The following is a 57,671-nucleotide window of genomic DNA, read 5'->3' on the forward strand; positions in this document are numbered from 1 at the left end:
GTTGGACTTTGATGAGCGTGCGTCGGATCGACCTCCGCTCACCAACTTGTTTGTGTCGATGCTGCAAGAGTTCGGCGTTGAAACGGATCAATTTGCCAACAGCACCGGAACGTTGCGAGGTTGGGCATGACGAAGTGGCGATGTTTCTTCATGCACGGCATCGCCATTGGGGCGTTGCTCGTGAACGATGGATATGCCGAGGAGAAACCGATCGATGTGACGCGGTTCATGCAGACGTATTGCGTCGATTGCCATTCCGCGGACGACCCAGCGGGACAACGAGATTTGGAATCGTTGGATTGGTCGGCATCAGATTTTGACACGCAACTGTCGTTGCAAGATGCGATCGACCAACTGACCCTACGCAGCATGCCGCCGGAAGACAGTGACCAGCCAACAACCAAGGAACGCTTGACTGCGATCGACGGTCTCACGGAGCGTTTGTCGAAGATGCGCGAAGTCACCACCAGCACCAGTGGACAAACCGTTCTCCGACGACTTTCGCGGCGAGAATACAAACGAACGGTGGCCGATTTGCTGCAGATCGACATGACGATGTTCGATCCGACGTTGGAGTTTCCCGGTGACAACTTGTCGGAGCATTTTGACAACGTCGGTGATGTTTTGGTGATGTCCGGTCACCTACTGGAACGCTATTTGGCCGCGGCGGATCAATGTGTTGAAAAGGCGCGCAACACCGCCGCCGATCGAATGTGGAGCGAATCGTCCGAACCCAAACAGTGGGTTTTTCGCGATTCGTTTGTGCAGCAAGCGGAACTAAGAACCGCTCACCGACGCGCATTCCGCGATCGCTACCTATGCCTGTACGACCATCCCTTCAATGACAAGACCGAAGGTGGTTACGGGCACATCCAGGATTTCACTGATGGAGTTCCCGTCGACGGAATCTACGAAATTCGAGTGCACGCGAAAGCGATGCATCGTGACACGCCGTACACAGATCGCGCGGTTCGAATTGATTTGGAGGAACCGTTTCGGTTGGGCGTCCGACCGGGCGACACTCGGATCGGTGACATGCCCCATCGGCAACCGATTCAACCGTTGTTGGCCCAGGCAAATGTGAGTGATCAGTCTTTTGAATGGATCACATTTCAGGTGCCACTCGACCGAGGCTTTGTCCCTCGTTTCACTTTCGAGAACGGTATTCACGATGTGCGTGGATCGTTTGGTCGGTTGTACCGTTTGCATCGCGAAGATTTGCCGCGATCGATTCGGAACAAGAAAGGAATCTTTGAGCAACGAATCGCGATCATTTCCGAAGGACAGTTGCCACACATACGAATCGACGAAGTCCAAATTCGTGGTCCGATCGAATTCTCGTTGCCCACGCAAAGTCAGTTGGCTCTGTTTCATGGTCCACCGCCTACGGACGCTGAATGGTCGACGCAGCAGGCCAAACAACGAATCGACAGTTTCGCTTCCCGCGCGTTCCGGCGTCCACCAACGAAGACAGAACTGGCTTCGCTCACCAGTTTCTACGAGTCGCGTAGAACGATTGGCGAAAATTGTGAGCAAGCCTATGTGAATACCGTCAAAGCAATCTTGTGCAGCCCTGCGTTTTTGTATTTTCAGAATCCGGCGGATTCATCGGCAACACTGACGGATCATGGATTGGCCGAACGGTTATCGTATTTTCTGACATCGAGCATGCCGGATGCACGGCTACGTCAGCTTGCCGACCAAGGCGTGTTGCACGAAGAAGTCACGCTTCGAGCAGAGGTGAAGCGTTTGTTGGCGTCTTCCGAGTCCAATGCGTTCGTCGCTGATTTCTTGGACAACTGGCTGAATCTGAGATCGCTCGGGTCGATGCCGCCGGACCCGCGAGGTTTTTGGTTCTTCTACGCGGGTGATTTGTCGGTCGACATGAAGACGGAGACACAAAGGTTGTTTCGCGACTTCATCGATCGGGATATTCCGCTGGTGGATTTGCTCACGACTTCGCATTCATTCTTGAACCGTGACATGGCCAAACTGTACGGAGTGGAACATGCATTTCCCGCAGAGGACGCGATCAGTTGGCGACGGTTTGACTTTTCAAGTGATACGGCTGCAGCAGGTGAAGGTCGTGGTGGATTGCTCGGACAAGCCAGTATTCTGACCGTGTCGGCCAATGGCATTGAAACCTCGCCTGTGACGCGGGGTGTTTGGTTGCTGGACAACATTTTGGGAACGCCCACGCCGCCTCCGCCGGATGATGTTCCCGCGATTGAACCGGACACACGGGGTGCGAAGACAATTCGTGATCAACTGACCCGTCACAGCGACGATGCGACTTGCAATCAGTGTCATCGCAAAATTGACCCACTTGGTTTCGCATTGGAAGGCTTTGATGCGATCGGTCAATTTCGGCGGACTTACAACACCAAACCTCGGCGTCCGATCGACACCTCGGGCGAACTTCCCGGCGGAGCGACGTTTGATGGGGCCGCGGAGCTGAAGCAGCAGTTGGCAGCTCAGCAGGAGTTCCTGGTGCGGACGGTCACGGAGCGATTGCTGATTCAGGCACTCGGGCGTCGCATGGAACCGATCGACCGAGCGGCGATCGATGCGATTTGGAGACCGCTGAAAAGCGAAGGCTATCCCACGGCTCAACTGATCGAAGCGATCGTCCTCAGCGACCTATTCCGACGCTGAAAGCTGGCATACTGTCGATCCAGGCGAGATCGGCTGATCAGCCCTGGTTATCGCGCCAGCTAGGACGGCGGCGACGGGCCTTGGGGTGGTGATAGGTCAACTCAAACGTGGCGTCTCTCGCGGTCAATCGTTTTCCATCGGGTCGATCGGTTGGGCGAAAGACCTTCGCTCGTAGACGTTTGGTGTCCTCGTATTGGTCGTCGTCCAGCTCAAATTCCACGTACGAATCCACGTCAAAGGTTTCGCCGTTGAAGGCTTCCCAGGCACGGAAGTGAAAGAAGACGTCTTCACGAAAGTCTTCCGCGTCGATGAAGCCGTATTCGCCTTCCGGCTTGATGGCTTTGATGCGACCCAGGCGTCGTTTCTGAATTCGAAACGGCTTGGGCGAGTCGTCGTTGGAACGGTTGCTACGAGATTGGTTCATAACGCTAGTTTAGCTCGGCTGCACCGGGAACGTCAGTCGTATCCAACCAACGAGCGACTGAATTTGCCGTGGCTCGATGGATCATTCGGGGCCACATGCTGGCATCGTCCGAGTCCAACAGATCCGAGGTCGCGGGGATGCGGTGCCAAACGCCTTCGCTGATTTCGTTTTCGAGCTGTTCTGCGGTCCAACCGAGGTGGCCCACCACCAATCGGAAGGGATGTTCATCGGACTTCAACAGCGATTCGATGTTGTCACGCTGGGCGGCCAAGCAGATCCCGCTCTCCATTTCGGCTTCCGCAAATTCGGGCGATGCGTGCACGGCGACAATGGGACCCGACAGCGGGCCGCCAAAGTGCAACGGCGTGCCATTGGAGAGTTTGCCCGCGATCAACTGCTGAGCCAACTTGTCCTTTTGATCGCCGCTGACCACCACCATCGGAACACCTGCGACGGGAGTTTGTGGGGAATCCGGTTGCGGCTCACCCGGATCGGAAGACTCGTCCGTTTCAGCGGACGGATCGCGACCCCAACGCGGCAATTTGGGTGTTTCCGCGGATGAGTTGGGCTGGACCGAGAGGTTGCCCGCGACGGCTTGCATGGGCCGGTTCAGCATCAAACCAATGACATGATCGACGTCTTCGTGGACCAGCAGGCAGACCGCTTGGTTCAGTACGGTGCCATCGACCAAGGTCGAACTGACCAGCAAATCACCCGCTTGCACGTTTTGCATGTGAATTCCCGTTGGACTGAGGGACCATGAATCAGAAAAGGGGTGGTTGTCAAAAAGACAGTCACCCGTGAAGACTGCTTGTTAATAAGGCAAGCCGCGCGCCAAACACGAATTGGCGGTGGCGAATGACCTAAAAACCACCTGTTTTCCCGCCTGAAAATTGAAATGAGCGATTCAAACCCACCCTCCTTGGATCAGATGCGAAAGAACTACGCTCTGGGGGGACTGCACGAAAATGACGTGAATCCGGATCCCGTGGTTCAGTTCCAAGCGTGGTTTCAGCAGGCCACGGTGGACGTCCCCGAATGGTTCGAGCCCAACGCCATGACGCTTTCGACGTCCGGTGCCGATGGTGCGGTGACCAGCCGGATCATTCTTTTGAAGGGTGTGGAGGAAGGAAAGTTCCTTTTCTACACCAACTATGAATCCGACAAAGGCGAGCAGATGCGACAGAACCCGCGGGTATCGCTGTGTCTTTTCTGGCCGCATTTGCAGCGCCAGGTTCGGATTGAGGGAACCGTCGAGAAGACCTCGCGAGAAGTTTCCAAGACGTACTTCCATTCGCGACCACACAACAGCCAGTTGGGAGCACACGTTAGCCAGCAATCCGCCGTCATCGAATCGCGTGAGATGCTGGAAACCAAGATGCAGGAGTTGTTGGAGCAGTATCCCGAGGGAAGCATTGTGCCGTTGCCGGAAAATTGGGGCGGCTACGCCGTGACGCCGACCAAGTTTGAATTCTGGCAGGGGCGACCCAGCCGGCTTCACGATCGGGTCATCTATCGACGAGCGGATTCGGCGACTGGATCCGGCCTTTGGGTCCTGGAACGTTTGTCACCCTGAGTCCATCCGTTGGTCTTGATGGATGCAGAAAGGACGTCGCTCAGATGAACGAGGTGACGGGCATCACCAAAATTTTGCCGTCACCGATGCGTCCCGTTCGTGTGACCGCCACGATCTTGTCCAAGACTTCTTCCAGACGCAGGTCGTCGACCCAAAGCGTGATCTCGACTTTGGGTACGAAAGCCTCGGAATACTCCGTGTCTTGGTACTGGTCCAAATAGCTTTTTTGGCGGCCGTAACCTTTGACCTCTAAAACACTCAATCCTTCCAAGGGTGCCCGGCGAAGAGCAGCCAAGACTTTCTCGGCCAGATGCGGTGAAACGACGGTGACGACTTGTTTCATGATCGCGTCCAGCATTCAGAGAGCCAGCATTCAGAGAACTTGAGTGTTTGGGTCAACCATGGCTCAGCCAGCGGGTTGATGTTTCTTGGCCAACAGTTCGGCGATTTGGACCGCGTTGGTGGCTGCACCTTTGCGAAGGTTATCGCTAACGCACCAAAAAGCGATTCCGTTTTCGGCGCTGATGTCTTTGCGAATTCGACCGACGAACACGTCGTCTTTGCCGTCGCAATCACGTGGCATCGGATAGCTCTTGGAGTTCAGATCATCGACCACGGTGACGCCATCGGCTTCTTCCCACAGCTTGCGGGCTTGGGCGGCCGAGAGTGGTTCGCGAGTTTCGACCAAGATCGATTCGCTGTGTCCGATCGCCACGGGGACTCGCACGGCGGTGGGGCAAACTTGGATCGATTCGTCGCCCATGATCTTTTGAGTCTCGTACACCATCTTCATTTCTTCGCTGGTGTAGCCTTCGTGCTTTTCGGATCCAATTTGCGGGATCAGGTTGAAGCCGATGGGGTGCTGGAACGTTTCCGCCGCATGAGTTTGCCCGTCCAGGCTGGCTCGCGTGCTGGATTCCAGTTCCACGTTGCCTGCCAGCCCCGCGCCGCTGGTGGCTTGATAGGTGCTGACGATGACGCGGCGAATTCCGACGGCTTTGTGAATCGGAGCCAACGCGACCACCATTTGTGTGGTGCTGCAGTTGGGGCTGGCGACGACGCCTTGGTGCGAATCGATCGCGTCGGGATTCACTTCGGGAACGATCAAAGGAACGCTCGGATCCATCCGCCAATAAGCACTCTCGTCGACGACGATTGCACCGGCTTTGGTGGCCCAGGGAGTGAACTCAGCGGATACCTCGTCGGGCGTGCTGGCGATGACCAGGTCCACCCCTTCAAAGGCCGAAGGTTCTAGCAACTCAACGGTCAGTGTTTCGTCACCGAATTGGACTTGGGTGCCCGCACTGCGAGCCGAAGCGAGCAAACGCAGTTTCCGCATGGGAAATTGGCGTGCGTGAAGTTGATCCAAAACGATTCGTCCGACGGCACCGGTGGCACCGACGAGAGCAACACAATCAAACATGAGTTGGCGGGAGACAGAGAAAAAGTGAGTGGGGAGGTGGCTGGTGAACCAACCAGTGCCTGGCAATTTGCCAAGACAAATGTCAACCACGTTGGGTTCAATGCGACGGCGTCAGTTTCTCACGAACCTCGTCCGTTGCAATGCAAACGGGTGCAATTCAAAGGAAAATCGCGTCCCCAGTATGGGAACGCGATGATGAATTGACGATGGGAGCCGACAAATCTCAGCGGCGAGCCATGCGTCGCGCGATGGCTTCGCGAGACAGGGGCATGATCTTGGCCGCACCGCCGGTGTTGTACAGCAGGTCATCGCGGCTGGGTTTGGATTCCGCATCGTCGTACTGAACCAAGAACGCACCGACTTGAACGCCGGATTCGTGGTAGACGGGAGGCCAGAACTCTTCGCCGCGAATGGCCAACGTTTTCGCCAGCAATCGGGTGGCTCGACCGGAGAAGCCGCTGAGCACCATGTCGAGACGTCCGAGGGCTTCGTAGAACAGGTAGAACACCAACGCGGTGTCTTTGCCTTGGCCGCCGGCGTATTCCCAGGTGCCATCGTCTTTTTCGTAGTAGAAGCCTGGTTCCGGCGCGTCCAGGTTCTTGCTCAATCGCATCCCAGCCGACGCTGCGCCCGGTTTCGGGTCGTTGTCGCGGTAACGCAAAAAGAACGGGCAACTGCGAGCCGAAACGTCGTCCACGTCGTCTTCGGTCACGAATGGCGTGCAACCGAACGCGTCGGAGAACAACAGTTCCACGGCTGGGTTGCTTTTCACACTGCCGATGCAAACGATGCCACGGTCGCCTTGGGCGTCAGTGAAGCCTTCGAAGACTTCCGTCGCACGGGCACGAGCGTCTTCCAACGTGACTTGACCAGGGCTCCACACCAACGATTGCTGGATGCGATCGGGCATGGGAACCGACGCGGCGGAGCTGGACTCGTTGCCTTCGCCGATGTGTTTGGCAACACCGCCCAAAGTTGAGATGCCGTTGAGCAATTCACCAACCAGGACGGAGTCACTGGCGACGACCATCGCGTTCTCGGGCGAATCGCTGCCTTCGGCTTGGCGAACACCCACGACAATTTCGATGTCGCTGCGGCGAGCCAGTTGTTCCCAGAAGTTCTCCGCGTTGACGGCAAACAGGGCACCGGGCAATTGGTCGGCGGTCGCGTGTCCCTGATCGATCAAATAGTCACACAGGCGTGACAGGGCATCCAACGGGATGTATTTGGCTTCGTTTTTGAGCAACGAAGCAACTTGGTGCCGGTCCAAGCCAGTGTGTTCGACGATCGCTTTGATCGTACCTGGGCGTTTGCGCCGGTCGGGGGTGTGCCCAAGCAGTTCTGCGAGCCGAAAAGCGTATCTCATGGCCGATTTGGAATAGTTGAAAAGGTTGAGTTAGAAATCCGTGCCGCGCTAGATCAAAACCGAGTCAATCTCACGAATTTGCCGTCCGTATCTTGGCCTAAGGCAGCAGGATCGAAAAGTCGACTGAAACGATTCACATCGACCACACGTCATTGAATCGAAGGCCAGTGTGCTGTCCTTTCGATTCGGTTCCGAAGGTGTTCCCCCCTATGGTTTTCGACGATTTTTGGCACGTTCTGGCCAACACCTCTATAACAAATGGCTCTTCAATCGTTTTAAACCTACCAAGCCGCTGCGAATGTCGTGGCATCGCGAGCGATTCAAGCTGGCTCGCGTTGTTCCGCCAGTCGAAACTCCTTCACAGCAAATAACATACACCGTTGACAGAACAAATGTTTCCGTTAACGAGCCCAATTTTTTGGCCGATTTTACGGACTTCGGCAGACTCAGGCGAGCATTGGGCTTTCCTCGTGTCTCCATCGCCCGTCCAGCGAAACCCGTTCGATCAACCTTGTTTTCGTTCGGACTTGGACAACAGATAAAATGAAAGGGTGATCGCCCACACCGAGGGTGACGCCGAATTGATTCGTTCGGGATTGCATCGCTTGTCCATCGCTTCTTCCCCCCCAACTTCCGTTTCCCAACCACCACGATCCAGCAGCAAGGATTCGCGGCGCGGAGCGGCGACCGGGAAATCGAATTTCGACGCGTTGATTCAAGAGCGAATCGACGAGGCTCGCGGTGCGCTTTGGCGGGCCGAGTTGACTCGACAAGTCTTGCTGGGCGTCATGGTCGGCATGGCCGCTCTGCTGGCGTGGGTGATCATGGACCACTGGATTTGGTCGCCTGGCAATTGGGGGCGTGCCATCGCCGCGCTGCTGGGTTTGGTCGCGTTGGGATTGCACATTCAACGTTCGGTTTGGCCGGTGCTTCGATCGTCGGTGCGAGCGGACTACGCCGCGCGAGCCTTGGAACGCGACCATCCGGAACTGGGCCACGCTCTTTCCAGTTACATCGCACTGAAACAACAGAACACCGATCGATCCGCCTCCAAAGGACAACTTTCCACGCGAGTGGTCCAGTCGATTGGGGCTTCCACCGCAGCCAAGCTTCGTTCGATTGATGCCTTGCCCGAAGAGGCCACCGGGTTGCTGCGTTGGTGGATTGCCACCATCGCGTTGTTGGCGGTGCTAGCCATTTACGCTTTGGCATCGCCGAAAAACTCGCTGCAATCCGCCGTTCGTTTGATGGCTCCCGCGGCCGACATTCGACCACCGAACCGAGTTCAAATCTTTGACGTGCAGCCCGGTGATGCGGAAGTCTTGGCCGGCCGTTCGGTCGATGTCTCCGTGAAGGTCAAAGGCTTGAAAGACGACGAGCCGGTGCAATTCCGATGGCTCGATCAAATCGCCGGTGCGATGGAGGGACTTGGCAGTGATTCGTTGTCCAGCGATCAAGTGGTGGAACTGCAACGCGATGAAGCAGCCTCCGGTGCATCGGCGACCACGTTTGTCGTTTCCGTTCCGGTATCGCATCAATCCACCGGCGTTCAGCGATACGAAATCGTGGCCGGTGATTCGGTGGCCGGACCGTTTGAATGGAAGATTCGCGACACGCCTGTGGTGAGTGTGACGGAGGTTCAGTATCAACCACCGGCGTACACCGGAGAAACCAAACGGGTTCGTCGCAGCGGTTCCATTCGTGGTGTGGATGGAACCCGCGTCACGTTGCGTGCCAAGGTCAATCGATCGGTGGCTCGCGCCGTTGTCGAGTTCAACCCCAAGCCGATGGGCCAAGAGATTCGTGCCACCGCCGGCGTTCGCGAGATGGATCGATCCAGCGACGGTCGCTCGTTGGATTTGACGTTTGATCTTCGCAGTGGCAAAGCAGCCACACGCGCGGTTGAACTGGAAAGCTATCGTATTCGTGTCTGGGACGATGCCGAGCAAACCAACTCGGAACCGATCGTCTACCCGATCGAGGTGATTCGGGATCTGCCGCCGGAGATCACCATTGTTGTGCCTCGCAAGTCGCCCAAGCCGGTGCCGATGGATGCTCAACAGTTGTTTGAGATTCACGCCACCGATGTCGATTACGGTTTGTCAGAAATCGAAGTGGAGATTCGACGCGGCATCGACCTGATCGCCCGGGCAACGTTGTGGAAGAACGCCGAGGGTGCCAAGGGTAACCAGATCGCCGAGTATCGTTTCCGTCCTTCGCGAATGATCATCGCCGGTGCGGGGCGAAGGAGCGGGCGATCGTCGCGGTTGATGGTGGGCGATGAAGTGGAGGTCGTTGCCATCGCGACCGACAACCGACGTGATCCAGACAATCCTGGAATCGAACCCGGAGTGACACGGACCGAACCGGTTCGTCTGCAAATCGTCGCGGGTCGTGAACCCAATGAACAAACTCCTGAAGAACAGGACGACAATGATGGTCAAACGCCCGACGATGGGTCCACCGGCGAAGGCAGCGAATCCGGAGCCGACGGTCAATCCGGTGGCTCGGGCGGCAGCGGTGAAAGCAGCGAATCACAAGATGCCGGCCAGAACGGTGAAGGCCAAAGCGGCAGCGGCCAGTCGGATTCGGAGTCGACCGGAGAAAATCAAAGCGGTGACGGGTCAGGCGATTCACAGGGCAACCAGGATCCGGACGATTCGTCCAACGAAGGTGCCTCCGACGGCGAAGGAACCAGCGGTGACTCATCGGGGATGAACTCGCAGGCAGAGGACTCGCAAGGCGACGGTTCGGACAACTCCACCGAACCCGGTGAAGCTGGTGACAACGCGGGCGGGAAAGCGTCTGGCTCCGAGGCCGCCTCCAACAGCGAAGGCGGTTCAAATCCTGAAGGATCCGATCCGAGCGGCAACCAACAGCCCGCGAACGATTCCGGATCGTCCGAGTCTGAAGGTGGCAACGCGCAGTCCAGCAACAACGGGGAAGGCACGGAATCGGGTTCCAACAACTCCGATCGCGGAAACTCTCGCGATGGCGACGCTGGCCAAGGTGATTCGGCTAGTAGTAAGTCCAGCCAAGGAGACTCGGGCGGCAGCAAGTCCGCGCCGCAGGACGATGCCGAGGCGTTCGAACGCATTCGCGAATACTTGGAAGAGCAAGATAAACGGTCCGGGGCGAGCGAGGGTGGCGAGGGACAAGACAGCGATTCCTCACAACAAGGAGCTTCCGAGCAAGGTTCTTCTGGCCAGAATTCGCCGGAACAAAATTCTTCGGATCAAAATTCGAGCGGGCAGAACTCATCGCAGGAAGGATCTGATTCGCAAGGCGGTGCCGGTGGGGAGGAGTCCAACGCCGGATCATCTGACCAGCAAGACGGAACCAACTCGGGCGATGAATCCGGACAGTCTGGATCGTCGGACTCGGAAGGGGGCAATTCCGAAGCAGGTTCGTCTTCGGAGGGTTCAGATTCGGGCAAGCCTTCTGGCGACGGAGACTCCGATGGCAAACAAACATCGGGCGAGGAGGGATCTTCTGGCGATCAAACGTCGAGTGATCCATCCCGCGGGTCTGAGCCAGGCGAATCGAACTCGGGACAATCCAGTCAAGACTCGTCCGATGGTGCGGGTTCCTCGCAAACTCAATCCGATGGCTCGTCTGGCAATTCAAACGAAACGTCTGCTTCTGAAAACGAAGCCGGCCAGGAATCCGCCAGTCAAAATTCACCCGCGGGCGGATCCGAGCAACCAGGCGATCGCTCCGAAGGAATGAACGCATCCGAGTCAAACTCTCAATCAGGAGAGTCGTCGAGCTTCAATGGTGATAGCAACGCCGCCGGCGATCAAAATGGTGGCAATGAATCCGGTGGCGAGGTGCCCAAGGCGGATCCCGCGGATTTGGAATACACCAAACAAGCCACCGACATGGTGCTCGATTACCTGGATGAAACGCGGCAGGATCCAGACCCCGATTTGCTGGAACGTTTGAAGTGGAGTCAGGATGATCTCAAGCGGTTCCGTGATCGTTGGCAAAACGTCAAACCGATTGATTCGTCCGATCCCAAAGCGGCGGTGGATCCGTCCGAACTGGAGGAGGCTCTGCGGAGCTTGGGCATGCGTGCACCCAACACCATGCGTTCGCAATCCGCCCCGCGTCCTCAAGATGGCATGCGAGGATTGCGCGACAGTGGCAATCGACGTCAAGCTCCCGCCGCCGTTCGCGATGCCTTTGAAGCGTTCCGACGCAACTTGGGTTCGCAGTGAGCGTCTCGCGGACCGAGCCAACCAAGGGTGATAATCGGCTTTGCTGCGGCGGTTCGACTGGCGTTGCGATTGTCGCCTCCCTGGTTGCACACGCCTGACCCCACCGTCAGGATGACTTGGTTGCCACACGTTCACCTGCGTCACTGATCGGCAATCGGTCGCCGCACCCAACCCGGTGCTGCCCGCGTCGGTCATGGCACGTTTGCGAACCTGCTTTCTTTTAAGGCCTGCTCACTAAGGATCGCCCGCATGCTTGCACGGCTGAAGACGTTCACTTTGCTCGGGATCGAAGCGATGCCCGTCGACGTCGAGGTGGACATCTCTCCGGCGGCCATGCCCAAAACCATCCTGGTTGGATTGCCCGAAGCCGCCGTTCGTGAAAGCACGCATCGCGTCGAACGAGCCATCGTCAACAGCGGCTTCACACGCCCGCAGGATCGCGTCGTCATCAACTTGGCCCCGGGGGATCTTCCCAAGCAGGCTCCGTCGTTCGATTTGCCCGTGGCACTGGGAGTGTTGGCGGGCAGTGGTCAATTGGCCTTGGATCGGCTGGAAGATTACGCGGTCGTCGGCGAGTTGGCTTTGGAAGGCATCACGCGGCCGGTCAAAGGAGCCTTGTCGATCGCCATCGAAGCGGCCAAGGACAAATCGTTGAAAGGATTGGTTGTGCCCAGTGAGTCCGCCGCGGAAGCCGCCGTGGTGGAAGACTTGGAAGTCATCGCCGTTGATAGCCTGTCGCAATGCGTCGCGTTCTTCGCGGGCGAGATCGATGTGCCACCGGTCCCCAGCGGCGTTGCTGAGATCTTCGAAGCGTTCAGCGAATACGAAGTCGACTTCGCCGATGTCCGAGGCCAAGAATCAGCCAAACGCGCCATGACCATCGCCGCCGCGGGTCGCCACAATTTGCTGATGATCGGTCCGCCGGGAAGCGGGAAAACCATGTTGGCCAAACGCGTGCCGACGATCTTGCCTCCTTTGGTGCCCGGTGAGTCGATTGAAACGACTCGCATCTACAGCGCGGTGGGGCAGCTACCAGCCAAGCAACCGTTGCTCGCCCGACGGCCGTTTCGGAGTCCTCACCACACGATCAGTGACGCGGGTTTGGTTGGTGGCGGCAGTCCACCCGCACCCGGCGAGATCAGCAAGGCTCACAACGGAATCTTGTTTTTGGATGAGTTGCCAGAGTTCAATCGCAAGACGCTGGAGGTCATGCGACAACCGCTCGAAGACGGCGTTGTCACGATCTCGCGTGCTCTCCGAAGCACGACCTTTCCCGCGGACTTCATGCTGATCGCGGCGGCGAACCCGTGCCCTTGCGGTTACAGGTCGGACCCACGGCGAAGTTGCAATTGCACGCCGCCACAAATCGAACGTTACATGGGGAAGATCTCGGGACCGTTGCTCGATCGAGTGGACATCCACATCGAGGTTCCCGCGGTTCCATTCGAAGAGTTGTCGTCACGCAGCGCGTCGAGTGAGACCAGCGAAACGATGCGCGAAACGGTCATGCAGGCTCGCGATGTCCAAGCCGAACGATTTGCGGGCAGCCCGATACGTTACAACGCCCAGATGAGCAGTCGGCAAACGCGTCAGTACTGCGAGCTGAGTGATTCCAGCAAGGCTTTGTTGAAAGCGGGGGTGGAATCGTTGGGATTGTCCGCTCGGGCCCACGACAAGATTCTGCGGGTCGCTCGAACGATCGCGGATTTGGCCGGCGAACCATCCATTCTCGAAGAACACCTGGCCGAAGCCATCGGCTACCGAAACCTCGATGCCGATTTGTGGGTCTGAATCAGCTTCGCATCATTTACGACGGCCCCTCCGGGGCGACATGGTGATGTCCATCCACGGTCTCGGGGCTTCCGCCCCGAGCTAGCGATGTCGGCCCCTCCGGGGCGAATTTTCCTACGTGGTCGGTGGATGGCATGATCCGGCCCTTTCTATCTGAAAGAGCGAATAGCCACTTTGATTCGAAGAAGCGGTGAAGACATCAAGTGAAAGGTCGGACCACGGAGTGATCCGCCACATTGTCGCGGATCGCTCCGCGGTCCCGCGTTCAGCACTGACTCAGCGTCACCTGATCATCCAACTCAAATGTGTTCGCGCGTTCGGACCGACCAAGCTGGTCAACTCAGCGAGGCGAGCTGATTCGGTTGGAGCCGATGGTGACTTGGTTGTCGATGCGCCAAAGAACTCCTGCTTGTCGGATCGAGGGAACCAGTTCGCTTCGCAAGTCCGCCGTCGGCAAGGAGCCCTCGAGCAACACGCTGGAGTCGGCGATCGAGACATGCAGCTGATCGGCATAGTCGCTCAATGTGGCGTGCTCTCGAAACATGTTCTCAATGCGTTGCAACGTCATTTGAACATGACACTCGGGCTGGGTCGCTTCCATCAATCGGATCATAGCTGCGGTTCCCCGTAAGGAATGGCGGAACGAAGGCGGGAGTTTTTGGGCGGGTTCAAAAACACCATGACAAGTCTGCCGCTCGTTCAGCCGACAGGTCGGAAAGGTGTTCTCGATTTGTTTCGAAACCACGGAATGTCTTTGGGAGACGCAATCTTCATGCCAGTTGTGACGCTTATCAGGCGTTCCATCGCGTGAAGGCAAGTCAATCGCAATGCGTCGTTTATCGCTGGGCGGGGCGATCGCTGAACGCGGAAAGGTCGCCAGGTAGCACTTTGAACGTGGGCATGGAGAGGATTTCCATGGTCTTCAGTCGCATCGTCGCATGTCCGACTTCCAGGTTGATGCCGGGTTTGCCGAGGGCGGTGGTTTGCATCAAACGGGCGGGGCGGGTTGGTGCCCCGAACACCGTGAACAGGTCTTTCGCGGCGGCGTAGCCACAACGATCCGCGGTGACCGTGTAAGCCGATTTGTCGGTGCGAGTACGGAACAGAACCCCGCCCGCCGCTTCGATCTCCCACGCCGTGGTCGTCACACCCATCGTGCGTTGTTGAAACGGGACACTGGGGTCGACCGCGATTCGAAGCGTGTCGCAATCGATGGTGGATTCGCCCTGCGACAGCAAATCCATTTGAGTGGCATCCATTCGGGTTTCGAAGTCGGGCAGTGTTTGCTGGGCGACTCGGACACCCCGCCGAAAGGTCAGGGTCTTGGCCAGCAAGTCGCCTTGCATGGATTCCTGGAAGATCAAATGCACGCCCATGATGGTCGGTTCGGTCGACTCGTTTTGCCCGCCCGCATTCGTGTCTTCGATCATGTCGGGGTTCCAAGCCGCGGCTTTCGTGTTCGTGCCAGAACTGGCGGCGACGGTGCTCGAAACCGGTTTGGATGGGGCAAGTAAGCCGCCTCCCTTTGTGTTGCGAATCCAAGCTCGGTAGGAGCCCGGTCCGGGCGCGATGATCGCCCCCGATGCACCCTCGGACGTGGAAACGGGCGTGGCACCATTCGCATCCGCCACGGGCGAATTGGGAACCCAAGCCAAACGTGAGGTTTGCAAGTGATGACGTGATTCACGGATTCCATCGCGAGCGAACTGGTCGACGGTCAATTCGACGGGTTGCGATCCGGTTTGGACCAACGCGATCTCGGCGATGCCGGCTTTCTTAAAACTGTCGGGCGTTCGCAAATGGATGGCATCGGTGAGGGTCCATTTCAATTGGTCCCCACGCATCTGAATTTCGTTGGTGGTTTCGCCTTGGGTGATGACTGTGTCCAAGACCACACCGCCGGCCAAGGTCGCGACTTTGCCGTCAAAGGTCATCGAACCACCGAAACGACATCGTGGTTGTCGAGACCAACGAGCGGAGGATTGGGTGGGATTGCCAGAGGCCACCGAAAGAGCCGGCAGCATGTGCGACGGCAGAACAAACTGTCCCGCGTCGTTGACCCACACAAAGTTGTCTTCCGGGCGGACCTGAATCTGCGGGCCAATGAAGAAACCGTCACCCATTTGCAAACGAGCCGGAACACCAGCGGTGCCGGTCAATTCCATCACATCGCCAACGCCGCCGTCTCGGAATCGCAGCTTTTCTCCCGTCAAAGTCGCCAGCATCGTTGTGGGTGATGACGAACTCGGAGGTTTTGCCGGGTTGGCTGGACGCATCTTCATCGGATGAGTCACTTCCACACCGCCGGTGACGCTAAGGTCCGTGGCGGTCAATTCGCCGCCGCCCATCGTCAGCGTGGCCGCGACCATGTCACCGCGAATCGTTGCGGGATGCTCGGGAACCGAGGGGTCGCGATTGTTGATGGAAGACTGCGAAGATTGGGGCTGACGGACCCATTTTCGAATTGGATCGTTGGTTTGCGCCGAAACCTTGTTGGGCGAATGGGACGCTTGTTCAAAGAACAAATGCATCCGGTTGGTGCTCGCTCGCAACGACGGCGAGTTGATTTGCACGTTGCCCAAGGCCGCCAGCGTCTTTGGCATCCATTCGCGGTTCAACGAATCATCGTCGGAGTCAGTCGGTCTCGTTGCCGCGTCGGTTTTGGTCGCGGGTTGCAGAAGGCCTTCAACGCGATCGGCGAGGAACGATCCACCATCGGCCAACACGGCTCGCAGTTGGCCTTCGCACCACACGCTGAAGTCGACTTGCAGTTCGTCCGGTGTGGCGACGCCTTGTGGTTCGATCTGCAAATCGTTTTGCCAGCTAAACGATCGCATGGCGGAGTCGGCTGCGTGGTGGAACACTCGCCCGGGGCCTTCCACACTGATCGTTCCGAGCTGTTTGGGAGCCGACGGATTGAAGCGGTAGCGAATCTGCGACAAGAACGCTTCCAATTCGCCTCGTTGAAGCCGAACAAAGTCGTTCTGTGGCTGGTGGGTGGGTGCTTGTCCGGGGGCGTCCAGCACGGACAGTGGGTCCGCGATCAACCAGCCTTCGACTGGATCAAACACGATCCGGCCGGCGGTCATCCCGAACATTTGCGAGCGGATTTCCATCTGCACGGGTGACCCGGTGGCTTCCACGCGATCGATCCAGTCCATCGCCGTGTCGCGACGGAGTTTGGAATTCAGCGGGTCCCGAAGCGTCATGACCAACGAGTCGCAACGAAAACGGTCGATCCAATTGTCGCTCGGAGGCGTGATTTGATTGGTGGTCGCCGAGGCGGCGGGCGGCAAGCGAAGCAGTTCGACGTCTTGGTTGAGGCTGAGTTGATCCAACGCAAAGTCGTACTGGATCATGTTCCCACAACGAACTTCCACCACGCCTTTGGGTTCGTCTTGAGATGGATCGTTGGGATCGTCCAGCGGCAGCGAAAGTTTTTGCAGATAGACCAATTCCATTCGGTCCAACGTTCCGGTCACATCATTGGATCGACCGGCGGAAGACGCTGACGCGGCCAGGTGCAATGTCAGCACACGGCCGATCATCGTCGCGCGACCGACTTGCATATGAATCGGATCATTCGTCCAGATCGTACGGCGATCGATGCCGACGTTGGACGTGCGAATGTGCAGCACGGAATCCGTCGCGGTCATCGGATCGGGTGGCTCGGACGAGATGCCCTGGACTTGGTAGGCCGACGCGAGCTTTGCGGCTTCACCGGTCGGTTGCGTTGAACGTTGAATGATCACATCCCCACGAAGCTGGCCTCGTTCAATCGACGGGGCCACGCCGCTCATGACGTCCAACGGAGCGTCGAATTTGATCAACGCACCCTCGGATGCGCTGATCAGGATCGGTTCTTTCGACCCGGCTTCGTTCAAGCCGCGACCGATGACGATCGTGATGGGTTTCAGTTCCCAGGTTTGGCCATCCTTTTGCTTGCAGTCTTTGCAAAGCAACATCCCATCGTCCGTTTTCAAACGAATGGTTCGGCCGCGTTGCCAATCCGTGTCGGCAAACAGGTCGTCCAAGTTGCCATCGCCGCCACTCATCTTGGGCGGTGATACCGGCGCAGCGACGATTTCGGGCGGGGTCAACCACGCCGCCACGGTCACTTGATAAAGACCGGCCATTGCTACTAACGCGCACAAACCGATCAGGTAGTCGCGCAGTTGCGTCAGCATGGAGGCTCTTTCGAGACGGACGGCCACCGATCGGCGGCTCGCATCAATCGTTCAATCAATTCGCGAACCGCACCGGTTCCGCCGGGCAATCGTGTGATCCAGTGAGCGGCTTCTCGGGCGTCGATGGACGCATCATCCGGGGCCGCGGCCAATGCCACTCGATGCATGACCGCGATGTCGGGAACATCGTCGCCGATGTAGCAAACTTGTTCGGGGGTGACACCCATCGCGGACATCATCTCCGTCGCGGTTGCCCACTTGTCGCTGGAATTTTGCACCACGTGATGGATGCCCAATTCTTTGGCTCGTCGTGACAGGGCATCGCTGTGACGCGCGGTGATGATGCCGAAGTGCAGCCCCGCGTTCATCCAAGCTTTGATGCCATAGCCATCGCGAACGTGAAAGGTTTTGGTTTCGGCTCCGGTGGAGTCGTAGTACAGCTTGCCATCACTCAACACGCCATCCACGTCCGACAAAATGCATTGGATTTTGCCGGCGACTTCACGATCCGAGAACAAGGCATGACGGGCGGACAAATCAGTCTCCTGAGGTGATGGGGATGCAGCGTGGGCCGTCATCGTTTGGGTTGCTTGTGGTGCTTGGCGTTTCGGTGCGATCTGTATTGGTCGCTTGGCGAACATCGCCGGTGGCTACCAAGTCCGTGATGTCGATCATTCCAATCGGGCGTTGATCTTCGTCCACGACAGGCAACTCGCTGATCTTTCGTTGCGACAACAGTTCGACCGCACGTGGCAACCGTTCGGTCTCCGCGACACAAACCGGGCTCTCGGTCATGAAGTTTTCGATGGGCTCGTCCAAGCTGGTCTCTTGGCGTCGTTGCAACAGTCGAGCGAGATCGCTGTCGGTGAAGATGCCGGACAATCGTTGTTGATCGTCCAGCAACAAGATGGCCCCGCTACGTCGGCCGGAACCCCCAATCATCATCGCTTCACGAATCGTGATGGTCTGCGGTGCGACTCGGCATTCCGAGATCGGCCGCATGGCTTGTCGCACGTCGGTCAATTTGCGACCCAGTGCACCGCCGGGATGGAAACGAGCGAAGTCGTCTGGCGTGAATCCACACAAACGCGAAGCCAAGATGGCGATCGCGTCGCCCACCGCCAACATCACGGAGGTGGAACAGGTGGGAGCCAAACCATCGGGACAGGCTTCACGATGTCGGCCAATCGGAACGACATGGTCCGCAAGATCCGCCAACGGATTTTCGCGATCCGCCGTGACGGCGATGATGCCGCAGGCTTGTGACTTCAGGTACTCGACCACGCGAAGGACTTCTTCGCTGCGGCCGGAATTCGAAAAGGCGATGACCAGGTCTTTGGCTTGCACTCGACCGAGGTCACCGTGCACCGCTTCGATCGGATGCAGGAAGTGAGCCGGCGAACCGGTGCTAGCCAACGTCGCGACCAACTTCTGTGCGATCAGTCCGGCTTTGCCCACGCCGGTCAGCACGATCGAACCTTCGCAGCGACTGATCCACGCCGCGGCTTCGGCGGCATCGGACGAGGCGATGGTGGCGGCTTTCTGAATCGCGTCGGCTTCCCGCACCATGGTCTCGCGGACCAGACGGATTTGTTCCAAAGGCGAGAGGGGCGTTAACGTCGGGATGGACCCGCCGTGTGTGGGTTGAGGTCGTGGAGCCACAATCGCGTCCTTGCTCTTGTCGCGGATCTGGAGTCCGCGACGATGGGATCGCGGGACAGTCTGAATTTGCGACCCTAGCGAAAATTCGCGTTTCACCGCAAGACGAACCCGACCGCGATTACACTGCAAATCCGAGGCGAAAACGTCGTGATTTGTTGTCGAAAGGCAGCTGAGAGGCGTTCTTTCGACGCCAAGGGAATCGATCCAATCCCAAGTCCTCGGGCGACGATTGGACCGAATCAGGTGGCGGCGGGTGCCATGTCTCTCAGCAACGGACTGTAGCCCGCCAGCGGACCCAAATCGGGCGACTCCGCGTGTCGCTCGGCGAGGAACGTCTTGTAATACAACGCGACCATCAGCAGATCCGAATCGATGTCCGGGCGAAACTCAAAGCGGTCGATCAATGGAATCGTCAGGTGCCGAGCGATCTCGCGTCGGCGAGCCGCGGTCAAATACTGACGTCGTTCGGCGTAGATCGCCAACGTCCTCGCCATGCTTCGCGAGACCAAGTAGTCGCCGGGGATGTAGGACGCCAGAGGTGCCACTCGCGGATCGTCGATTTTCGCGAGCGGTAATTGCCAAGTTTTCTCATCGATGATGACCATGGTTCCGCTGGCGATGTCACCCAACCGTTGCATGCGGCGGGTGCTGAGCACACAAATCAGTCCGACCATTCCCGTCGGAATGATGAACACGGGCGGGATGTCGTCGCCCAAACTGCTCAGCGCGGCGACGGGTGCAAGATCAGCGATCCGGAGCAAGTTCCGCAGCACGGCACGCTTGCCGTTGATCGGGCAACCATCGACATCGATCACGCGAATGCCGCACGCCCATTTGCCGATCGTGCGTCCGTTGAAGAATGTCTCCAACGCCGCCCCGTAGAACCAGCTGATCAAAAAGTAGCTGATGATCCCAACGGCGGTCGCAAAGGATCCCAAGCTCTGCAGACCAGACAGTCCCACGAACAGGATCAACGCCAAGATCACGGCCAAGATCACAACAAAACGGACAAAGACATCAATGAAGTAAGCCGGCAGCCTTCGGAACGGACCAGCCAGTTGATATTCAAACGCAATGTTCTCCGGCGTCACCACGCCGATGGTGGTGTCGAGCGGGCGTTGGGAGTCGGTGTCGAGTCGGTGATCATCGCTTGCCATGGTGGTGCTACTATATCAGTCTTTCCGCCCCGCATCCCACCTCATCTCTCCCCACCGAGGACTTGTTTTGGAATCAACTGAAGCCGAAGTCCCCACCGCCGCAGATTCTTCGGACCGTCGCGACCCGCCCACGCATTGGTGGCGAATCCTCACCAACATCGGGCCTGGATTGATCATCGCCGGATCCATCGTCGGCAGTGGCGAACTGATCGCAACGACCAAAACAGGTGCCGAAGCGGGATTCACGTTGTTGTGGCTGATCCTGATCGGCTGCGTCGTGAAGGTGTTCACCCAAGTCGAAATGGGCCGGTACACATTGATCAGCGGGCAGACTTCGCTGCAGGCGTTCAACGAGCTTCCAGGGCCAAGGCTGGGGCGTCACGGAAACTGGTTGGTTTGGGCGTGGGCGGTGATGTGGTTGGCCAGCATCGGTCAGCAAGGCGGCATCGTCGGTAGCGTTGGACAAGCCGTCGCGATCACGATGCCGGCCACGTCGCATGGCGTGTCAGAGAATCAGGTTGCCGATGCTGAGCAAATGCTAACGTTTCAACGATATGCCGCCGAAGCCGAACGACAACGGTCAGGGGAAGCCGTTGATCTCTCCGGCGACGTGGAGACCTTGAGCAACCAGCAACTGCAAGCACGCGAATCTGAAGTGGTGGCGTTGAGGTTGGCTCACGAATTGGAACATGGAAAACAGGAACCACCGGACGTCGCTTTGTGGGCCACGATCATCACGATCGCAACCAGTGTTTTGTTGTACGTCGGACGTTATGGGGTGATCCAAACCTTCAGCACCGTGTTGGTGGGATCGTTCACGTTGCTGACCGTTGTCAACTTGGTGTTGTTGCAAGGTGAAGTCGACTACCGCGTGACCGCGGAGGAATTTTGGTCTGGTTTGAAAGGCAGTCTTCCGCCCAGCGAAGGTGGAAGCGGGGCGTTGGTCACCGCTTTGGCAACGTTTGGCATCATCGGTGTCGGTGCGGGCGAGTTGATTGCGTATCCCTATTGGTGTCTGGAAAAAGGCTACGCCAAATTCACTGGGAAGAATGACGGCACGGAACAATGGCGTCGTCGGGCGAGTGGTTGGATGCGGGTGATGCAGGTGGATGCCTGGGGATCGATGCTGGTCTACACCTTTGCCACCGTGGCGTTTTACTTGTTGGGTGCTGCGGTGTTGCACCGAGTGGGACTGAACCCCGAGAAGTCGGAACTGGTCCGCACGTTGGCGGTGATGTATGTGCCTGTGTTCTCGAACTGGGCGGCCGGGTTGTTTTTGTTTGGTGCGATTGCAGTTTTGTATTCCACGTTCTTTGTGGCCTGTGCCGGTCACGCTCGCGTGTTTTCCGATGCGTTGCGAGTGGTGGGGTGGATCGACGGCAGCGAAGCGACTCGCGACCGATGGGTTCGTGGTTTGGGAGCGTTCTTTCCGATCATGAGTTTGGTGTTTTACTTGGCGTTTCCATCACCGGCCCAGTTGGTTTTGATCAGTGGCATCACGCAAGGGATCGTGTTGCCAATGATCGCCGGTGCCGCGATTTGGTTCCGCTATTGCCGATCCGTGGATGGTTTGCGTCCCGGCAAGTTTTGGGACGCGATGCTTTGGCTTTCCGGCGTTGCCATGTTGATCACCGGCGTTTGGACCATCGTCGCCACGGTCACCAAGTAGGTCGGGCCATGCCCAACAAGGTTTGCCGATACGCGTAGGTCAGGCCATGCCTGACGATGGTTGCTGGCCGGTTGATGTGCCTTTGCCGGGGAACATTATTCAAGAACACTCCTCGCTTCTGCGAAGCATCGGTCGGTGCGGCGGGTGAGGCCCGCCCTACGCTGGCGCATTCGTGCCCACTGAGAACCGTGGGTCAGGCCATGCCTGACGAGGGTTGTTGGCCGGTTGATGTGCCTTCGCCGGTGAACGTTTTTCGAGAACACTCCTCGCTTCTGCGAAGCATCGGTCGGTGCGGCGGGTGAGACCCGCCCTACGCTGGCGCATTCGTGCCCACTGAGAACCGTGGGTCAGGCCATGCCTGACGACAATCACTGACCGACGGTTGGAGAGGTGTTCTTGCGAACGACGTCCTTGCTGTCGGGACGCAATTCGATCGACAGATTGATCGAACGATAGGTGCGATTGAATTCTTCGACGAACGATTCGCGATGGGTGGGTGGCATGAGAAGCGGTCCTTCCGCGTGATCACCCTGGTACAGGATCGCATCGCCGGGAAGCGTTTCTCGCCAACTGCTCATGCTTGCGTTCTCACCCAGGCCGCGTGCGAATCGTTCGGATGAGGGAACCCGAGCTGCTTGTCGACGCGGTTGATGATCGTCTCGCCGTGGAAGTAACGTCGCAAATTGACGCAAGCCAACCGGTTGGAATCATCCACCCGTCGAGCCGATTGGGCACCAACGTGCGGCGTGATCAACACGTTCGGATCGTCCCAAAGCGGACTGCTTTCCGGCAACGGCTCCGTGTAAGTCACATCAACACCGGCACCCGCCAAATGGCCACTTTGCAATGCGTCGACCAAGGCGTCTTCGTCGAGAACCTGACCACGAGCCACGTTGATCAAATAGCCGCCCGGTTTCATCTGGGCGATCTGCTCCGCTCCGATGAACTTCCTGGTCGAGGCATTCAGTGGCAACGTCAAGATCACGATGTCACTTTGAGCGAACAGTTCGTTGACTTGATTCGCCGGCCACAAGGATTCAACTTCGGCGGGGCAGTCCTCGGGGTAGTAGTCGGTCGCGATCAAGCGAACGTCCCACGGAGCCAATTTCGCAGCGATGGCTCGCCCATTACCGCCTAGACCCACGATGCCGATGGTTTTGCCTCGCAAGTCATCCGTTGGCAATCGAATGAACTCTCGTTTCGGACGAGCTCGTTCGAACAGACCGATGCGACGCAGCACGCCGAACAACAACGCAAAGGTTTGCTCGGCGACCTGCGGTGCAAACAATCCGGACGCGCTGCTGACGATGATGTCAGGGTTCGCGATCACACCGGGAACGAGGCAGTGATCCAGACCCGCGGCACTGGATTGAATCCAACCCAAGCGACCGGCGGCCAAGACTCGATCCCAATCCACCGGGACTTTCGCGTGGCCGATGAAGATGTCCGCGGTGGGAAGCAACTCATCGATGCGTTCCTGACCCGCGTCCACCACTTCGACGTGGTGGTTCAGCGGGCAGTTTGGATCGGCCTTCAGATCCGCGAGCGTTGTTTCCAGTTGCTCGATGTGTCGCGGTTCGGCGGGATAGCACAAGACGACTCGGCGGACCGATTCGACTTCACTCAAAGGCAAACGCTCACGCGGAGGCGACATTGACGAACACCTTCAATGCATCTTTGTCTTCGACGAGCAAACGCATCATCTCTTGATAGTTGTCCAAGCCTTCGACGGGATTGGTCAGGATCTTTTCCAAGACGCCGGGGAACATCATGTCGCCGAGTGCCAGATCGCGAATACCCATTTCGAAGTGACCACGGTTGGCGTTCACGCTACCCAACAGCAGCTTGTTGCCGAGCACCCACTCCAAGTTGATTTTGTCCGAGGGCACTTCTGATTTGCGTTCACCGCCGGTAATGCCTGTCCAGACCACCACGCCGTTGTGACCGATGTGTTCCATCGCTTCAAACGCCAAGGGACTGAATCCCGTCGCGTCGACGATCAAATCGGGGCGACCCGTTTGCTTGACCAATTCGGTCATCGAGGTTTGCGACGTGCTGACGTAAGTCGATTCCAAACCTTCGACGATCTCGGCTTTCAAGTTGGGGGCTTCGCCGCGAGCCAACGTGAAGACTTCCAAGCCACGAAGCTTCAACACCAACGTTGTCAGCAAACCAATTTGGCCGGCACCCAAAACGTAGGCAACTTTCGGATTCCAAACCTTCATGCGGCGCTGCGCCTCGTAGGCTTGGTGAACCGCTTTGGCGGCGCAGCTCATCGGTTCTTGCAAAACATGCAAGTGTTGCAGGCCTTGTGGCACGCGAACGATGTACTCCTCTTCGTCGACGAAGTACTCGGTCAAGAAACCATGACGCAGGTTGATGCCGCGTTCGTAGTAGGTTTCTTCGCTGGTCATGTCGTTGGTGCCGATCAAGTCATAGATCGAACTACCCGGGCGACGGACTGTCGCGGTCACGAAGTCGCCCGGTTTGACTCGTTTGACGTTTTCCCCCACGGCTTCGACGACGCCGAAACACTCGTGGCCGATCACCAAGTAATCGTCGCCGTCGGGGGCGTTGCCATAGAGAGCGTCATTGATCTCGCGATCGGTCGCATCCACACCGACTTTCAATACTTTGACCAGCACACCCATTCCGCCTTCGATCTGGTCGACCGACGGGCGAGCGATCTCTTGCATGTGAACGCTGTTGGGGGTTCCTGGCCTGACCGCGACGGCTTTCATCAAAAAATTCCACTCATCTGGGGGTGTCGAAAAAACGGAGATGAGGCCGGACGCGACCCCTTCATTAGGCATTGAGGGACGAGATCGTCCTGCAACGGCCCAGATCCTAACGAGACAGCGAATTTCCCGTGAGGGGGTTCTCTATGTATTTTTCGCAAGAACGCTTGTCAAAAATCATCGGATTGGAATACTTACCTGTATGCCAACTTCTTCCTCCACAACCGAATCCAACACCAAAGCGTCCGTCGAGGCGACGGTGGTGATGAATTCACGACCTCAAACAGCCGCGAATTCCGCGGTGGTGAGGAGCGTGGACCGGGAGTTGTTGCAGTGTCTTCGCAGTGGGGAATCCAAGGCGATTGGCGATTTGACGCAGCAATTGGGCGTGACCGCGACGGCGGTTCGACAACGTGTCGAACGGTTGCTCGAGGTTGGGTTGATCGCCCGAGAGAAGGTCGTCGCTGGTCGTGGACGCCCCACTTACCGATACGTGTTGACGCCCGCCGGTTATCGCCGGGCGGGTGCTGACGCGACGGAATTGGCCGAGGCCATGTGGGCGGAAATCGTCGCCATGGCGGACGGCGAGACTCGCGAAAACTTGATCTCAGCCATCGCTTCGCGGCTGGGGCGTCAATTTGCCGCGGCTTTGCGGGAAGGCTCGAATCGAGAACCCTCTACGGCGAGCGGTGAGTCGACGACGAGCGATCCCGCGACGGAAGAAGTGCGGGCCGACGAGACGGAAGCGGTCGCTCATTCCGCGACCTGTTCCTGTCACCAATCTACCGATTCCGAATCCTTTCATCTCCGCATGCAGCGATTGACTTCGATGCTGCAGAACAAAGAGATCTCGGCATCTTTGATCGAGCCGGACTCCGACGAAGACGGTGTCTTGCCCGTTTTGGACATCGAGGCGTGTCCGTTCCCCAGTCTGACCGCCGCGGCCGGGGATCGATCCATGTGCCGACTCGAAGAGCAAATGCTTTCCGAAGCGTTGGGCGAGGACGTTCACCTCAGCAGTTGTCGTCTGGACGGCGATTCCTGTTGCCAATTCACCACAAAATCGGATCTTGAATCCGAGGCTTCCACCAAACCTGATTCATCCAAAACCGATTCGGCTTGATTCGCGAGAGTACCCAGTTCCGCGACACAACGAACGCCGAATTCATATACGACCCACTGTCTATCTCTTGAAGGCTTGTCTTCCCATGAACCACATCCTGAAAATCGAAAACCTGCACGTTTCCGTCGGCGACAAACCGATTCTGCGTGGGGTCAACCTGACCATCAATCACGGTGAAACGCACGCTTTGATGGGACCCAACGGCAGCGGCAAAAGCACGCTGGGTTTGGCGATCATGGGACACCCCGGTTACGAAGTGACCGAAGGCAGCATCACATTGGACGGCGAAGACGTCTTGGCAATGGAACCGGATGAGCGTGCTCGCGTGGGCATCTTCATGGCGTTCCAGCGCCCGATGGCAATCCCCGGTGTGAAGATGGCGGACTTCCTGCGTCACGCCACCACCAACGTTCGCAACCCGGAACGCAAGGAAGGCGAAGAGCTGATTCCGATGCGTGAGTTCCGCAAAGAGCTGAAAGAGAAAATGGCTCACCTGCGGATGGATGTCGAGTTCGCTCGTCGCTACGTCAACGATGGGTTCTCCGGCGGTGAAATGAAACGTGCCGAGATCTTGCAACTCGCTATGTTGCAACCCAAGTTCGCTGTGCTGGACGAAACCGATTCGGGCTTGGACGCCGACGCGGTGCGTTTGGCCAGCGAATCGATCGCGGACATCGGACGTGAAAAGATGGGTCTGTTGATCATCACGCACCACGACAAGTTGTTGGTGCACAACCCGCCAGAATTCACACACGTGATGCTCGGCGGACGCTTGGTCGAAACCGGTGGAAAAGAACTGGCCGTGGAATTGCACGAGCACGGTTACGACCGAATTCGCAAGGCTTACCCAGAAGCCGAAGCGGTCAACCAAGAAATGTTGGCCGAAGAAACCGCGGTCTGATTGCCCGCGACGATTCCGAACGAAACCGACTCAACACCAAGTTCACTGAGCTTTACCTATGGCGACCGACGTCACTGAAAACGACCAAATCGGCGAAATCAATAAATACAACTTCCGCACCGAAACCACCGGTGTCTTCAAAGCCCAAAAGGGTTTGAGCGCGGATGTTGTGAACCAGATTTCTGACATCAAAAACGAACCCGATTGGATGCGAGAGTTTCGATTGAAATCTCTCGAGGAATTCGAATCACGCCCCATGCCCAAATGGGGTGGGGCATTGGATTTGGATTTCCAAGACATCTACTACTATTTGAAACCAACGGGGCAGTCCGAGAAGTCTTGGGACGATGTTCCCCAGGAAATCAAAGACACGTTCGACAAGTTGGGCATCCCCGAAGCCGAGAAGAAGTTCTTGGCGGGCGTGAAGGCTCAATTCGAAAGCGAAGTGGTCTACGGTTCGTTGCAAGAAGACCTCGCGAAACAGGGCGTGTTGTTCACGGACACCGACACCGCGGTTCGCGAGCATCCCGAATTGCTGCGTGAGTACTTCGGCACGATCATTCCACCCAACGACAACAAGTTCGCTGCACTGAACAGTGCGGTGTGGTCGGGCGGATCGTTCATATATGTGCCACCCGGTGTGCACATTGACTTCCCGTTGCAAGCTTATTTCCGCATCAACGCGGAAAGCATGGGCCAGTTCGAACGAACGTTGATCATCGTGGATGAAGGTGCCAGCATTCACTACGTCGAGGGCTGCACGGCTCCGATGTATTCGACGGAATCACTTCACAGTGCCGTTGTGGAAGTGGTTGTTAAGAAGAACGCTCGTTGCCGTTACACGACGATCCAAAACTGGGCCAACAACATTTACAACCTCGTGACCAAACGCGCTTACGCGTACCAGGACGCGACGATGGAATGGGTCGATGGCAACCTCGGCAGCAAACTGACCATGAAGTACCCCGCCGTCCACATGATGGAACCCGGTGCTCGTGGTGAAATCTTGTCGATCGCGTTTTCATCCGCCGGTCAGCACCAAGACGCGGGAGCCAAACTGGTGCACGCCGCGCCGAACACGACCGGACAGATCATCAGCAAGTCGATCAGCAAGAACGGCGGTCGCAGCAGTTACCGCGGTTTGGTTCGTGTTGAACCGGGGGCTCACAACAGCAAGAACAACGTTGTTTGTGACGCGTTGATCTTGGATCCCGAAAGCCGCAGCGACACGTATCCCTACATCGAAATCGCGGAGCAAGATGTCCAAATTGGACACGAAGCCAGTGTTTCGCGAATTGGGGAAGAGCAAATGTTCTACTTGCTCAGCCGCGGCCTGACTGAATCCGAGGCCAGCACGATGATCGTCAACGGTTTCATCGAGCCGCTCGTCAAAGAACTGCCCATGGAATACGCGGTCGAAATGAACCGCTTGATCCAATTGCAAATGGAAGGCAGCGTCGGTTAGTCCACAGCCGATCCTGCAATCGCCCGTTGCTCGCGACGCCACTTAGTCGCTCTTGAAATCGGTGCATTGATAGCGGAAGGGCGCGAGCCCTCCGGCGACGCACCGGGCGGCTCACGCCGCTTCGCTAAGACGACCTATCGAGAGCGTTTTCGCCGAGCAACGTTCCATTTCCCATCCACCGCTGAACAACCTTTTCACGTTTTCTCCATGACCACCACTTCAACCCTCACTTTCGATGCCGCCGGTTTCGAAGCCTTTCTCGCTTCGCGGAAAGACGAACCGCAATGGTTGACCGACCTGCGACGCGAATCGTTCTCGCACGCCGATGCGATGGATTGGCCCGCACGTCGTAGCGAAGAATGGATTCGCACCGACATTCGCGCCTTCCAAATCAGTAAGTTCGCACCACCTGTCGAAGCTCCCGCTGGGGAAATCCCTTCCGTGCACCAGCTGCGTGACGGTGTGGAGCCCGGCGGCGTTTTAGAAACTTTTGACAGCCAAGTCGTCGCAGAATCGCTCGACGAGGACTTGGCCGCGAAAGGTGTCATCTTCGGCAGCCTCGAACGACTTTGTCGCGAGCAACCCGAAAAGGTTCGCCCGTATCTCTACACCGTGGTGGACCCTGACCACGACAAGTTTGCAGCCCTGCACGCAGCGTTCTGGTCCGGTGGTCAGTTCCTGTATGTGCCACGTGGCGTGGTGATCGAAAAACCGATTTACCTTGGTTCCACGCTCAGCAATGGTGGCACCGACACGACGCACACGTTGATCGTTTTGGAAGATGGTGCCGAAGCAACTGTTTTGCACGAATCCAACAGCGTTGATTCGGAAGCATCCGGTTTGCACATGGGTGCCGTGGAGTTGATTCAAAAACCAGGATCTCACCTGCGATACGTCAACGTCCAGGAATGGGGCCACAAGACCTATCACTTCGCCCACCAGCAAGCCAACATCGATCGCGACTCACAATTGCAGTGGACGATCGCCGCGATGGGTTCGGGTTTGTCGAAGGTCAACCAATCCGTTGACATGGTCGGCGAAGGTGCTGATTGCCAGGTTAACGGGGTGATGTTCACCGAGGGTCGCCAGCACTTGGCTTACCACACCCAGCAATACCACCGGGCACCCAACTGCCACAGCGACTTCTTGTACAAGTCAGCTCAGCAGGACAAGAGTCGCACGGTGTGGCGTGGGATGATCAAGGTCGACAAGATCGCTCAAAAGACCGACGGTTATCAACGCAACGATAACTTGGTCCTGTCCAATCACTCACGAGCGGACTCGATTCCCGGATTGGAAATTGAGGCCGATGACGTGCGTTGCACCCACGGCAGCACGACGGCGAAGGTCGACGAAGAACAAATCTTCTACGCTCGTTGCCGCGGCTTCACTCAAAAGGAAGCCACTCGAATGATTGTCAGCGGGTTCTTCCAGCAGATCTTCGATCGAATCACGATCGAAAGCGTTCGCGACGCATTGGCCGCTGCCATCGCACGCCAAGTTCGCGAATACGAGTGATCTCGAATTCCATTTGTCTTAGCGGAGTGGCGTGAGCCGCCCGATGAACCCAGAAGTCTCTCAGCCGCATTCCTGTATCCTGTAGCACGGTGGTCCCCCACCGTGCCTTCTCCCAGAGCGTGAGTCCAACCCGGAACGGTCAAGCGGCAGGTGAATGAATCCTGACTTACAATGGTCGGAATCATCTGCCTCGAGGACCACATGACCCCATCCCAACGTATCGCTCGATTGCAGTGGTTGTGCTGGGGCGTGATCGCGATCGGAACGGTCGTCCAATCATACAATCACGGCACCGGGCCTGAGTTGGTCGCGTTGCTGTTGATGTCGGCGGGCTTGGCTTGGTTTGTGACTTGGTCGGCGATCCAGTGCGTCCTTTGTCCCGGGCAAGTCTGGCGGAATGTCGTGCGGACCTTGGGCATGGCGTTTGGGTGCGTCATGGTTTTGGTTCTCGCGCACAAGCTGTTCGAGTGGCTTGGAGATGGAACCTATCCGTTGGACGCGTGGGAAAACGATTATGCGGTCGTCTCAGGCACTCTGTTTGCGGTTTCCATTTCCCTCATCGCCACCATGTGCTGGGTCGGCATCGCGAAATTCTTCCGCTTGCGGCTGCGTGTTTGTGTGTCTCACGAACCAATCACCCCAGCAAAAGTTTCCGTCGCGGATCTCATGCTGTTGACCGCGGCCGTGGCAATTCACATTGCGGTCGCGCGGTGGCAGCAACAGGTGATATTCGTAAGAACCGTCGGACTCTTTGGGCCGGGGTTTGCCTTTCTAATCATTTTGATGGGTGGGCTCGGCTCCGCGTTTCTTGGTTGGTTCATGGTGCTGATTCCAACGTGGATGTCGCTGGCTCGCCACTGGAGCCTGCGACGTCGAAATGTGATGTGGGGGAGCTTCTGGATCTGTTGGATGTTGCTTGCAACGGTAGCAATCGTCGGCAATTGGTCCGAACCGAATTTCTTCTTCAGTTTCTCACTTTTGATGGGATGGATCGTCGTCAATATCCAGATAGTACGACGGTTAATCCACCATCATCCAAATTTCATCGGGATTGCGTGGTATCGCTTGCCGAAGGCAGGGGGCCAAAAAACATCGTCTCGATGACTGTGCCTCTATCACGCAATTCGTTCTGCCTCTCGCCCAAACCCTGGCTCGTTGCAGAGCTGGTTTGGAATTGGGACAATGGAAGCATGGATCAACAATCACTTCAGCGAGCCATTCGCCAGGACAAAGTCGAGCGAGCGAGGCAGATGTCTTTGGACGATCGTCTCGCTGCCGGTGCACGGTTATACGCCGAGCAACTTGCTCGGACCCGTGACTTACTACATGGCATGCATCCTGAATGGAGTATGGAAGACGTCGACGCGGAAATGAAGCGACGTCGTCGCGTCTTGAGTGACCGGGATTCGAAACGCTTCTTTCGCCAAGATCCTTCCCGAGACTCCGCTGTGGCGGATGCGACATGATAGGGTCAGACGGTAACGAAGCTGTCGCGAAGGTCGTCGCTGCGTTGAGTCAGTCCAATATCTCGTACATGCTTGTGGGATCATATTCGAGCAACGTGTACGGCGTCCCGCGTGCAACTGGCGATGCTGATTTTGTGGTCGAAATGCTTCAAGATTCAATCGCTGCGGTCGTAGAAAAACTTGGCGACGATTTTAAAGTTCAGTCGCAGGTCGAATTCGAATTGCTGACGGGGACGACTCGACGAGTCCTACAGTTTTTACCTTTTGATTTCGCGATTGAGTTGTTCGAACTGAGCGATGATCCGTTCGATCAGTCCCGATTCGAACGAAGAGTATCAGTTCAATCCAATTTGCTCGGTGGAACGGTTTGGCTTCCCAGGCCCGAGGATGTTGTGATCCAAAAACTTCGCTGGGGGCGTGCCCAAGACTTGTCTGATGTCTCCGACGTCATTGCGGTTCAGGGTGATTCGCTCGATTGGAGCTACATTCAAAACTGGACGGATCAACATGGTTCGTCGGAAGTGTTGCAACGCATACGGGATGAGTTGTAGCTTGAGTCGGGCACGTTGTTTGACAGCAATCGGAGTTCGCATATGGCGAGGGAGAACCGAGCAGTCAACTGCGGTGTCAGCGAAAGTGCTTGCAACGAAATCGTCAATCGACCGGTTCGCCAGTGGTGTCCGCTCTGGTCAAATCGCCCGCGAATAGACTCTGTGAGTACTTGATCAAGGCAAGCCAAAACGGATACCTGAAAGGTTCTCTCGATTTGAATTCAAAACACACCCTCCTGGAAATAGATGGACGCTTTCATGACTTCGACACCACTGCGTTTTCGGCCGCTGCTCAAACAGACGATTTGGGGCGGACGCCGGTTGGGCGAAATGCTGAAGAAGCCGATTGGCGAAGCGAATGACTATGCCGAGAGTTGGGAGATCGTTGACCATGGCGAAGACCAAAGCGTCGTCACCGATGGCGAACTGGCGGGAAAGTCGCTTGGTGATTTGTTTGCTCATCAACGTTCATGGTTGATGGGAAACGCATGGGTCGAAGCCAGTCCGGATGCGAAAACCTTTCCGCTGCTGCTGAAGTTCTTGGACTGCAATCGAGTGTTGTCGGTCCAAGTGCATCCCGATGATGCTTACGGGGCAACGATGCAGCCGCCTGACTTGGGGAAGACCGAGGCGTGGGTGATTCTGCATAGCGAGCCCAACAGCGTGATCTATTCGGGATTGAAGGCAGGCGTCGATCGCGAATCGTTGCGAGAGATGATGGTGGCGGGCGAAACCGACCGCGCGCTGCATTCCTATCATCCTGAAGTTGGCGATTGTGTCTTCATTCCAGCGGGCACGGTGCACGCCTTGGGTGGCGGGCTGGTGGTCGCGGAAATTCAACAATCCAGCAACACAACATTTCGGTTGTTCGATTGGAACCGCTTGGACGCGTCCGGAAATTCGCGGCCGTTGCACGTCGAGCAATCTTTGGATGTCTCGGACTACGACCGTGGTCCGGTCGATCCCATTCGCAAACCGTTGGCGAGTGGCACGGATGAATTGGTGAGTTGCGACAAATTCGTTCTTCGCCGAGTGCACCAAAGCTCGCCAACCATTGCCGGTGATGATCAATGTCATCTGGTCACGGTGATCGACGGTTCGGCAACGCTTGTCTCGCGTGATGAAGTCACGCAGCTCTCAACTGGCGAAAGCGTTTTGATTCCCGCCGCGTCAGGCGAGATGCAGCTGAAATCGAAGGAAGCAACTTGTTTGTGGATGACTCCGCCATCCGGTTCGACAACCTAGCGAAACGCCTTGCAACGCCCACTGGTGCTATCTGGAACGAGTGCAGTTGGTATGTGTTTTCAGGGACCCTGAAGCTCGCGTTCTAACGCTACGCTGATGGGTATCGCTTAAAAACTTAGCGGAACGGCGCAAGCCGTCTGGTGCCACGATCGAAACGTCTTGCTAATTGCTTTGATATCGATCAAGCGGATTGTCGCGATGTTTCAATGGGAACGAAACCACCGTTGCGTTTTGGCGATGTGATTCCAATGCCGCACAAATCATCTCCACCGTCATTGCACCTTCAGCGGCACTGCACAATGGATCTCGGTCCTCAGCAATCGCATCGAGTAGGTCCCGTGCGGGATAACCATGATGCTCGACCATCTGAGTGAGATTGGCGATCGGTTCCGGCTTGCCCGGGCCTGCTGACGATATCGGGATCCATCCTCGTGGCTCGGTCGGTGTTTCAAACGGATTTCCCGGAAGCAAATACGCCAACGTGTTTTTGTCCACATGAATCGCGATGGTGCCGCGACTGCCGATCAAACGCAGTCCAAATCCCGCGTTCTGCGTTCCATCGTTGGCGATGGAATCGAAGGTCGCCGTGACGCCGCCACGCATTTGATATCGAGCATGCAATGCGTTTCCGGCCATCTTGCCCAATCCTTCGGCTCCTTCACGAACATCAGAGGCGGTGGCAAGTCGGTCGTTTTGCATCAGAGACGCGGAACATGATTCAGGTGGTCCTGCCAAGTAGTGCATCAAATTCAGAACGTGAGAGCCCAGCACCCAGAGGTCTTCCACTCCACCGCGATGGTCGCTCTTTCCACGCCCGCGAATTTCGAGGAGCCGACCGATGGATCCGTCGGCGATCATTTGACGGATCACTGGCAACGTGGGGTGATATCGATTGCGATGGGCGATCGCGATTTTGGCACCATGTTCCTTGGCCTCAGTGAGCAAAGAATCGGCTTCCGCAGGCGTGCGAACAAACGGTTTCTCGACATAGATGCCTCGTGCACCTGACTGGATCGACGCCAAAACCATGTCGTGGTGCTGGTCCGCATGTCGCGGGCAAACCGCGACGATATCAGGACGAATTTCGTCCAGCATTTGCCGGTAGTCCGTGAAGCTTCGTTGAACCTTCAGCCGCTGCTGAGCCTTTTGAAGTCCTTCTTCATTGCCATCGGCAACCGCGACTAAATCAGTCTCGGGCAGGCGTTGCCAAACACTGTCGAGCCCGTGCCCAAAATTCCCGCGACCGGTGTGACCGATTGCGACGGCTTTCAGTTTGGGCTTTGATGATTGAGCGAGTGTCGGTGTGGACACACATGCCGCTGCAGCGGCAAGGAAGTGACGACGTTGCATGGAGCACGCAAATGGTGGGCGGGGATGGTCGGTGGGGACACCGATCATAACTCAAACGCCGCATCGGGACTTTGTTCGTTCCGCTTCGAAGCTGACCACGCCTAAGACGGGCACCCCTGCTCGTCTCTTCCGGTGACGTTCGCAACAAAAGCGGCTCACCAAATCGTTGCACCTGCTGCCTACTGTTCGCCGAGCCCAACAATCTCCAACAGACGCAGGGCGTTGGTGGTGGGGGAGACGCCTTCGCGCATTCTGTAGTCAAACGTCATCCGTTCATCGCCGCTGGCGTCGGGCGTGACCGTTTCGCGAAAGTGAACGGTGTGAGCCATCCGTATCAACTCTTCGTCGTCTGCCAGCTCCAAATCGTGCGTGGTGATCGCTCCAACGGCTCCGGCTTCCACCAGGAAACGCAGGACCCGGGCGACCGCGATTTGTCGTTCTCGGCTGTTGGTGCCTTGGAGGATTTCATCCAGCAGGAAAAACTGGATGCGTTTCGTCTCGCCTCCATCGCGACGTTTTGACAATTCACGCGCGTGTGCTACCACGGCTGACAGGCGATTCAGTTCCGCCATGTAGTACGAGACGCCTTGGCTGAGGTCATCGCTAACTCGGATGCTGGTTCCCATCTCGATCGGTGGCAGGCTCATCCGCCGGCAACACACCGGGCCGCCAGCCATCGCCAACGCGACATTCAATCCGGCACTGCGAAGCATGGTGCTCTTGCCCGACATGTTGCTGCCGGTGACCAGCAGCAAGGTTCCCTCCGGTCCGATTGTGACATCATTGGTCACGCGAACATGGTCTTTTAGCAGAGGGTGGCCGAGTCCTTCAAAGGTGAGCGTTGATTGGTCGTCCAGCCATTCGGGCGATGTCCAACCTTCCGCATCGTGCTGCAACGCGGCGATCGACATCAGAGCTTCCAGTTCGCCGAGGGCGTCAAACCAAGTCGGGATTTGATCCGAGTAACGCGACTTCCATTCCTCCAGACGCCGCAGGACACGAACGTCCCACAACCAGAACGCTTGCAACGGCAGGTAAAGCAAAAACGTGGAAGCGGTTTGCTTCAGCCCACCCATGCGAGCAACTTTGGCGAGTTCACGCATACCCTGCGAAGCGGATCCGGAGGAACCTTCGTCGGCAAGCAGTGCACTGCGTATTCGGGACGTTGGTCCGTTGGCATTGTCCGTTGTTTCAGGCAACCACCTCGCGGCGTCGAATAGTTCGGCGTAGTCGTTGACGCTGCGTCGGGAAGCCATCGCGATTTGGAAAATCGCAGCGACGGGGCCAAGAAAAAACGACCCAATCGCGAGGTTGATCACCGCGATTCCGATCAGAGCGTACAGGCCCAATCGCAACCAGTCCGCGTGATCGGTCATCTGCCCAACGACCATTGCAATGATGATGGCGACGGCAAGCAGGGCCGTGAAATTTCCCCAAGGAATCAGCCATCGATGAGGCGGCAACCAGTTGGGCTCTTTGGACCACTTCACGAATGATTCCGGATCTCCGGAACTGCCACCGATGTCTCGTGCCAACACGTAAAATCGAAGTCGATTGTCGGGCTGGTTCGCCAGATGCTTCACCGCCGCATGGCGATCAATCGCGATTGGCGGGTCGACGGGACTGCACAGCCAATTGGCCAGGGTTCTCACACCGGGCGTGGTGGCCGCCATCGACGTCAGTTGAAACAGGGACGCTTCGCCGACCAAATCCAAGTCGCCAGCGAGAGCCTGTTGTTCGTCGGTTAGCTGAATCTCTTGGGACCGCACGCCTACCCCGTCGCGGGCAAGCGATTGCCAATCTCGATTCAAACGAGCCTGCAATCGATGCAGGGTACGCGATTGGTTGCGAAGCAATTCCATTCGATCGCGAACGGTTTCATTGCGTACGACGGTGACCAAAAATGCGAGCAGCGAACCACCGGCAATGCTGGCCCAGATCACATGTTGGGTCGTGATCGCGAATCCGACCCCCAATACCAAGCCCACAAAAAAGACCATCCGCCAAATCGCGAATCGTCCATCGGTGGCTTCGAGTTCATGAAGATCACGATCGATGGTTTCGATCTGAGAGGCGTAGTCAGACATCCGGTTCAGGCTGCATCCAGTGCGGTGGTAGACCGGCGGGCGGGACGACTGCGTCCATCAATGACTTTCGTGGCCACGCGGTCTTGAAGGTTGGGTCGAAAAATCGTCAGCAACAACAGTGGCAAGAACCAAGCCATGTACAAACCGCCGCCGTAGCCGTGCCAAAATTGGGTTGCGACCATCAATGCGGCGGAGCAACTGATCAAGATGCCGAGGTTCTTTTGACCGGGCCAAACCGCGAAGAAGAAACTGAGGATCACGTAGCCAACAATCACCGGCAAACGCCAAATGGGGTTCCAACCGAGTTCCCAGATCCCGGTCAGTTCATTTGGGCCCTTGTTGGGGTTCAGCACGCCGAACATCCGCTGGACATGCGTGATGAATGGTTCGCCGCCAGCAAACGCGAGCAACGCCATCAGGATGGTCAGAGTCACGCCGACACCCACCGCGAATCGGCCGGCACCTCGTTGCCAATAGAAACTGAACCAAAGCGGCAACAGGAACAGCGGGTAGTAGAGCAGGCCGGCCGCGGCGCCAATGAACAAACCCGCGATCAGAGGTTTGCGATACATCAACACGCCCCACAGGATCAGCGCAGCCGGGACCACGTGGTCGACTCGGCCGGTCATTTGAGCGGTGTAAGGCATCAACAAGTACAGCGTCGCGCAACCTGCACCAGAACGAAGGTTGCCAAAGTGCCGATTGCCGATCAGCAGGATTCCGATCAATACCGCGGACTGAGCCAGGATGGCGATGATCTTTGCAATCATCGTTCGTCGTTGTTCGGCGGCGGTCAGCTCCGCCATGGTCGGTGGCTCGGCACCCGCGATGGCTTCACTGATGGGCCGAGTCGGGATCGCCGGCAGCATGTTGATGAGGGCGTAACCCGGTCCCAATTTGGGGCCTTGTTCCTGTTGGATCTCGGGCGTGCTGGCAACCACGTTGGCCATCATGAAAATGAACAACGAGATGCCCAGAAAGTTCAGACCACCCGTGGTCAAATTGGGATCCAGCAACGGCCGCCGAACCATCAGTGGATCGAGCAGCATTCGCAGCAGCACCAAGAACTGAATGCCGAACAACGTCACAAATCCGGCTCGCTGCAGACCGGCCGCTCGCTGGTACGCATCGGATTGGCGAAGTTGCGTCAGTTCTTCCGCGGTCAATTCGCGGGGCTCCGGCGGAGCGTCCGCCGCGGCGGGTGCTACGGTGGCGGTTGTCTCGGTGACGTCCCGCGAGTTCTCGGGCGCGGTGGGTGGTTCGGCCTCGATATCTTCGGGCCCGCGTTCATCGGGGCCATTGTCTTCGGCCCCATCGTCTTCGGCCCGTGCTGCTTCCTCCTCGGCAGAGGTCGCCAGGGAGGGATTGGTGGTTGCCGAGTTGATTTCAGCGGAGGCCAAGCGTGCTAGACGGGTTTGTCGGCGATAGCCTTCATTGACCATCAGCAGCCCCGGCGCCAGTAGGATCAGCAACACGATGTCGAGGTTGCGGATGCTCCAAAACCGACGGAAGACGAAAAACAGTCCAATCGTCAAGAACGACGACATGTAGACCCATGTCGTCGGGTCGGGGCGGCGGTAGTAGAGGAGAAATTCGCTCATGGTCGTAGGATAAACGCCTGAACGAATGGGGGATATAGCCGGGAAAACACTTCGGCGGGGCGTCACGCTGCCTTTCGTATTCGCGAGCATTGATGGAATCAGCCAGCTAGAATCGACATCTGGCCATCCGGCCAACCCTTGCCTCATCACCCCATCCCGCGAGGCCCCGCCATGCAACGAAGTTGTGTTTCAGAAAGTCTTGGTTCGAAACGCCTTGGCGTTTCAGATCGCATCCGAATTTTGCTGCTCGGATGTGTCGTCGTCCTTGGGCCATTCGCTATGCCAACGATGGCGGCGGACCCACCCACGAAAGAAACAGTGCGCGCCGCTTTGAAAAGGGCCACGACGTACATGTCGGAAACGATCGCCGACCACGGCGGATACGCTTGGGTCAGCAGCGTCGACGGAAAGCTCAGCCACGGCGAAGGAGCCTGTGACGACGACCGTGTTTGGGTCCAGCCGCCGGGAACGCCGGCAGTCGGTGAGGCCTACCTGCGAGCTTTCAAAGCGACAGGCGACGCGGCTCACATGCGGGCCGCGATCAACGTGGCCAAGTGTTTGTTCGAAGGTCAGCTTGCTTCGGGAGGTTGGGGGTACTCCATCGACTTTGCTCCAGAGGTGCGAGCCAACATTCCCTATCTTGAAGGGGTCGCGGCATCATCGGAAGGAATGTTTCGAACGCCGGAACCAGGTGGTTGGGAGATTTGGCGACAGCGAAAGTTCAAGCACAACAAAACAGTGATTGACGACGACACGACGTCGGCTGCGTTGTCCTTTTCGTTAGATCTGTTGGAAACCATGAGTCGGTCCAACATGCTGGCATCGCCGGAATTGATTCGGTCGGTGAGCCTCGCTTTGCAGTCCACCCGATTGGCTCAATACCCGATTGGCGCGTGGAGCCATCACTACGACCGCATGCCAACGAGCACGCCGAGCGTTGAGTTCTATCCAATCGTGGACGCGAGTTATCCCGACGATTGGTCGCGAACTTGGACCAAGGACTACAACGGTTGCTACATGCTCAACGACAACATCACGCAGAACATGATCCGCACGATGTTGTTGGCTTGGAGAATCACCAAAGACGAACGGTATCGAGACACCGCAATTCGTGGCGGTGAATTCTTGTTGCGGGCTCAAATGCCAGAACCCCAGCCAGCTTGGGCCCAGCAGTACGACCGGCACATGCATCCGGTGTGGGATCGCAAATTTGAACCGCCCGCGATTGCGGGGTACGAATCACAAACCGTCTTGGAAACCCTGCTGGATTTGTATGATGCAACGCAAGACGAGCGGTTCCTGGAACCGATCCAGCCAGCGATCGCGTATCTGCGAACATGCCTGCGACCCGATGGGCGTTTGCCGCGGTACTCAGAGTTGAAAACCAACCAGCCGTTGTATTTCAACTTGAAGTATGAATTGACCAGTGATGATTCCGAGATGCCCGACCACTATGGTTTCGTCGGTGATTCACGACTGGACAAGATCGAACGTCGTTATCGATCGACGGTGGAAGGTACCGAAAAGAAAGCCACCACCGTTTCCGCCGATCAAGTTGCAGAAATCTTGGCGGCTCAGCACGAGGACGGCGGATGGCGAGAACCGGGATTCGTTCGAGACCCCAAGGGCCGCAAGGTGGTGCCGGATGAAGGCGTCATCCACTCTGCGACCTTCATCAAGAACGTTGGTCTGCTATGCGACCATTTGATGTCGATCGCAGACTCAAGGTGATCGCGAAAGTTGGGAGCCGGCTTGGTGGCGGAAATCGTCAAGACTCGATTGTCTTGCCGACCACGACATGAATGGGCAAGAGTGCCCATTCGATGTCCGTGGCATTTGATGCTGTCAATGATCAACTAACCGCTGCCGAGTTCCGGCACGTGCGGGCGAAATTGTCGCGAGCCAAGCGATTCGCTCAGCCCATTTCGATCTCGTAGCCTTCGCGGTATGGGCGAGCCAGCATTGAATTGGCCTCTTCGTCGCCGACGATTTGCTCGCTGCTGTTGTCCCACTTCAGGCCACGACCCAAGCGTGCGGAGATCCCGGCCAAGTGACAGACGTTGAGCATTTCCATGTGCGAGTGCACATCGGAGATCGGCTCCAATCCTTCGCGGTGACAGTGCAAGAAGTTGAACCAATGGGCGCGTCGCTCGTTGTGCTCGGTCGGCAAACCTTTGTAGACCTTCGAGATCGCATCCTCGGGAAGTGGATTGTCTTTCAAGTCTTCGACGGGTTTTCCCGTGAGATTTCCGCGACTGACGAACAACCGGCCTTTGTCACCTTCGATCAAAACCCCGTTGCGGGTGTCGTTGCGAATGATCATTTCGGTGCCGCCTGGGTAGGCGACGTTGAACAGGAACTTCGTCGCGGTGTTGTAGCGATCGTTTTGCACCGCTTTGCCGTCTTTGAACTCAACCGGATGTTCTGCGGTTCCACCGATCGAGGTGGGGCCTTCGGTTTGACCGTTTAGTTTCAATGCCCAGTTGGCGATGTCGACATGGTGGGCGCCCCAATCGGTGAGTTTGCCGCCAGAGTATTCGTACCACCAACGGAACTCGTAGTGTCCGTTGGATTGCTTGCCGTTTTCCGAGCGTCGGTAATCCACCTTGGGTGCTGGTCCGAGCCACAAATCCCAATCGAGTGATTCAGGAGCGTCGGCCACCGGAAGCGATCCACTGGTGGGCGCTCCACCAATCGCGGCTTGCACACGTTGAATTTTCCCGAGGCGGCCTTCATTCACGATCGCCATGGCTTTGACAAACTTGTCGAACGTGCTGCGCTGTTGCGTGCCGACCTGGACAATGCGTCCGGTTTCCTTTTGAACTTTGCGAATCAGCTTGCCTTCGTCGATGGTCAACGTCAGCGGTTTTTCGCAGTAGACATCTTTGCCGGCAAGCATGGCTTCGATCAGTGGTTTGGCATGCCAGTGATCAGGCGTCGCAATGTGGACGATTTTGATGTCATCGCGTTCGAGGACCTTGCGATAGTCCGAGTACATGTCCGCCTTGCCTTGGCTGAACTGGTCGTTGGCCTGTTGAGCTCGGCTGGAATCGGCGTCAGCAATCGCAACCAAGTTCAACCACTGTTTGGCCGAATTCAGGTTGCCGCGTCCCATGCCACCGGCACCGATCAGACCGATGTTCATTTTGTCGTTGGCAATTTCGTCCGCCAAAGAGCGAGGTGACCAGGCGAAATAGGGCGTCATGGCCGCGGCACCGACGGCGGCTTTCAAAACGGTGCGGCGATTCGTGGAAGCGGTTTCAGGCTTGCTTCGGGAGGGACTCATGGTGGGCCTCAATGGAGGAAAGGTGGGTGTGCGAATGGCGGGGGAAGTCCCGCTGCCGCAAAGGAAGGCGAGAGTGGAAGCCACTTCAGGGGTGGCTTTGCCGCGCGGTACGTTCGCCTCGCAGTATAATCGAATGCAAGCCACGATCATGAGACCGATCGGTGTTCACCCGCACCAAATCGCAAAAGTTAGGCGATCTGGGTGAATGGAGTGCCGCCATCGCTTTCTGCCCTGTCGCAATTGTTGAGCTGGACGGTTGGCGGGGCGGATTTCGGCGGATCGTGTCTTGGCGGGGGGCAGGAGCGAGACGACGGATCGACGTCACCTTTTCGCCATTCCGAATAGACTTCTGCGAAGCGGCTGGACTTCTGGTCGGGAATTTGTTCGCCTGGACAGTCAAGTTTGTTGCAAACCTTTCTTCATTGAGAATTTCATGTACCTCCGAATGGCCAAGCGTTTCGCTCTCGAGACTGACAAGCGGCTGCTGGGCAAAGCCGTTTGGGCTCTGGGTGTGAAAGGACTGCGTAGCGTTCATCGACACAAACGCCGATTGAAGAAAGGCGAATTCTTTCCACCGTTTTTATATTTGTCGGTGATCAATAGCTGCAACCTTCGCTGCCAGGGATGCTGGGTCGACGTGGGAGCGAAACAGCACAAGATCGAATTGGACGCGGCGAATCGAACGATCCAGCAAGCCAAGGAGATGGGCAACAGTTTCTTTGGCATCCTGGGTGGCGAGCCCTTCATGCACAAAGATCTGCTGAACCTGTTTGAAGCTCACCCGGACGTTTACTTTCAAGTCTTCACCAATGGCCACTTCATCACGGACGAGGTCGCAGCACGGCTTCGTAAGTGTGGCAACGTGACGCCGTTGATCAGCGTCGAAGGCACCGAAATCATTAGCGACACCCGTCGCGGTCGAGACGGCGTCTACAACCAAACGATGGCGGGGATCGAAGCCGCGCTTCGAAACAAGTTGTTGGTGGGCGTATGCACCAGCGTTTGCAAATCAAACATCGACGACTTGGTGCGTGACGAATGGGTCGATCGGTTGATCGAGATGGGCGTCATGTACACGTGGTTCCACATCTATCGCCCGGTGGGACCTGAGCCCAATCCTCAGTTGGCTCTGTCCAGTGAAGAGCAACGCCGTGTTCGCCAATTCGTGGTCGACACGCGAGCGACCAAACCAATCATCGTGATCGATGCCTACCACGATGACGCGGGCAATGCATTGTGTCCCGCGGTGACCGGGTTCACGCACCACGTCGGGCCGTGGGGTGACATCGAACCGTGTCCGGTGATCCAACTCGCGACCGAATCAATTCATGACAGCAAACCGTTGAAGGAAACGTTCAATGAGTCCGGTTTCCTGCGTGACTTCCGCGAATTGACGGCCCAAAACACGCGTGGATGCGTGATCATGGAACGACCGGATCTGTTGATTGATCTGGCCGAAAAACACGGGGCTCGCGACACAACGGCGCGTGGCAATGTTCTAGCGGAACTTCGCAATGTGGAACCACGCCGCAGTCAATATCAGCCGGGCGACGAAATCCCGGAACGAAACTTGATCTATCGATGGGCAAAGAAGTACGCCTTCAATGACTTTGGAACCTACGGTCGGCACTTCGAAGAAAGTGACTATCAAGATCCCGACCAGCGGCCGCCCATGTCATCCAACGATCCAACTGATTCTCAATTGCCGGTGTTGAACTAACGATTTCTGGACACCATGGATGTCTCTGGTTTGACCACGTTTTCATCTGCAACCATTAGAATTCAGCGATGATTGTTCCCGAGTATTGGGCGGAAGCCAGCGAGCGAATGGTGGGTCAGAAAACCAGCCGCACCATCAAGCGGTTTGGTTGGTCCGACGTCAGCCAGGAAGCAGCTCAGCAGCACGCAGAACAGCGAGTTGCGGATGCGATTGCTGAGATCAAACGAGGCGAAATGCCGCCGTTCACCGAGCCTCGTGTTCCGTACAACGGAGCCGACGGTTTACCGATCCGCGAAGAAATCATCGATCGGCGCGGCAACGAAGTGCTGACTCGCAATGCATATGGTGCACTTTGTTTGAACACACCCGACGTCCTTTTCGCGGATGTTGATTTTACTCAGTCCAGCGGCTGCGGCGTGTACTTGGCCACATTCGCGATCAGCTTCGTTGCGTGGTTCGCGGTTTCAGTGCAGATGGACATGGCGAACGCGTTTTTCGTTGTTGGTTTGCTGGCCATGCTGACCGCTGGTTTGTTGGGCGGGCTGATCGAGACGATCCGCAAACGGATTCAGGGCACACCTCAAACCCGTGCGCGGAAACGGATTGAGTCCTTCGCCAATTCGCATCCCGAATGGAAAATGCGTTTGTACGAGACACCCATGGGTTTTCGCGTCCTGGTGACTCACAAGACCTTTGACCCACGCGGTACCGAGGCATTGGACTTTTTCGAACGCATTCACGCGGATCCGGTCTACGTTCGAATGTGTTTCAATCAGAACTGTTTCCGCGCCCGTGTGTCGCCCAAACCTTGGCGAGTGGGACTGAGCGAGCATCTGAAACCACGTCCGGGCGTGTGGCCAATCGCGGAAGAGAGGCTGCCGGCTCGAAGGGCGTGGGTGAAACGCTACGACGAAGCCCGCCAGCAACGTTCGTCTTGTCGCTACGTGACCAGTCTCGGAAACGGACGTGCCTGTCGCGAGGCAACTGAGGTGCAGCGTTGGCACGATGAGCTGTCCGCTGCCAACCAAGATTGGCCGATCGCTTGACGAAAACCGCCGCGGCATGAAAACTTGCCGGATTTCGAGCGCCCCGTTCTGGGGGTGTTCCGGCCAGGGTCTTCATGAACGCGAAAAATATCTCTTTCGGTTGCATTGCGTTGGCCCTGCTGGGGTTGCTTTGGGTTGCATTGCCAGTGGGCTATCAGCATTGGCAGGTGAATCACCAATTGAAGATCTTGCATGATGCCGGGGAGCCGACGTTGATCAACCATCTGGGTGATCCCGCACCCGTTTCGGTCTGGCCTTTGGACAAAAAGGTGGATGCTCGGACCAGCATTCTCGAGATTCTGCCCGAAGCGAATGCGTTGGTCGTCGAGCTCAAGCCTGTTTTAAATTCCGACGATTTCCTGGACTGCAAACAACCGGTGTCGGCTCAGCATCTGTCGGTATTGAAGGCATCGTTTGAAAAGCATCCGAGCGTCGTTCCTGCGCTTCGTGCCGCATCGGATTGCCAGCGTTACGCGTGGCCATCTCCGCATACGCCGCAGGGGGTTTTGACAACCGATCAATACATGAAGCTGTTATTGAAGGAGATCAGCAATTTGCGGATGGTCGGTCGGTTGATGTTCTGCGGTGCTCGATTCCTGGCTTCGAAAGGCCAGGTCGATGAGTCAGCAATGCTGTGTGTGGATCTGATGCGTTTGACGGGATTGCAAGAAACCGGACCCACGGTCGTGGTGTATCAAACGAACGTGGCCATTCGGCAATCGGCGGTCGACCAGTTGAATGTGATTCTTCAAGAATCCGTTTTGGAGCCGAAGACCCACGCTGCGATTGAACGGGTTTTGGCGGAACATGAATCCAGTGACGCGTTCGTTCAGGCGTTGAAGACCGAGCGTGCGTTCGGCATCAGTTCATTTCAAAACATGCCATCGTCCGTTCGATGGTTTTCCGGATCGTTGCCCGACTATCTGGGTGCCATGCAGGCTCAGATCGAACTTGGCAAAACGCCGCCGCACAAAATTTTGGCTTCCGCGGCGACGTCTCAATTTCCACTCACGCAACTGTCGATGCAGGCCGTTGAGAGTTGCCGCAATGCGTTTGAAACCGACCGCATCCGGTTGCGTTGTTTGCGGATTCTGAATGCCCTTCGATCAAAGCAGATAGTTTCCTGCGAGTTGCCGAGCGAATGTTTGGGGCTCGCTGCCGAAGCCATCGAGGATCCGTATTCGGGCCGGTCGCTGAACATGGATGCGGTGGAAACGGCGAACGGAATCCGATGGTGCATTCATTCCGCTGGGCCCAATCCCTTTGCCGTCGGCGAGATGGCACGAGGACTGCCAAACGACAAAGGGAACGGGCGGAATCCCAACGCACAGAACCCTTACGCACAGGGCGAAAACCAGCGTCATCAGATGGATTTGAGCCTCTCTCCGTGAGGCGGTGATGGCGGGAGAGGTCCGGTGTTAAACTATCCGGATTGTTCTCCTCTTCGCTTCTCTGACCCACGTTGCTCCACGGATGAATGCACCCGCCACCACGAAATTGCCCTCACGCGATGAAGTCCTCGCCAGCGATTGCTGGGACCTTTCCAGTCTGTATGAATCGGAGGCGGATTGGCAGAAAGACTTTGACACACTGACGACCAAGATCGCAACGTTCGAAACGTTCCGGGGGCGATTGGGCGAATCGGCTCAGGTCATTCGTGAGTTCCTCGACTTCGACGGCGAGTTTGACCGCATGGCCGAGCGGTGTGGAACGTACGCGTTTCTGCGAACGACCGAGAACCAATCGGACAGCGATCATCAAGCTCGCAAATCTCGGTTTCAAAACTTGGCCGTGAAAGCGTCCCAGGCCGGCAGTTTCGTCCGTCCTGAATTGCTGAGCATCGAACCGGAAAAAATGGAATCGTTTTTGAACGATCCGGTCCTGGAACCCTACAAGTTGTTGCTCGAGCGAATCGTACGTTATCGCCCACACACGTTGACCGATCGCGAAGAACGTTTGCTGGCGATGCAAGGCGAGATGGCGGGCGCGGCGGGCAACGCCTTTCGGCAACTCAACGACGCGGATCTGCGTTTCGGTGAGCTCGAAATCGAAGACGGACAACGGATGGAGTTGTCGCACGCGACGTTCATCCAGTTTTTGCACAGCACCGATCGCGACGTTCGCAAGAAGGCGTTTGATCAGTACTACCAAGTCTTTTCGGAACACGAGAACACGCTGGCGGCGACCTTGGCCGGCAGCGTCCATCGAGATGTGTATTACGCTCGAGCCCGTAACTACGAGAGCAGCTTGGAATCGTCGTTGTTCCCCGACAACATGCCTGTGTCGGTCTATGACAACTTGATCCAAGCCGTGCGAGATTCGTTGCCAGCGGTTCATGAATACTTGGACGTGCGTCGTCGCAAGATGAACTTGCCCGATATGCATCATTACGACACTTACGTGCCGATCCTGTCCGGGATCAAAAAGCATCACACGTGGGACCAGGCCGTCAACGTGGTGCTGGAATCATTGCAACCGCTTGGTGACGAGTACGTGTCGACGCTGGAAGAAGGACTGCGTGGCCGTTGGGCTGATCGCTATCCCAACCGAGGCAAACAGAGCGGCGCGTTCAGTTGCGGATCGTTCGATGGTGACCCGTTCATCTTGATGAACTTTAAAGAAGAAGTGCTCAACGATGTGTTCACGTTGACGCACGAAGCCGGCCACTCGATGCACAGTTGGTACTCGTCGAAGAATCAGCCTTATCAGTACTACGACTACACGATCTTCGTTGCGGAAGTGGCTAGCACGTTCAACGAACAATTGCTGACGCATCACTTGCTTGAGAACGCTCAAAACGATGCCGAGCGAGCCTATTTGATCAACAACGAACTGGACAGCATCCGCGCCACCGTGGTTCGGCAAACGATGTTCGCGGAGTTCGAAAAGAAAACGCACGAAATGGCAGAAGCTGGTGAACCGTTGACCGTTGCATCGTTCCGTGCCGCGTATCGCGAATTGCTCGATGCTTACTTCGGTCCCGATTTCATCGTCGATGATGCGTTGGAACTGGAATGTTTCCGTATTCCTCACTTCTACCGTGCGTTCTACGTTTACAAGTACGCCACCGGACTCAGTGCCGCCGTGGCGCTCAGTCGTCGCGTGCTCGGCGGTGGCGAATCCGAACTGAACGACTACCTGAACTTCTTGCGTGGTGGTTGCAGCCAAGACCCATTGGATCTGCTTCGTGGAGCCGGTGTCGACATGACCCAGCCCGAAGCCGTGAAGACGACGTTGGATCACTTCGCCAGTCTCTCCAAGCAACTCGACGAACTGCTGTGACCGACGCCACCCATCGTCTGGAACTGACCGGAATTCGCAAACACTTCGGATCGACCAAAGCGCTCGACGGCGTGGACTTGATCGTTGGTCCGGGGGAAGTGCATGCGATCATCGGCGAAAACGGGGCTGGCAAAAGCACCTTGATGAAGGTCTTGTCCGGTGCTCATCGCCCAGACGCCGGTCGAATTCAAATCGATGGGGAAGAGGTTGATCTGAGCAACCCGCGAGCTTCCCAGGCCGCGGGCATCGCGATGATTTATCAAGAGCTGAACTTGGCTCCTGATTTGTCGGTCGCGGACAACATCACCTTGGGCGACGAACCGTCTCGATGGGGTGGACGCGGCGGTGGTTGGCTGGATCGTGGCCGGCAACACGTGATCGCCAAGGAAGCTTTGAAACGGTTGCATTGCGAAGACATTGATCCTGCGCAACCCGTCCGCGAATTGTCGATCGCTCAGCAGCAAATGGTCGAAATCGCTCGCGCGGTCGTGGCCGATCGCAAGCTGAAACTGTTGATCTTGGACGAACCAACCAGCAGCTTGACCCAGGTCGACACCGAGAACCTTTTCGCGGTGATCGAGCGATTGAAATGTGAAGGTGTCAGCGTGCTGTACATCAGTCACTTTCTGGAAGAGTGCCAACGGATTGGCGATCGCTTCACGGTGCTTCGCGATGGCGTGACAGCAGGATCAGGCAGCTTGACTGAAAACGATCCGGATTGGATGCCGATGGATTCCATTGTGCAGATGATGGTCGGCCGTGAGATCTCACAGCTCTATCCCGACCTCGACCATGTTCGCGGCGAACCTGTGTTGCAACTCGAAAACGTTCGCGGGTCACGATTGCCAACCGATGTTTCGTTGACGCTGCATCGTGGTGAGATCTTGGGGCTCGCCGGGTTGATTGGTGCGGGACGGACCGAAACCATTCGTGCTCTGTTTGGGCTGGATCGATTGGCGTCTGGCAAAGTCGTTGTGATGGGCCGCGAAGATGTGCGGCGGGATCCACAGAAGAGTTGGATTCGAGACGCGATTGGGTTGGTGTCGGAGGATCGCAAGAACGAAGGGTTGTTCTTGGAACGGAGTCTGACCGAAAACCTAACGCTGACTCGAACCGAGCCTTACCGGCGAGGCCCGTTCCTTCGTCGATCGGAAATGAAGAAGGCGACCGAGCACTGGATGAAAGAATTGGCGGTTCGGGCGAGCGATCCGGACCAAGCGATTGGTGAGTTATCCGGCGGCAACCAGCAGAAGATCGCCTTGGCTCGTTTGCTGCATCACGATTGCGAGATCTTGTTGCTCGATGAGCCCACCCGCGGCATCGACATCGGCAGCAAACGCACGATCTATCAAACGATTGGTGAGTTGGCGGCGCAAGGCAAAGCGATCTTGTTGATCAGCAGTTACCTGCCCGAGTTGCTCGGCGTCTGCGATTCGATTGGCGTGATTCACCAAGGACGCCTGACTGGCATTCGCCCAGCAAGCGAATGGACCGAACACAGTTTGCTGACCGAAGCGCTCGACGCTGCGGCAACATCCTGACCAAGTCATGGTGCCTTCTCTGCCCCAAAGGATTGCTGCTGAGCAGGGGTCAAAATCGTTCGGGGACAAATTGACGGTTTGCTAGCGATGCTGTGTCGTCGAAGGCGCCATGCGGCGATCGTTCTGGCAGTTCGACCGGCTCGCGAGGAACCTCTTTGTACGGAATCAGGCTCAATAAGTGCGAGATGCAATTCAATCTCGCACGCCGCTTGTTGTCGGATCGGAGGATGTGCCAGGGGGCGTTCTTCGTGTCCGTGGCATCGAGCATCTTGTCGCGGGCTCGTGAGTATTCGTACCACTTACTCCGTGATGGGAGGTCCACCGGACTGAGTTTCCATTGCCGCAGCGGATCAACGATGCGAGCGGCAAAGCGGCGTTTCTGCTCTTCATCGCTGACCTCCAACCAAATTTTGATGAGTTGGATGCCTCCTTCGGTGATGTACTTTTCAACTTCCGGGCAAAGATCGAGAAATCGCTGATGTTGCTCCGGTGTGCAGAACCCCATGACGTGTTCGACGCCCGCTCGGTTGTACCAGCTTCGATCGAAGATCACGACTTCGCCCGCCGCAGGAAAGTGATTCATATAACGTTGGAAATACATCTGCGATTTTTCGCGGTCCGAGGGCGCTGGCAGTGCAACCGTCCGAAAGACGCGAGGACTGACGCGTTCCGTCAACGCTCGAATCGTGCCACCTTTTCCCGCCGCATCGCGACCTTCAAAGACGATGATCACGCGCAGCCCTTTGTACTTGACCCATTCTTGAAGCTTGCAGACTTCGGCTTGTAATATTCGAAGTTCTTTCAGGTACTCCTTGCGTTTCATCTTCTTTGAATGTGAGTCAGTCTTGGGCTTTGACATCGTTAGCTCCTTCTTTCAATTCGTGTGCGATCGGACAGGGAACTGTGTTCCAAATTTCTGATGCGTATTCAGCAATGGTTCGGTCACTCGAAAACTTTCCCGAATGGGCGACATTGAGAATCGCAGCACGAGCCCATGCGTCCTTATCGGTGTAGAGTTCGCCAAGTCGCTGATGAGTCGCGGCGTACGAAGAGAGGTCAGCTAGATGCATGTAAAAGTCGCCTTGTTCGAGCAACGTTTCACGAATCGGCTCAAAAATTCCCGGCTCATCACGGTTGAAGTGGCCGCTGAAAATCAGGTCCAGTGCTGCTCGGGTTTCGGGCTCATTGTCGTAATGCCATCGTGGGCTGTACCACGGCCGACTTTCCGCGACTTGTTCTGCGGTCAGACCAAAGAGAAAGAAGTTCTCTTCTCCTGCCTCTTGCGCCATTTCAATTGTGGCGCCATCGCGCGTCCCGATGGTCAGCGCACCATTCATCATGAATTTCATGTTGCTGGTTCCGCTGGCTTCGTATCCGGCAGTGGAAATTTGTTCCGAGACATCACTTGCTGGAATCAATCGTTCGGCCAAGGAAACGTTGTAGTTCGGAAGGAAGACAACCTGGAGACGTCCCGCTGAGACGGGATCGTTGTTGATGACCTGGCCAACATTGTTGATCAATTTGATGATCCTCTTTGCCAACCGATAAGCCGGTGCCGCTTTCCCAGCGAAGAAGAACGTTCGTGGTGGAAACGTCGCAGAAGGATTTTCGCGTAATCGTTGGTAGAGCACCACGACGTGAAGGATATTCAGCAATTGGCGTTTGTATTCGTGAATGCGTTTGACCTGACAATCAAAAATCGATGTTGGATTGACTTGTTGTCCAGTCGTCGTTTCCAGCCACGTGCAAAAACGGTGTTTCGCATTCTGTTTGGTTCGAAGAAAGTCCTGACGAAAAGCCGTGTCCTCGGCCAACGGTGCCAAACGTCTCAATTCACTGAGATCGACGATCCATGCATCCCCGATGGATTCCGTGATCAAGCTTGCCAAATCGGGGTTGGCCGACAAAAGCCAGCGACGTGGTGTCACGCCATTGGTTTTGTTGTTGAATCTGTGCGGGAACATTTCTGCAAAGTCAGAAACAACACGAGTCCGCAATAAATCGGAATGGATTTGCGCAACCCCATTGGTGCTATGCGTTCCCACAATCGCCAGGTTTGCCATTCGTATCTGTGGTTCACCGGCGTCTTCGATCAGGCTCATCCGTGACGATCGCATGGGATCGTTGGGGAACCTTGTTTCCACCTCGGCGAGAAAGCGGCGATTGATTTCGAGGGTGATCTCCAACAAACGCGGGCAGACCATTTTGAAGAATTGCACCGGCCATTTTTCAAGTGCCTCGGGCAGCAGCGTGTGATTGGTATAAGCCAGCGTGCCAACGGTGAGCTCCCAAGCCTTTTCCCACCCAAGGTTTGCCTCGTCCACAAGAACTCGCATCAGTTCCGCGACGGCCATCGCGGGATGCGTGTCATTGAGTTGAATGGCGACTTTCTCGGGAAGTTGTTCCCAATCCTCGTTGGAACGTCGAAAGCGATGGAGAATGTCTGCCAGCGAACAGGTGACCAAGAAATACTCCTGGACGAACCGCAGTGCTTGGCCGGCTCTCGTCGAATCGTCCGGATAAAGAACTCGGGTGACTGATTCAGCGACGACGCGATCAACGATCGCACCTACAAAGTCTCCGGAGCTGAATTCTCCAAAGTCGAAGTAGTCCGGTGTACCAACTCCCCACAATCGCAGTGTGTTGATCGTTTGCCCTCCATATCCGACAACGGGACGATCGTAGGGAACGCCCAGGAGATGCGTGCAGCCGCCGGGAACAGCCCGAAGTTTTCCATCGTGCCATTCGAATTGGCAGCCCACAGAGACCATTGCCGTTTCACGCGGACGAGCGATTTCCCATGGGTCAGGGTTTCTCAGCCAGTGGTCGGGTTGTTCGATTTGAAAACCGTTTTCGATGGATTGACGAAAAATGCCATATTCGTATCGAAGTCCGTATCCCATGGACGGAATTTGCAATGTCGCTAGCGACTCAATGAAGCAAGCCGCCAGCCTGCCGAGGCCTCCATTTCCCAAACCAGCGTCAGGTTCAGCCTCCACAATGTCTTGCCAAGCCAGATGTTCGAGATGCAGGTGTCCGTCGTGAAGCGTGGAATCCAAACCCAGATTGATCATGTTGTTGGTCAAGGTGCGTCCAATCAGAAATTCCATTGACAGGTAGTAGACCCGTTTTGGATTTTCTCTGTCCTGCGTTCTTTGGGTGTGCATCCACCTTCGGGCAAGTCGATCACGTAGAGCCCGTGACACCGCTTCGAAACACTCACGTGGACTGCCTTCCTCGGGCAGTACCAAGTGATCGAACATCAGATGTCGATTGACTTCCATGCGTCCCGAACCAGAGGTTCGCTCGAGTGAACCGTCGTCGACAGACTGAGTTGCTTGAGTTGCATCTGGCTTTGTCATGACATTGCTCTGAGTGAAAAGTGGTTTCGGTGGCCTGTCGACCCTTGTTGAAAAACACCAGTCGGAAAGGATTGGCTTTGCCGGTCAATTGTGGGTCGTTTCATGTTTGATTGCGTACAGCATCACGACAGAACGATCTGCCACGTGATATGAATCCCCATCAACAATGGGAGCCTCGTCCCAAGGAGTGATGTCCTCCGGTGAATCCAGGGCGGTATCGATCCATCGCCGCCAGTGACTTCCAAACAATTGGGGCAACTCAAATTGCAGTGGTTCCCAATAGGCACTGAGAATGAAATGGAACTGCATGTTGGCTTTCGGCAATTCGCCACCGAACGCAATGCAATGGGATGAATCGCTCCAATCAGGTTGATCGAGTCGGATCCCGTGCCACGTTTTTTTCGCGTCTCGCAGCATCTGATTGACGCTGCACCGTTGGCGTTCGTGATCCGGGTTGCGTTGACTGCGGCGTGCGCAAATCAGGGAGACAAAACGGTGCAATTCCGGGTGCCGCTGCAAATTGGTCCAGTCGAACCAACTGAGTTCGTTGTCTTGGCAGTAAGCGTTGTTGTTGCCTCTTTGTGTGTGCCGAATTTCGTCGCCCATTCGAATCATGGGAACACCGAGCGATAGCAGTGTCGTGGCCAGAAAGTTCTTGACTTGGCGGTCGCGAATTTTGTTGATCAAGGGATCTTCGGTTGGGCCTTCTGCACCACAGTTCCAACTGCGGTTGTCATCGTCTCCGTCTCGGTTGTCTTCCCCGTTGTCTTGGTTCTGTTTCTCGTTGTAGGAAACGAGGTCGTTGAGGGTGAAGCCATCGTGACAGGTCACAAAGTTGAGGCTTTGTTCCACTTCCCGTTCTTTGTGCCCGTAAATTTGAGGACTGCCGACGATTCGATCTGCAATCCGAGGGACGGTCCCCGGTTGCCCTCGAAAGAAATCACGGACGTCATCGCGGAATCGTCCATTCCATTCTCGCCATGCGTCGCCAACAAAGCTGCCAACCTGATACAGCCCGGCGGCGTCCCAAGCCTCAGCGATCAATTTGGTTCCCGCTAGAACGGGATCGGATTCAATGTCCCACAGCACCGGTGGATTGGGCTGTGGTTTGCCCGAGCCATCTCGCGATAAGATCGATGCCAAGTCAAACCGAAACCCGTCCACATGCATTTCTTCGACCCAGTAGCGAAGACTGTCGACGATCAACCGGCGAACGATCGGATGGTTCGTGTTGAGTGTATTGCCGCACCCAGAGTAATTTGCGTAGCGCTGCCCACGATCTTCGAGCATGTAGTAGGTCGGGTTATCAATGCCACGAAAACAGAGTGTTGGTCCGTCTTCGTTTCCTTCGGCGGTGTGGTTGAACACCACATCCAGAATGACTTCGATTCCGGCGCGGTGCAGCGCCTTGACCATGTCGCGAAATTCGTTGACTGCGCCAAGTGGATTCTGGCATGAACTGTAGTTCGTGTGCGGCGCGAAGAATGAAATCGGTGCGTAACCCCAGTAGTTGATCTTCCCTTTTGGCGCGTCCTGGACATCGAACTGAAAGACAGGAAGCAACTCGATCGCAGTGATGCCGAGTTGCTGCAGATAGGGGATTTTTTCGATTAGTCCTGCATACGTGCCCCGCTTCGATGAATCCAGCTTGGAACTAGGATGGCGGGTGAAGCCACGCACGTGCATCTCGTAAACGATCGTCTGCGACGCCGGGCGATTGGGAGACTGATCATCTTCCCAGTCATAGGCGGACGGATCGATCACAACACTTTTCATGGATGTCGCTGTGTTGTCGCCTGGCATGGAGGCTGCATCACGGCTGTACCCGTCGGGCACACTCACGCCACGGCCATAGGGGTCGAGCAAAACCTTGTTGGCGTCGAAACGAAAGCCCCGCTCAGGCCGGCGTGGCCCATCCACTCGGTAACCATACAATTGACCGGGCCTCAGTCCAGGAACAAACGTATGCCAGTAGTGATAGGTCCGGTTGCGAATGGGATCGAGCGGGACCACCTGGGCAGGGGCGACATCGTTTTGATGATCAAACAGCAGCAACTCAACTCCTGTCGCCGCGCGTGAATAGAGGCTGAAGTTGACGCCACCAGCGACGATCGTGGCCCCCAAGGGCGCACTTGATCCGGCGTTTTCGGTGGGGCTCATTTCAGTTCCTCACTCATCCTTCACGCGAGACATCCACTGGTTGCCCCAGCCAACATAGAGATCGTGCAAGAATGCCTTCCAGTCTTCCGCTGTCCGGCTGGCGGGGTACGGTTCGGGTGGCACCGGTTTGGAGGCGTCCCAAACCACTTGAAATTGTCCATCGCCACGGATCTGGCCCACTCGTGGTGTCTTGAAGCAATGCTGAGTCTCGGGATCGATGCGGGTGTCGCCTTCTGGAGCTGCGATTCTCTGAGTGAGCATCGCGCGGCGAATCGTTTTGGTTTCGGTGCTTTGCGATTCGCGGACTGCTTGTGCCCACAACATGACTCCGATGTAGGCGTCCTGCATTGGATCCGAGATCACTCGGTGCGGGTGTTTTTCTTTGAACCTTGCGACGAACTTTCGATTCGCATCGGTGTCCAGTGATTCGAAATAGGTCGAGGCGGCGTAGTCGCCCTCCACATCGGCGATATTGAGACTGCGGAGTGTCTGCTCGCCAAGGCTGAATGAAAGACACGAGATGTCCTCTCGTTGGATTCCCGCATTTCGAAGTTCGCGAAAGAAGGCCACGTTCGAATCGCCGTTGATGGTGTTCAGAATCATGTCCGGTTGGGATTTTTGAATCGCACGAACGACCGGTTCGAAGTGAGAGCTGCCCAGGGGCACAAACATCTCGCCGATGAGTTCCGCATCGGTGTTCTGGAGTTGATCTTTGATGACCTCGCTCGCCATGCGCGGGAAAACATAGTCCGAGCCCACGACGAAGAACCGTTTCTTGTGAAGGATCTCCCTGGCCCATGACACCGCCGGAATGATTTGCTGGTTTGGCGCGGCACCCATGTAGACGATGTTTGGTGACGTCTCCATGCCTTCGTACTGAACCGGATAAACCAGCAAGTGGTTGTGCTTTTCAAAGACCGGCCGAACGGTCTTGCGTGACGCGGATGTCCAACATCCAAAGACCGTGCAAACCTTCTCGTCGACGATCAGTCGTTCGGCTTCTCGAGCGAAGGTTTCCGTGTTGGATCGACCATCGGCAACAACCGCCTGCACTTGGCGACCCAGCAAGCCTCCTGACTGGTTGATTTCTTGGATCGCCATGAGCGTGGCATCCACCACACTCGTCCCGTTTGTCGACATGGTTCCGCTTAAAGATTGCAGCACACCGACCTTGATCGGATCGCCTTGCGGAACCGGAATCGAGGAAAAGAAACCTTGGAAGGAAAGGCCGACCAAGACCAAGAGACCAATACCGGCGATTCCCCCCAGAAACCAGCGACGCGATCGTTGTCCCTGCGTCCGCAACAAGGCGGGATGACTCATCCCCGACTGACTGGGCAGTTCGATTTGAGCTTCACCGGAGAGGGCAGCCACAACGGCTTGCAAGTCTCGCAACATCTCCTCCACCGTCTGATACCGATCTGACGGATCCTTTGCCATCGCCCGACCGACAATCGCGGCGCAGGCGACTGGCACAGACGCGTCCAGATCGCGAGGGTCAGGGATACTCTTGTTGCAGTGGGCAAACATGACCTGAACCACACTGTCTGATTCATCGTAGGGCTGTCGCCCTGTTAGCAGGCAATAATAGGTCGCTCCCAGTGCATAGATGTCGGTGCGAGAATCGACGGCTTGTCCTTGGCACTGCTCGGGGCTCATGAAGTAGGGGGTGCCGATCACCGTTCCCGTTTGCGTCATTTGGCCCGCCGAGTCTGCTGACGAGAGTTTGGCGAGGCCGAAATCGGTTACTTTGACGGCACCATTGCCGGACCGCACGAGATTGGCTGGTTTGATGTCACGGTGGACCAATCCTTCGGCATGGGCTGCTGCGACGCCATGACAGGCGTCCAGCATGATCCGAGTGGCCTCCAGGGCGGTGCAGGCTCCGTGCTCTTGCACTTCTTCCGAGACGCTTCCGCCGGTCAGCAATTCCATGACCAAAAAGTGGGTCGGTCCCTCTTGCCCAATTTCATGAATCGCGGCGACGTTGGCATGGCTCAGCTTCCCAGCGGCTTTGGCCTCGGATTGAAAGCGACCCACGGCGGTCGGGTTGCTTGCCGTTTGGTCGGACAGAATCTTGATCGCCACGTCCCGTTCCAAAGATGGATCGTGGGCACGCCAGACGACACCCATGCCGCCTTGTCCTAGCAAGGCGGTGATTTGGTATTTACCCAGTGACTTTCCAATCCAATTCTGAACAGGCAGGCGACCGTGTGAGAGCGGTGCCGTGTCACCTGGCGTCACGCTCATGCTTTCCGTTTCACCGAACTGACGACCTGCGGCCGCAACGCAATCGTCTGGCTTTTTAAGAGGAGGTTGTTGATCGGATGGCATGGAGCGTCTGCTTGCAAGTCGTGGTCAAGGTTGAGTCTTCGAGGCACTCTAGTTCTCCAACCACTTTATTCGGTGTTGTTCGATGATGGCCAAGGCTTCATCGGAATTCGAGACGCATTGAGGGATCTCCATGTCTTGTTCACTGGCCAGCGGTGAATCGGGCGAGAGCATCGACGTCTTCGCCCATTCGATGAGCCCCGGCCACATGTTGCCAACCAAGACCAACGGTGTGTTGTTGAGGTGGTGGACTTGCAGGAGTTGCCAGATCATCAACGTCTCCAGCACAGTACCGATTCCCCCGGGAGCCACGATGAAGGCATCAGAAGTCAGCACGAACTGATGCAGTCGCGTGAAGAACGTCCGATGCTCGAACGTTTGATTGACGAACGAGTTGATTTCTTGTTCGAAGGGTAGGTCAACGCGGATACCGATCGACTGAGCTCGTTCTGGATCGCTCGAAGCGCCTTCGTTGGCAGCCTGCATCAACCCGGGGCCTCCTCCTGTGATGATGTCGCAGCCCATTTCCGCCAGCGCGGCGGCGCAGCGTTTGGTTTCGTCGTAGCCAAACGTGCCGGGCTGAACGCGTGCCGACCCGAAGATCGTCACGCGGTATCGATCTCGCTTGGAAGGTCGCAAACGGGTCAAACGGTTGACGACATCCCACAGGCCGAGCACGGCCTCGGAAAGCACTTCTTTGACATCGTCTTCATCTGCCAAACTGACGGTTGAATCTTTGGTTTCACTCATGGTGTGTGGCTCATGCGT

41 protein-coding genes and 1 pseudogene (1 of these 42 cut by a window edge) are annotated in these 57,671 nt (G+C 56.7%); 20 read left to right on the forward strand and 22 right to left on the reverse strand.

Translation table 11 applies throughout. The features are described 5' to 3' along the window. Together LOC70_RS03255 and LOC70_RS03260 are read left to right on the forward strand one after the other, a co-directional pair. Positions 1-130: the end of a DUF1552 domain-containing protein gene (locus LOC70_RS03255; protein ID WP_230251793.1), read on the forward strand. Its footprint begins 1,211 nt before the window's first position; only the last 130 of its 1,341 coding nucleotides appear in the window; its start codon lies beyond the left edge, outside the window; it ends in the stop codon at positions 128-130. A gap of 20 nt (positions 131-150) precedes the next feature. Beyond that, the gene (locus LOC70_RS03260; RefSeq protein ID WP_230251900.1) at positions 151-2,655 is read left to right on the forward strand and encodes a DUF1592 domain-containing protein; all 2,505 of its coding nucleotides are present in this window, start codon (positions 151-153) and stop codon (positions 2,653-2,655) included. Between the two features lie 37 nt (positions 2,656-2,692). Here the strand turns inward: LOC70_RS03260 and LOC70_RS03265 are convergent, their stop codons facing one another. Both LOC70_RS03265 and LOC70_RS03270 read right to left on the reverse strand, forming a co-directional pair. Next, positions 2,693-3,079, reverse strand: a complete 387-nt coding sequence (locus tag LOC70_RS03265; RefSeq protein WP_230251794.1) for a cold shock domain-containing protein — start codon at positions 3,077-3,079, stop codon at positions 2,693-2,695. A gap of 4 nt (positions 3,080-3,083) precedes the next feature. Further along, complete coding sequence (locus LOC70_RS03270; RefSeq protein ID WP_230251796.1) at positions 3,084-3,812, reverse strand: YqgE/AlgH family protein; 729 nt, start codon at positions 3,810-3,812, stop codon at positions 3,084-3,086. A 165-nt stretch (positions 3,813-3,977) separates the two neighbouring features. On the opposite strand from LOC70_RS03270, the gene pdxH reads away from it, so the two are divergent. Then, complete coding sequence (gene pdxH / locus LOC70_RS03275) at positions 3,978-4,655, forward strand: pyridoxamine 5'-phosphate oxidase (protein WP_230251797.1); 678 nt, start codon at positions 3,978-3,980, stop codon at positions 4,653-4,655. A 40-nt stretch (positions 4,656-4,695) separates the two neighbouring features. Here pdxH and LOC70_RS03280 read toward each other — a convergent pair whose 3' ends face one another. From LOC70_RS03280 to LOC70_RS03290, 3 genes are all read right to left on the reverse strand, one after another. After that, positions 4,696-5,013, reverse strand: a complete 318-nt coding sequence (locus tag LOC70_RS03280; RefSeq protein WP_306796832.1) for a P-II family nitrogen regulator — start codon at positions 5,011-5,013, stop codon at positions 4,696-4,698. 48 nt (positions 5,014-5,061) lie between these two features. Next, on the reverse strand, positions 5,062-6,078 hold the full coding sequence (locus tag LOC70_RS03285) for an aspartate-semialdehyde dehydrogenase (RefSeq protein ID WP_230251799.1): 1,017 nt from the start codon (positions 6,076-6,078) through the stop codon (positions 5,062-5,064). Positions 6,079-6,301: 223 nt separating this feature from the next. Next, positions 6,302-7,444, reverse strand: coding sequence for a helix-turn-helix domain-containing protein (locus LOC70_RS03290; protein WP_230251800.1), 1,143 nt, complete (start codon positions 7,442-7,444; stop codon positions 6,302-6,304). A gap of 551 nt (positions 7,445-7,995) precedes the next feature. Between LOC70_RS03290 and LOC70_RS03295 the strand changes: the two genes are divergently transcribed. After that, a complete protein-coding gene (locus tag LOC70_RS03295; protein ID WP_230251801.1) occupies positions 7,996-11,664 on the forward strand; it encodes a circumsporozoite protein- membrane associated protein in 3,669 nt (1,222 codons plus the stop codon). A 249-nt stretch (positions 11,665-11,913) separates the two neighbouring features. After that, positions 11,914-13,455 (forward strand): YifB family Mg chelatase-like AAA ATPase, encoded by a 1,542-nt coding sequence (locus LOC70_RS03300; protein WP_230251803.1) that lies wholly within the window; start codon positions 11,914-11,916, stop codon positions 13,453-13,455. A 340-nt stretch (positions 13,456-13,795) separates the two neighbouring features. On the opposite strand, the gene LOC70_RS03305 is transcribed toward LOC70_RS03300, so the two are convergent. From LOC70_RS03305 to LOC70_RS03325, 5 genes are all read right to left on the reverse strand, one after another. Then, positions 13,796-14,068, reverse strand: coding sequence for a hypothetical protein (locus tag LOC70_RS03305; RefSeq protein WP_230251805.1), 273 nt, complete (start codon positions 14,066-14,068; stop codon positions 13,796-13,798). A gap of 223 nt (positions 14,069-14,291) precedes the next feature. Further along, positions 14,292-17,642 (reverse strand): hypothetical protein, encoded by a 3,351-nt coding sequence (locus tag LOC70_RS03310; RefSeq protein ID WP_230251807.1) that lies wholly within the window; start codon positions 17,640-17,642, stop codon positions 14,292-14,294. Next, positions 17,636-18,160: a KdsC family phosphatase gene (locus tag LOC70_RS03315; protein ID WP_315857195.1), complete on the reverse strand. Its 525-nt coding sequence runs from the start codon at positions 18,158-18,160 to the stop codon at positions 17,636-17,638. Before LOC70_RS03315 ends, LOC70_RS03310 begins: the two co-directional genes overlap by 7 nt. 19 nt (positions 18,161-18,179) lie before the next feature. Next, complete coding sequence (locus tag LOC70_RS03320) at positions 18,180-19,331, reverse strand: KpsF/GutQ family sugar-phosphate isomerase (protein ID WP_390888990.1); 1,152 nt, start codon at positions 19,329-19,331, stop codon at positions 18,180-18,182. A 212-nt stretch (positions 19,332-19,543) separates the two neighbouring features. Continuing rightward, positions 19,544-20,461, reverse strand: coding sequence for an RDD family protein (locus LOC70_RS03325; protein ID WP_230251810.1), 918 nt, complete (start codon positions 20,459-20,461; stop codon positions 19,544-19,546). On the opposite strand from LOC70_RS03325, the pseudogene LOC70_RS03330 reads away from it, so the two are divergent. After that, a pseudogene (locus LOC70_RS03330) lies at positions 20,455-22,130 on the forward strand (Nramp family divalent metal transporter). The gene LOC70_RS03325 and the pseudogene LOC70_RS03330 overlap by 7 nt on opposite strands. A gap of 368 nt (positions 22,131-22,498) precedes the next feature. On the opposite strand, the gene LOC70_RS03335 reads toward LOC70_RS03330, so the two are convergent. Genes LOC70_RS03335 through LOC70_RS03345 form a run of 3 tightly spaced genes read right to left on the reverse strand, consistent with a single transcriptional unit; the run spans position 22,499 to position 24,871 of the window. Beyond that, complete coding sequence (locus tag LOC70_RS03335) at positions 22,499-22,708, reverse strand: hypothetical protein (RefSeq protein WP_230251812.1); 210 nt, start codon at positions 22,706-22,708, stop codon at positions 22,499-22,501. Then, positions 22,705-23,784: a D-2-hydroxyacid dehydrogenase gene (locus LOC70_RS03340; RefSeq protein ID WP_230251813.1), complete on the reverse strand. Its 1,080-nt coding sequence runs from the start codon at positions 23,782-23,784 to the stop codon at positions 22,705-22,707. The genes LOC70_RS03335 and LOC70_RS03340 overlap by 4 nt, the downstream gene beginning before the upstream one ends. Beyond that, the gene (locus LOC70_RS03345) at positions 23,768-24,871 is read right to left on the reverse strand and encodes a glucose 1-dehydrogenase (protein ID WP_230251815.1); all 1,104 of its coding nucleotides are present in this window, start codon (positions 24,869-24,871) and stop codon (positions 23,768-23,770) included. Before LOC70_RS03345 ends, LOC70_RS03340 begins: the two co-directional genes overlap by 17 nt. A gap of 199 nt (positions 24,872-25,070) precedes the next feature. Here LOC70_RS03345 and LOC70_RS03350 point away from each other — a divergent pair, with 199 nt between their 5' ends. The 8 genes from LOC70_RS03350 (at position 25,071) to LOC70_RS03385 (ending at position 33,137) form a co-directional block, all read left to right on the forward strand. After that, positions 25,071-25,991, forward strand: coding sequence for a helix-turn-helix transcriptional regulator (locus LOC70_RS03350; protein ID WP_230251816.1), 921 nt, complete (start codon positions 25,071-25,073; stop codon positions 25,989-25,991). 85 nt (positions 25,992-26,076) lie between these two features. Then, complete coding sequence (sufC, locus tag LOC70_RS03355; protein WP_230251817.1) at positions 26,077-26,892, forward strand: Fe-S cluster assembly ATPase SufC; 816 nt, start codon at positions 26,077-26,079, stop codon at positions 26,890-26,892. Positions 26,893-26,950: 58 nt separating this feature from the next. Then, positions 26,951-28,357 carry a Fe-S cluster assembly protein SufB gene (gene sufB, locus LOC70_RS03360; protein ID WP_230251818.1) on the forward strand — a complete coding sequence of 469 codons (1,407 nt, stop codon included), beginning with the start codon at positions 26,951-26,953 and terminating at the stop codon, positions 28,355-28,357. Positions 28,358-28,564: 207 nt separating this feature from the next. Continuing rightward, positions 28,565-29,875, forward strand: a complete 1,311-nt coding sequence (sufD, locus tag LOC70_RS03365) for a Fe-S cluster assembly protein SufD (RefSeq protein ID WP_230251819.1) — start codon at positions 28,565-28,567, stop codon at positions 29,873-29,875. Between the two features lie 201 nt (positions 29,876-30,076). Further along, a complete protein-coding gene (locus tag LOC70_RS03370; RefSeq protein WP_230251820.1) occupies positions 30,077-30,979 on the forward strand; it encodes a hypothetical protein in 903 nt (300 codons plus the stop codon). Positions 30,980-31,065: 86 nt separating this feature from the next. Next, the gene (locus LOC70_RS03375; RefSeq protein WP_230251821.1) at positions 31,066-31,341 is read left to right on the forward strand and encodes a hypothetical protein; all 276 of its coding nucleotides are present in this window, start codon (positions 31,066-31,068) and stop codon (positions 31,339-31,341) included. Further along, on the forward strand, positions 31,338-31,892 hold the full coding sequence (locus tag LOC70_RS03380) for a DUF6036 family nucleotidyltransferase (RefSeq protein WP_230251823.1): 555 nt from the start codon (positions 31,338-31,340) through the stop codon (positions 31,890-31,892). The genes LOC70_RS03375 and LOC70_RS03380 overlap by 4 nt, the downstream gene beginning before the upstream one ends. Before the next feature lie 258 nt (positions 31,893-32,150). Further along, entirely contained in the window at positions 32,151-33,137 is a 987-nt protein-coding gene (locus LOC70_RS03385; RefSeq protein ID WP_230251825.1) for a type I phosphomannose isomerase catalytic subunit, read from the forward strand. Between the two features lie 162 nt (positions 33,138-33,299). Here LOC70_RS03385 and LOC70_RS03390 read toward each other — a convergent pair whose 3' ends face one another. From LOC70_RS03390 to LOC70_RS03400, 3 genes are all read right to left on the reverse strand, one after another. Continuing rightward, positions 33,300-34,487, reverse strand: a complete 1,188-nt coding sequence (locus LOC70_RS03390) for a Gfo/Idh/MocA family protein (RefSeq protein WP_230251826.1) — start codon at positions 34,485-34,487, stop codon at positions 33,300-33,302. A 179-nt stretch (positions 34,488-34,666) separates the two neighbouring features. Continuing rightward, the gene (locus LOC70_RS03395; RefSeq protein WP_230251827.1) at positions 34,667-36,574 is read right to left on the reverse strand and encodes a MutS family DNA mismatch repair protein; all 1,908 of its coding nucleotides are present in this window, start codon (positions 36,572-36,574) and stop codon (positions 34,667-34,669) included. A 5-nt stretch (positions 36,575-36,579) separates the two neighbouring features. Next, complete coding sequence (locus tag LOC70_RS03400) at positions 36,580-38,175, reverse strand: hypothetical protein (RefSeq protein ID WP_230251828.1); 1,596 nt, start codon at positions 38,173-38,175, stop codon at positions 36,580-36,582. A 351-nt stretch (positions 38,176-38,526) separates the two neighbouring features. Between LOC70_RS03400 and LOC70_RS03405 the strand changes: the two genes are divergently transcribed. Beyond that, positions 38,527-39,906: a pectate lyase gene (locus LOC70_RS03405; protein ID WP_230251829.1), complete on the forward strand. Its 1,380-nt coding sequence runs from the start codon at positions 38,527-38,529 to the stop codon at positions 39,904-39,906. Between the two features lie 184 nt (positions 39,907-40,090). Here LOC70_RS03405 and LOC70_RS03410 read toward each other — a convergent pair whose 3' ends face one another. Continuing rightward, positions 40,091-41,461 (reverse strand): Gfo/Idh/MocA family protein, encoded by a 1,371-nt coding sequence (locus tag LOC70_RS03410; protein WP_230251830.1) that lies wholly within the window; start codon positions 41,459-41,461, stop codon positions 40,091-40,093. Between the two features lie 445 nt (positions 41,462-41,906). Here LOC70_RS03410 and LOC70_RS03415 point away from each other — a divergent pair, with 445 nt between their 5' ends. From LOC70_RS03415 to LOC70_RS03435, 5 genes are all read left to right on the forward strand, one after another. Then, complete coding sequence (locus tag LOC70_RS03415) at positions 41,907-43,181, forward strand: radical SAM protein (RefSeq protein WP_230251831.1); 1,275 nt, start codon at positions 41,907-41,909, stop codon at positions 43,179-43,181. 68 nt (positions 43,182-43,249) lie between these two features. After that, positions 43,250-44,227: a hypothetical protein gene (locus LOC70_RS03420; RefSeq protein ID WP_230251832.1), complete on the forward strand. Its 978-nt coding sequence runs from the start codon at positions 43,250-43,252 to the stop codon at positions 44,225-44,227. A gap of 74 nt (positions 44,228-44,301) precedes the next feature. Continuing rightward, positions 44,302-45,618 carry a hypothetical protein gene (locus LOC70_RS03425; RefSeq protein ID WP_230251833.1) on the forward strand — a complete coding sequence of 439 codons (1,317 nt, stop codon included), beginning with the start codon at positions 44,302-44,304 and terminating at the stop codon, positions 45,616-45,618. 82 nt (positions 45,619-45,700) lie between these two features. Next, positions 45,701-47,509 (forward strand): oligoendopeptidase F, encoded by a 1,809-nt coding sequence (gene pepF, locus LOC70_RS03430; protein WP_230251834.1) that lies wholly within the window; start codon positions 45,701-45,703, stop codon positions 47,507-47,509. Further along, the gene (locus LOC70_RS03435) at positions 47,506-49,050 is read left to right on the forward strand and encodes a sugar ABC transporter ATP-binding protein (protein ID WP_230251835.1); all 1,545 of its coding nucleotides are present in this window, start codon (positions 47,506-47,508) and stop codon (positions 49,048-49,050) included. Before pepF ends, LOC70_RS03435 begins: the two co-directional genes overlap by 4 nt. Before the next feature lie 49 nt (positions 49,051-49,099). On the opposite strand, the gene ppk2 is transcribed toward LOC70_RS03435, so the two are convergent. The 5 genes from ppk2 to LOC70_RS03460 form a co-directional block, all read right to left on the reverse strand. After that, positions 49,100-49,909: a polyphosphate kinase 2 gene (gene ppk2 / locus LOC70_RS03440; protein WP_230251836.1), complete on the reverse strand. Its 810-nt coding sequence runs from the start codon at positions 49,907-49,909 to the stop codon at positions 49,100-49,102. After that, entirely contained in the window at positions 49,890-52,412 is a 2,523-nt protein-coding gene (locus tag LOC70_RS03445) for a glycogen/starch/alpha-glucan phosphorylase (RefSeq protein WP_230251837.1), read from the reverse strand. Before LOC70_RS03445 ends, ppk2 begins: the two co-directional genes overlap by 20 nt. A gap of 84 nt (positions 52,413-52,496) precedes the next feature. Then, positions 52,497-54,572, reverse strand: coding sequence for a glycogen debranching protein GlgX (gene glgX, locus LOC70_RS03450; RefSeq protein WP_230251838.1), 2,076 nt, complete (start codon positions 54,570-54,572; stop codon positions 52,497-52,499). Between the two features lie 9 nt (positions 54,573-54,581). After that, positions 54,582-56,906, reverse strand: coding sequence for a transporter substrate-binding protein (locus tag LOC70_RS03455; protein ID WP_230251840.1), 2,325 nt, complete (start codon positions 56,904-56,906; stop codon positions 54,582-54,584). 48 nt (positions 56,907-56,954) lie between these two features. Then, entirely contained in the window at positions 56,955-57,653 is a 699-nt protein-coding gene (locus tag LOC70_RS03460) for an LOG family protein (protein ID WP_230251841.1), read from the reverse strand. Positions 57,654-57,671: the final 18 nt, after the last annotated feature.

This window comes from Rhodopirellula halodulae, from assembly GCF_020966775.1.
GTDB classification, from domain to species: Bacteria; Planctomycetota; Planctomycetia; order Pirellulales; family Pirellulaceae; genus Rhodopirellula; species Rhodopirellula halodulae.

Excerpts from the sequence above, each read along its gene's own strand:
- LOC70_RS03455 (WP_230251840.1), bottom strand. The coding sequence starts at position 56,906 with ATGCCATCCGATCAACAACCTCCTCTTAAAAAGCCAGACGATTGCGTT.
- LOC70_RS03380 (WP_230251823.1), top strand. The coding sequence starts at position 31,338 with ATGATAGGGTCAGACGGTAACGAAGCTGTCGCGAAGGTCGTCGCTGCG.
- LOC70_RS03335 (WP_230251812.1), bottom strand. The coding sequence starts at position 22,708 with ATGAGCAGTTGGCGAGAAACGCTTCCCGGCGATGCGATCCTGTACCAG.
- LOC70_RS03400 (WP_230251828.1), bottom strand. The coding sequence starts at position 38,175 with ATGAGCGAATTTCTCCTCTACTACCGCCGCCCCGACCCGACGACATGG.
- LOC70_RS03460 (WP_230251841.1), bottom strand. The coding sequence starts at position 57,653 with ATGAGTGAAACCAAAGATTCAACCGTCAGTTTGGCAGATGAAGACGAT.
- LOC70_RS03350 (WP_230251816.1), top strand. The coding sequence starts at position 25,071 with ATGCCAACTTCTTCCTCCACAACCGAATCCAACACCAAAGCGTCCGTC.
- pdxH (WP_230251797.1), top strand. The coding sequence starts at position 3,978 with ATGAGCGATTCAAACCCACCCTCCTTGGATCAGATGCGAAAGAACTAC.
- LOC70_RS03340 (WP_230251813.1), bottom strand. The coding sequence starts at position 23,784 with ATGTCGCCTCCGCGTGAGCGTTTGCCTTTGAGTGAAGTCGAATCGGTC.
- LOC70_RS03410 (WP_230251830.1), bottom strand. The coding sequence starts at position 41,461 with ATGAGTCCCTCCCGAAGCAAGCCTGAAACCGCTTCCACGAATCGCCGC.
- LOC70_RS03375 (WP_230251821.1), top strand. The coding sequence starts at position 31,066 with ATGGATCAACAATCACTTCAGCGAGCCATTCGCCAGGACAAAGTCGAG.
- LOC70_RS03370 (WP_230251820.1), top strand. The coding sequence starts at position 30,077 with ATGACCCCATCCCAACGTATCGCTCGATTGCAGTGGTTGTGCTGGGGC.
- LOC70_RS03345 (WP_230251815.1), bottom strand. The coding sequence starts at position 24,871 with ATGAAAGCCGTCGCGGTCAGGCCAGGAACCCCCAACAGCGTTCACATG.
- LOC70_RS03445 (WP_230251837.1), bottom strand. The coding sequence starts at position 52,412 with ATGACAAAGCCAGATGCAACTCAAGCAACTCAGTCTGTCGACGACGGT.
- LOC70_RS03425 (WP_230251833.1), top strand. The coding sequence starts at position 44,302 with ATGAACGCGAAAAATATCTCTTTCGGTTGCATTGCGTTGGCCCTGCTG.
- LOC70_RS03305 (WP_230251805.1), bottom strand. The coding sequence starts at position 14,068 with ATGATCCGATTGATGGAAGCGACCCAGCCCGAGTGTCATGTTCAAATG.
- LOC70_RS03325 (WP_230251810.1), bottom strand. The coding sequence starts at position 20,461 with ATGGCAAGCGATGATCACCGACTCGACACCGACTCCCAACGCCCGCTC.
- sufB (WP_230251818.1), top strand. The coding sequence starts at position 26,951 with ATGGCGACCGACGTCACTGAAAACGACCAAATCGGCGAAATCAATAAA.
- LOC70_RS03420 (WP_230251832.1), top strand. The coding sequence starts at position 43,250 with ATGATTGTTCCCGAGTATTGGGCGGAAGCCAGCGAGCGAATGGTGGGT.
- LOC70_RS03290 (WP_230251800.1), bottom strand. The coding sequence starts at position 7,444 with ATGAGATACGCTTTTCGGCTCGCAGAACTGCTTGGGCACACCCCCGAC.
- ppk2 (WP_230251836.1), bottom strand. The coding sequence starts at position 49,909 with ATGTCAAAGCCCAAGACTGACTCACATTCAAAGAAGATGAAACGCAAG.
- LOC70_RS03300 (WP_230251803.1), top strand. The coding sequence starts at position 11,914 with ATGCTTGCACGGCTGAAGACGTTCACTTTGCTCGGGATCGAAGCGATG.
- LOC70_RS03415 (WP_230251831.1), top strand. The coding sequence starts at position 41,907 with ATGGCCAAGCGTTTCGCTCTCGAGACTGACAAGCGGCTGCTGGGCAAA.
- LOC70_RS03390 (WP_230251826.1), bottom strand. The coding sequence starts at position 34,487 with ATGCAACGTCGTCACTTCCTTGCCGCTGCAGCGGCATGTGTGTCCACA.
- sufC (WP_230251817.1), top strand. The coding sequence starts at position 26,077 with ATGAACCACATCCTGAAAATCGAAAACCTGCACGTTTCCGTCGGCGAC.
- LOC70_RS03265 (WP_230251794.1), bottom strand. The coding sequence starts at position 3,079 with ATGAACCAATCTCGTAGCAACCGTTCCAACGACGACTCGCCCAAGCCG.
- sufD (WP_230251819.1), top strand. The coding sequence starts at position 28,565 with ATGACCACCACTTCAACCCTCACTTTCGATGCCGCCGGTTTCGAAGCC.
- pepF (WP_230251834.1), top strand. The coding sequence starts at position 45,701 with ATGAATGCACCCGCCACCACGAAATTGCCCTCACGCGATGAAGTCCTC.
- LOC70_RS03280 (WP_306796832.1), bottom strand. The coding sequence starts at position 5,013 with ATGCTGGACGCGATCATGAAACAAGTCGTCACCGTCGTTTCACCGCAT.
- glgX (WP_230251838.1), bottom strand. The coding sequence starts at position 54,572 with ATGAGCCCCACCGAAAACGCCGGATCAAGTGCGCCCTTGGGGGCCACG.
- LOC70_RS03285 (WP_230251799.1), bottom strand. The coding sequence starts at position 6,078 with ATGTTTGATTGTGTTGCTCTCGTCGGTGCCACCGGTGCCGTCGGACGA.
- LOC70_RS03385 (WP_230251825.1), top strand. The coding sequence starts at position 32,151 with ATGACTTCGACACCACTGCGTTTTCGGCCGCTGCTCAAACAGACGATT.
- LOC70_RS03260 (WP_230251900.1), top strand. The coding sequence starts at position 151 with ATGCACGGCATCGCCATTGGGGCGTTGCTCGTGAACGATGGATATGCC.
- LOC70_RS03310 (WP_230251807.1), bottom strand. The coding sequence starts at position 17,642 with ATGCTGACGCAACTGCGCGACTACCTGATCGGTTTGTGCGCGTTAGTA.
- LOC70_RS03270 (WP_230251796.1), bottom strand. The coding sequence starts at position 3,812 with ATGCAAAACGTGCAAGCGGGTGATTTGCTGGTCAGTTCGACCTTGGTC.
- LOC70_RS03405 (WP_230251829.1), top strand. The coding sequence starts at position 38,527 with ATGTCGGAAACGATCGCCGACCACGGCGGATACGCTTGGGTCAGCAGC.
- LOC70_RS03395 (WP_230251827.1), bottom strand. The coding sequence starts at position 36,574 with ATGTCTGACTACGCCTCTCAGATCGAAACCATCGATCGTGATCTTCAT.